Genomic DNA, 57,671 nt, shown 5'->3' on the forward strand with positions numbered 1-57,671 from the left:
ATAGAAACCAGGGTATTGGATGATTTCATGTTCGCATAATACGTAGCCAATGAAGGAGTCGGTGAAGGTTGGATGAATTTCGTTTTTGTTGCATCTAAATAGTATCCGTCAACATTCTGTGTCAACTCCAACTGACTTCCGTTTACAAGACCGATAAAACTGGATTCCAGTTCCACCTTTGGTGTCGGTGCCGGAATAATTTCATGCTTCGGACAACCCGCTAAAAAGACTGAACCGAACACAAAAAGAGGAATAATTTTTTTCATAGATAATGTTTTTCAAACCAATGCATTCCGCAGAACACAATTCGAAAATACAACTTTTTTTCTTACTCCAAAGATATTTCTGAAAATCTCACACATCTAGGCTCTTAACAACTTATTTTGTTCAGGCAAGCAATAGTATGGAAGAAAAATCGGTTTGTCGCTGTCGGAAGTCAAATCCATCGAATAAATAATCTCAGAATCAGAGATCACAATCGTATCCAGGTTCTCATCCATATCCAGGTCAATTCCACGAACACTCAATTCGCACAATAACTGGTTGAATGCACTCATACTCATAAAAATCTGGCTTTCGTAAGAATTCCCGTTTTCATAAATACAACAATCCAGTTGAACTTCTTTGGATGAACTCTCAAATTGAATGCGGTTTAATAAGATGCTGTCGAATATTGTTTTCATACTGTTTGACTTTGATGATACAAATTTGCACCCGGTAGTTCGTAAAGTACTTACGATCTACTTCAACAGTAGAAAAAAGTTCAAAATGAGTTCAAAGAGTTCAAGAGGCATGATTCACTTTTGAATTTTGACTTTTGCATTTTGAATTTTTAGTAATTTCACGAGACTTATAGATAGAATCATGAAGTATTTCCCAATAGACAAAAACCTCTTTATTGAAAACCGTAAGAAATTTACGGCAAAAATGGTAAAAAACACCTTAGCAGTTTTCAATTCCAATGATATTTATCCGGTTAGTGCCGATGGTACGCTTCCTTTTACGCAACACCGCGATATTTTTTACTTATCCGGCGTGGACCAGGAAGAAAGTATATTGGTTTTATTTCCGGATGCCAGCAACGAAGCCCACCGTGAAGTTCTTTTCCTGAAGGAAACCAATGATCACATTGCGGTTTGGGAAGGCGCCAAGCTCAATAAAGACCAGGCATTTGAAACAGCCGGCATCAAAACGGTTTACTGGTTGCAGCAATTCCCGACTATCTTCAAGCAACTGATGGCTGAAGCAGAAGGGATTTACCTGAACACGAACGAGCACCTGCGCGCAGATACCACTGTTCAGACGCGTGAGGACCGTTTTATCATCCAGGTAAAACAGGATTATCCGGCACATCAGGTCCATAAGAGTGCGCCTATCATGCACCGGATCCGGTCCGTGAAAGAAAAAACCGAATTGGATTTGATGCAAGTTGCCTGCGATATTACCGAAAAAGGGTTTCGCAGAATTCTTGGTTTCGTGAAACCGGGCGTTTGGGAATATGAAATTGAAGCGGAATTTTCCCATGAATTCCTGCGCAACCGTTCCAAAGGATGGGCTTACACTCCGATTGTGGCTTCCGGGAAGAATGCGTGCGTGCTTCATTACATTGAAAACAACATGCAATGCCAGGACGGTGACGTGATTCTTTTAGACGTTGGTGCGGAATACGCCAACTATTCTTCGGACATGTCGCGAAGTATCCCCGTTAACGGACGCTTTACTCCAAGACAAAAAGAAGTTTACAACGCTGTGCTGCGCGTGAAATCACAAGCTGAAAAAATGCTTGTTCCGGGAACCATGCTGGCTGAATACCAAAAAGAAGTGGGCCGCATGATGGAATCCGAATTACTTGGACTAAAACTGTTGGACCAAACGGATATTAAGAACCAGGACCCGAACTGGCCGGCATATAAAAAGTATTTCATGCACGGAACATCGCATTATTTGGGACTGGACACACACGATGTCGGTTTATGGAATGTTCCGATCGAAGCAAACATGGTTTTCACCTGTGAACCGGGAATCTACATTCCGGAAGAAGGGTTGGGAATCCGTATTGAAGATAACCTGGTTGTGCAGGCGTCCGGAGAGCCATTCAACCTGATGCGCAATATCCCGATCGAAGCAGACGAAATAGAAACGTTGATGAATCAAAAATAAACGCTGTTCAAAGTTCAATCGGTTCAAAGGTTCAAACAGATCAATGATTTTAAACTCTTGAACTTCCTGAACGTTTTGAACTAATTTTTAAGCTATGGATGAACAATTATTGAATTACAGGATTTCCGGAAATGGGAGTCCTGTTGTTTTTTTGCACGGTTTTATGGAAGATTGCAGCATGTGGGACGAACTGATCCCGCATCTGCCTGTGCGAGCCATATGCGTAGATCTGCCCGGCCACGGTAAAAGTCCGGTCGATTTCAACGCAACTCCTTCCATCCTGTCGATGGCTAAAGAAGTGGAAAAGATCATCATTCACGAGCAACTGAAACATCCGATTGTTGTGGGGCATTCTATGGGCGGATATGTAGGACTGGAACTCATCAAGCTCATGCCGGGGATTGAACACCTGATTTTATTCCATTCCCATCCGTGGAGCGATTCGGAAGACAAAAAAAGGGACCGGGAACGCGTTGCCAACATGGTGCTCACCAAATCCGCCGTGTTTATCCGTGAAGCCATCCCGAACTTATTTTCAAATCCGGCAATGATGAAGGATACCATCGATCACTATGTGCAAATTGCTGAAAAGATGGACCCGAAAGCAATCGGCTGGGCCTCCCTAGCGATGAAAAACCGTTTCGACCTGGCATACCTGATGGAGAAAAACCCCGAAAAGTTCAGCGTCATCAGCGGACACAACGACAAATTGATTAACGTAGGTTTACTGGATTCCTTCTGCAAACAGCATAAGATCTCGTCGGTCGTCTTCCCCAATGCTGCGCACATGTCGCACGAAGAGAACCGGGAGGAAGTGATTCAATTACTACAAACTATTTTTTAATTGGGAATAAACAGGAACGGAACATTCCGCCCCTGCAAAAAAATAAATAATTTTAACGGTATTAATTGTTGATTATACACCCAACCAGCATATTTTAACAGTTCAATTCTGAGTATATTCTGTTTGAAAACAAAAACTCAATTTATAAGAACTCGTAAATTGTCGGTAAGAACAAGTAACAAACTACATTATGGAACCGAAAAGACTTCGCGCTTTAGTCATTGATGACGAAGAATACGCACGCAAAAATTTAATCATGATGCTGGATGATTTCTGTCCGGAAATCGAAGTAATCGGTGAAGCTTCCGGGAAAGAACAAGCCAAGGCATTGATAACTGCCAGCAAACCGGACGTGGTTTTCCTGGATATTCGCATGCCAAGCGGTGCCGAAGGATTTGAATTGCTGGAAGAAGTAGAAGAAAAAAACTTCCTGGTAGTATTTGTTACGGCGTTTAAAGACTACGCCATCCGCGCTTTCAATGCAAGTGCTGTTTACTACCTGTTGAAACCGATCGATATTGACGACCTGAGAGTTGCAGTTGAAAAACTGGTAGAAGCAAACAACGTATTCGGGCAGGATCCTGAAAATTACGTGACTTACTTCCGCAGTCTGCGCAACTTGTCAGACCAGCTGCTTCGCAATAAACCGAATAACCGCATTGCGATCAGCCACACCAAAGGATTGAAAATTGTGGAAGACAATACGATTTCACACCTGGAAGCCAGCGGAAACTGTACCACAATCTATTTCAACGACGGAACACGTTACCTGGACACCAGAACTTTGAAGATTTACGAAAACATCCTGAATCCCGCGAAATTCTTCCGGATTCACAAATCACATATTATCAATCTCAACAATTTAGCTGAATACATCAATGAAGACGGTCACTTTGCCGTTCTGAAAAACGGGCTTCGCATTCCTGTTGCAAGAAACCGCGTAACTGATTTTGTAAAAATGCTGAAAGAAGGATGAGGATACTCTTATTACTGGTTTTTGCAGCCATTTCTGCTATCGGAATGGCGCAAGACTATTCTTTCATTACTTATTCCAACGGACAGGGCCTTCCGCAATCACAAGTCCAATGCATCACGCAGGATGACGACGGTTATCTCTGGGTCGGAACATTGGGTGGTTTGGCGAAATTCAACGGGAAAACCTTTACGACTTTTCCGCTTGAACAAGGCTTGTTCAACAACCGGATTTCCTGTTTGCAGTTCATCCAAAAGACCATTTGGGTAGGACATGAAGGCGGAATCACCCAAATTAAAAACAACAAGGCACAAACCTATTCGCTTGGAGACAATAACCGCACGGTCATTGTGACGGATTTCATCCAGTACCACGGAAAGATCATTGCATCCACCGAAGGAAGCGGATTGTATATTATTTCAAACGGGCATATTTCCAAAATAGCCCTGAATAACCCGGACGCTTCCACCTGCAGGGACCTGGAAATTATTAACGGGAAACTATATATAGGTACCCGGGACGGATTGTATTTCACCAGCGACCTGACTAATTTCAGCCGCATAGAAGCATTTAAAGACCGCCGGATTTCCGGGATTGCACTGACGCAAAACACCGTTTTTATTTCCACTTCCTTTGAAGGATTGTTCAGATCCGATCTCACCTTCAAAAAATTCGATTCGATCCCGGTTCAATCGACCGATCTTTACATCGGTGCATTAAACAACGATAAGTCGGGCCAGCTTTGGCTGTCTTCACCTGAAGGAGTGATCCGTTTATCTCCTCAAATGCGCCAGTTGAATCTAAACGAAGCAAACGGACTCCCTGTAAAAGCGATCAATTGTTCTTTCCAGGATAACGAAGGAAATATCTGGTTCGGGAGTGACGGAAAAGGATTGATCCGCTTTGCCAATCAAAACCTGCAGATCTATTCCACAAAAACGGGCATGCCCTCCGACCTGATCCTTTCGGGAACAAAGCTCAAAAACGGCAGCTACCTCTTCGGTTCGTACGACAAGGGAGCTTTTAAAATGAACCTGCAGGGCGTTTGCGAGAACATTCCGGTTCCGGCAACAACTGTCTGGGACATTGAATATTTCAACGGACTGGCATGGTTTGCCACCGATATGGGAATTTTCAGCTGGGATTTTAAATCTGCTCCCAAAAACTATCCTTCCAAAAACTTCTCGACTACCTTCCGGGTGTTAAAACCTTTCAAAAACCGCTTGATCGTGGCAGGAGAAGAAAGTGTGGGCTACATTGAGAACAACACCCTGCACCACTACTCCAATTTCAAGTTCAACATCAATAAAGACGGAAATATACGGGATATTACATTGTATTATTCCAATATCCTGGTGGCAACCTCCAAAGGGTTATACGAACTCAACCTGGCTAAAAAAACACAGAAACTTCTGAAGAAATTCAAGGCAAGTATTGCTTCCATCGAAACAGATGTGGATAACCGCGTCTGGATCGGGACGGAAAACGGGTTAGTGATTTTCGACGGGATCAACTTCCAGGATGTTTCCTACAGTTCGAAAAGCGGTGCGCGCTTCATCAATTTCATCCACCGGGTGGAAAGCCACATTTTCGTGGGAACGAATGACGGTTTGTATGTTTTTGAGAACAGCGAAAATTCGCAAGTTTTGGTCAAGCACATCGGCACCAACAACGGGTTGATCAACCTGGAATCAAACATCAATTCTTCGATTTATGAAGACGGCAATTTCTGGTTCGGAACCAGTGACGGACTTGCTAAACTTCAATTCAGTTCGGAAAACGGGTTCTTCGACTTTGCTCCCAAGCTGAACATTGCCCGTGTGCTTGTAAATTACCGCGAAATCAATCCTTCGGATATTTACAGCGGACTGAAACTCAATTATTCCAAGAACAACCTGATTATTGACCTGGACGGTATTTCGATGGAAGATCCCGAATCGGTTACTTTTCAATACCGTTTGGAGGGAGAATCAGACAAGTGGTCACCTCCTACTCTAAACCCTACGATCATTCTTTCCAACCTGGATGCGGGAAATTACACCTTGCAAATCCGCGCAATTTCGGGAACAAAGAAAATTTCGGACATCAGTTCGTTTGCCATTACCATCACTCCGCCGTTTTGGCGAACCTGGTGGTTCTATATCGTGGTTTTCGTAGCAATTGCCTTCGGGATCCGGTATTATTTCAGGCTTCAGATCAAACGGGAAAGAGAGCGGAACTACAAGATCAACCTGGAGAACAAGTCGCGTTTGCTTGCTTTGGAGCAGCAATCCCTGAATGCCAGTATGAACCGTCACTTCATTTTCAACTCACTGAATTCCATCCAGTATTTTATCAATACGCAAGACCGGGTATCTGCGAACAGGTATTTGACCAGCTTTGCAAAATTGATCCGGAAGAACCTCGACAGTGCTTCGGAAGGAGATAATGTGGTGACTTTACAACAAGAACTGGAACGCCTGGAATTGTACCTTTCCCTGGAAGCGATGCGTTTCAAAGACAGGTTCACTTATGAAATTGACAACCAGGATATTGACCTCGAACAGGTAACCGTTCCTGCCATGCTCCTTCAGCCATTCGTGGAAAACAGTATTATCCATGGAATTCTTCCGGATGAGACCAAGAAAGGAGAAATCGTGGTGACGATCAAAGCACTGGGTGATCAATTGGAAATCTGCATTGACGACAACGGGATCGGAATTGATTACAGTTTGAACAAAAAAGCCAGGTTTAAAGGAGATCACAAGTCCCAGGGAATGGAGATTACATCGAAAAGAATAGACCTGATCCGCCAGATGTGGAATAAGGATTATGAGTTGATCGGCCCCTTTCAGATGACGAATCCGGACCGTTCAATCAAGGGAACGCGCGTTTTAATCAAAATTCCTTATGAAAATTTGGAAATCAATGATTAAATAGTTTATATTTGTTCAGTATGCGTTTTTACGATATGAAAAAGATAACACTTATAGCATCATTATTAGTCGTATTTGCAGCTTGTCAAAAAGCTGACATCCGCCCAAGAACAGGGGAAGGTGGTTGCATGGACTCATCATCAACTGAAGTGAAAAACCTTTCGGTTGAAACTCCAACTCCTGACGGAAGCGGAACTCCTAATGCTCTGGGTGGAAACAACGGAGGCGGAACAAATACAAATCCAACGGTTGATCCAAACGATCCGGATCCAAACGGAGGAGACATCACCGATCCACTAAGAAAGAAAGATCAGAAAGACAATAAATAAAAAAATCCCGGTTCAATGAACCGGGATTTTTTTTGTGTTATCATTTCTGAACGGATCATTGAAAGTGATTCCATCCCTGAGCTCTCAAAGGAATTAACGAATCATTCGTATCGACCAAATAAGTTCCTTCACTCGCATCTGTCATATAACCGATAATAGTCATGTGCGGATTTCCTTTAATCTTATCGAAATCACTTTGAGCAACGGTAAACAGCAACTCATAATCCTCGCCTCCATTCAACACGCAGGTTGTCGGATCAAGGTTAAAATCAATTGCTGTAGTGGATGTCAATGAATCGATCGGAAGTTTTGCATTGTAAACCATGGCTCCCTTATTGCTGGCTTTGCAAAGATGCAGGACCTCAGATGCCAGGCCGTCGGAAACATCGATCATGGATGTAGGAACAACATCGAGCTCTTTCAGGTAATTGATCACATCCAATCGCGCTTCCGGCTTCAATTGCCGTTGAATGATGTAATCTTTTCCATCCAGGTCGGGCTGAATATCCGGATTTGCTTCGAACACGCTTTTCTCGCGCTCCAATACCTGCAATCCGACGTAAGCAGCCCCCAAATCTCCGGAGACAACCAACAAATCATTGGTTCCCGCCCCTGCTCTGTAAACGATTTTGGATTTATCCACTACCCCGATTGCAGTCACAGAGATTACCAGGCCGGATCTCGAAGAAGTGGTATCACCACCGATCAAATCCACTTTATAATGCTGACAAGCCAGGCGGATCCCATCGTACAATTCTTCCAGAGCTTCCAACGGAAAGCGGTTTGATACAGCGATTGAAACCGTGATCTGCTCCGGAGTTCCGTTCATTGCTGCGATATCCGACAAGTTTACCGCAACGGATTTGTACCCCAAATGCTTGAAAGGAACATACATCAGGTTAAAATGAACTCCTTCAACCAGCATATCGGTTGAGATCAAAGTAAACTGCTCTTCGTTTCTTTCCAGTACAGCTGCGTCATCTCCGATTCCAAAAGCAGTAGATTCTCTTGTAATCAAAAAATTCTTCGTCAATAAATCAATCGTTCCAAATTCACCCAGGGATTCCAGGTCCGTTCTTTTTTCTTCCGACATGTATTCTAATATATAGTACAAAGATACACTTTACAGAAAAGAAGCTGTATTTGAATACAAAATCTCCTTATCGAAGCCTGAAAATCGTACTTTTAGGCATCAACTCCATCGATCATGAAGCATTTCGTGTTTTTGCTCCTTCTAATAACTTCTTTTGCGGGAAAATCCCAAACCTTTACACGGTCTGAACTTCCGACACCCGTTTCCACTCCCTGGGAACTATTTTACGGCCCGGACTCCATGCTATGGGTAACCGAAAGCAGCGGAACCGTTTCCAGAATCGACCCGGAAACCGGAAACAAGACCGTAGTTTATGTCGCAATTGATTACTTCGGTGGAAGTCCGCTGGAAAACTCCGTGCTTTGTCCGGCTCTGGGAATCGGAGGCGGAACATTAGGACTGGCCCTGCACCCTGATTTTAAAACTCCCGGATCTTCCTTTATTTATTTCATGTATTCTTACAATTCGGGAACATCCGGAAGCCCTGCCACGCGTTTTAAAATCCGCAGGCTTGAATGGGACCCGAACACAGAGCAGGTTGTGGCTTTCCAGGACATTGTTACGGGAATTTCTACCGGTTACGATCATTTGGGTGGAAGATTACTGGCTATCAAACAGAATACGATCCCTTATTTGTTTGTCACAGTAGGCGATCACGGATCCAGCAATACCTCCTGTTACAATCCTCCGACAGACAACCCGAATAATTTTGCCCAGGACCCGGCGGCAGACAACGGAAAAGTTCACCGCTTCCACATGGACGGAAGCATTCCCACCGACAACCCGATTCCGGGTAACTCCTTTTACACCCGCGGACACCGCAATCCGCAAGGCCTGGTCTACAACACCAACCTGGACATTCTTTACGACATTGAACACGGCGACAAGACAGATGACGAGATCAACATCCTGGAAAAGGGAATGAATTACGGCTGGAAAGATGTGCATGGTTATCACGACGATAACAATTTTCCCGGAGAAGCAGCGTATGTCTCGAATTATGTTCCGCATCCGCAAATTGCGAACGACCATTTGGTAGAACCCATTTACTCTATCTGTGCAGTGCCAACTCCTGTTTCGAACGTCGGATCCAGTTGGTGCACCGTTGCACCTTCGGACGGTATTTACTACAAAAGCACCTCGATCCCGCAATGGACGAACAGCATTTTGCTGGTGACTTTAAAGAAGGGCGACAACACCGATATGGAACTGTACCAATTCAAATTAAATGCCCAGGGAACGATTGCCGCTTCAACCTCTCAGAACCCGAATCCTCAAAAATATTTTGCCGAAGATCAGGAATTAAATGGACGGTTACGCGATATTGCCGTTTCTCCCGACGGGAAGAAAATTTACCTGGTCAATAACGGAGGAGCAAGCTCGGCAACAGACAAAATCACGGTTTATACCTACGTAGAGCCGCCGGTTGTTCCGTATCCGAATATTGGTTTAAAGATCGCTCCGAATCCTTCATCGGGAACGGTACAGTTGGAACTCCCGGAAAACAAGCCATACACGCTCCAAATCTTTGATTACCGGGGAGCAAAACTGAAAGAGATCAGAGACGAAGCCCTATTTATGAACCTGGATTTATCGTATTTATCGTCGGGGCTGTATTGGTTTCAGTATGAGTCGGAGAGTATGAAACGCATCCAGAATTTTGTGAAGGAGTAAATCAGGTATCATTTCTCCAACGGGAAGCAGGTATAATAGAATCTCTATCTTCGATAGAGCAATTTTATTTCAACCACATAGTTCACAATAGAGCACATAGTTTTTTAAATTAATTATACATTAACTATGTGATCTATGGCTCTATGTGGTTGCATTATGTATGGATGTTTCTATTAGTGACCGGAATAAAAAAGCTTCATCCAATTCCTGAATGAAGCTTAGTATATAGAGAGATCAGAATTGACTTCTGATTCGTTGTGCCTTTCTGTTATCTCTAAAATAGGAAGAAAAAAAAACGGAAAAAGTTAAGGAATTACAAAAATTCAATGCTGGTTATCGGGATGAAAAATAAGAAAGCCCGGCATATCGAACAGGCTGCGCCTATGCTACGCGCGATGCGTAGACACTCAATGACCGGGCTTTTATTCATTTCTTTACTACCAATTAATGAACCGGCGGTGGCTGATTGGTCGGACAAGTCGGATTGGGGCATTGCGCGTGCCCTTCCTGCAACGGCGTTCCGCACGCCGGACAAAACTTCTGCTCTTTAGCCAGATAAAACTGCTTTTTCATACCCCTCGTTTTTGATTTCAAGGTTAAGATAAGGGAAAAAGAAGTGGCTAGACGTTAAAGAATTAGAAAAGAGAATAGAAACAAAATGAGAAGACAGACCAACCTTCTATTTAACCTGATTATTTTTTATTCGATCAAATTAGAAATTCACCAGGAAATACCAAATTACGTTATAAAATCGGCTTTTCTTAATTTCTTCCCCCCTTAATACCTCTTTAAAAGAGAAACGAGAAATGATGTCATCATTCTCATTCTCAATTCTCGCTCTGCAAAAAGAAAATAGCACATCGGAATGAGAAACAGAACGAGAATGAGGAAAAAGAAAAGAGCATCCAATTACTTTGAATGCTCTTTTCTTTTTGTTGACCCACTAGGGCTCGAACCTAGACTCTTCTGAACCAAAATCAGACGTGTTGCCAGTTACACCATGGGTCAGTTTTCCAATCTAACCAACAAAAAGCCACAAAAGAGCCCTTCTCCGACACTTTCATCCTGCGGCAATAGTTCTGTGTCATTTGGGAAAAAGTGTACCCATAATCGTCCCCAGTTGTCCCTGCGAAAAGACCAACAAAATCAAGTATTATGAAGGTCACTATCAGACAGAAATCAGGCATGCTGTACTTGTATGCAGACATCACCGTTTCCAAATTGCGCGTAAAAGGCACATTGGGAATCACTATCAAAGAAGGCAGGTTCAACCCGAAGACACAAACCGTACAGGGTACATCGGACGCACCGGAAACCAACATTCTCATCAACAATTTCAAATCCGAGATATTGGCGAAGGTTCGCACGTTGCAAAAGGACGGAGCATTAACCAAAGACAATCTCACGGACGCGGTGAAGGAAATACGAACCCGTTTGACCGACCCCGAGTTTTCTAATGAGAACGAGCAGAGACTAACAACCTACGTCCGCAAGTACATCGACCGTGTGAAAGAGTTGCGAAAGGAAAGCACCATCAAACAATTCTACTGCTCGCTAAACAAGATTGAGGAGTACGAGCGGTTGAAGAAGGTAAAGCTGACATTCGACAAGATTGACCATGCATTTTACAACTCCCTGATGACGTACGGAATGAAAGAACTTAATCTCTCTACCAACTCATTAGGAAACATCGTCAAGAACCTGAAAACTTGGATGAATGCCGCGTACGAAGACAGTTTGCATACCAACATGATCTTCACTAGCAGGTCGTTCAAGAAACCGGCAGAGGAAGCGGATACCATTTACCTGAACGAATCCGAACTACGAACCATTCGTAACACGATCATGCCAAACAAACACCTGGACAATGTGCGGGACTTATTTCTACTTGCTTGCTACACGGGGGTACGTTCACAGGATTACTCCAAGCTATCCAAAGAGTATCTTATCAACGATGGTACAATGTTCAAGGTACGGGCGGAAAAGACAGATCAGGAGGTAATTATCCCGTTGCACCCTGAAGCAAAAAGAGTGCTTGACAAATATGATGGTCAGCCACGGGTAATGTCGAACCAGAAGTTCAACGAATACATCAAGGAAGTGTGCAGGATTGCCGGACTGGATGAACCCATAACAACCACCAGAACCATCGGAGGTAAAAAGGTTCGGACGACAAAGGCAAAATGCGAATGGGTTTCTTCACATTGCGCCCGCAGAAGTTTCGCTACTAACGCTTACAAGGCAGGAGTTCCGACTTTGGCGATCATGGCGATTACAGGACACACTACGGAGAAGGTATTTTTAAAGTATGTGCGGGTAACGAAGGAGGAACACGCGGGAATGATGAGCGGACACCAGTTCTTTAAGCAAAGTGTCGCCTAACGAAATCCGTTAAGGTCAACACCAAAGTAGTCAGCCAATTTACAAAGAGTGGTAAATGAAATATCACGCTTTCCCTGTTCTATCCGCGCCACATGAATTCCGGTGTCGTTGTACACGTCTTCTTGGGTTACTCCCTTCTTGTTTCTCAATTCTTTAAGCCGTTTTGCTATGGTCAGCAATAATTCTCCGTTCTCCATGACCGAAAAGTCAGGACGATGCATTACTTTTGTAATGACCGAACGGTAAGTATTTAATTTTTACAAATCTTAATTCACTAATTATGAAAAGAATACCACTTATGCTCTTCTGTGTTTCTATCGCAGTTGTATCCTGCAAAAAGGAAAAGTCCGAACCTACAAACCCTCCACCACCTACAACAGTTGATGAGCCAGGAGAATGGGGTGTTCAAATGATAGGCACATGGTCTCTGGACAGTATTAGATTCTATGGTGACCATTCACCCGAATCATACGTGAATACTACCTATTATCCCAATAGTCACATAACTATTGAGTTTAAATCTATAGACACCTACGGAAATAGGAATGTTTACAGGGAAACAGGCGTCATTTCAGGGGAATCAATAGACAGATATTTTTCTCTGCATGAGTCGCTCGGTTGGTTCAATTATTCAACTGATGTTGGCATTATCACAGAACCAAATACTACTTATAAGGTCGTTGGAATAAGTCCGAATGAAATGGTTACGGAGGTTTACGCCCCTAATTTAAACCGTTGGGTTCGTTATTATAGTCGATAAGCCATGATATTTCTTTGCGGAATACTCGGTTACTTTGGTGGTGAGTTTATCATTGGTGGGATTTTGTACGCGGTGTTCGGGAAAGGTGATGCCAATTCGCCACAAAACAAACTGTACGGATGGATGGGGAAAATTGCGGGTGTCATACTCGCAGTTTACCTGTTCAAAAACCTCTGAAAACGTTTGAAAATCCCAAAACCACTCTATAAAATTGTGGTATGGAGAGAGATCGAATTATAGCTTTGATAGCGGAGGACATAAAGCACAATCAATTATTGAGCGGGTTGAACAGTATCGGGTTAACGGAAAACGACAGGTACACCCTTTCACTGGACTTAGTAATCGCCGAAATGATGGGCTACAAACACGGAATGATACCGGACAACTGGCTGGACGTTTACCACGATTCCATGCTTACCTATCCGATCAACCTGACAGCAAAGGAGATTCGCAATCGTGCGGTAGTTCTGTACAATGAGTTGTTGGAAGTCCGCCCCTAAGATTCAGCACACAGAGTTTGTACCACCCGAAATCTTGCCCTTTTGTAGCGTTTTGCCAATGGGTCGAAACTGCAATCCTTTAAATTCAATAATAAGTAAGACCCTTCGCCTTGAAGAAAATACCCAATGGCCCTTGGTCAATCCAAATACTGTGTTTTTCTTTGTAAGATAGCAACGGCTATAAAACACAAAAGGCAAAGTGAGTTCTGTCACAATGCCCTTAGATTTCGACTAAAATGAAAAAATTAATCATTCATCGCACAGATGGAGCAAATTATTTTTTCATTTATGAAAAATCGCAAAAACGAGGAAAACCCTCAAGTAATTAAGGCGAATGCGTCTGACATCAAGAAGCGAATCAACGCAAACTGTACCAAAACCCCACTGAAACTCGACTTTAAGCGCACAGGAGTAAGTCCAACAACCAACACAAGATCTGTCGAGTTGGACTACTACAACAGACCAATATCCTCAACTACATGGTCCTACAACCAGCAAAAAAGTGAATTTACTTATCAAGTAATTCACACAAAGTCCTACTACATAGTTGAGGGGAAAAGACTTGGAATTACTGACGCAGAAATCTTTAAAACATTCACTAAACTGGTCTACTCACTTCAGGAAATCAACGAATTCACACATCGCACAGAGTTTGACAAGTACCTATTCGATTGTTATCTGGAAGTGTTGGAGGAAGAAGAAGCTGAACGTATCAGCTATCACAATGCATCACTATTGGACAAGGTGAAGATGAGCAACTCAACGCCGAGGCTTATTTTGCAATCACTAGAAGAAGTAGCTAAAAGGATAAAAACCAAGGATTCAGAACTTCGAGAACTAGATAGGGAGTTGAAGAACAGACAAATCACTGGAGCCAATTTTGATCTGTTGCGTGACCCTATAGATTCCTCACTCAATGGATTGCGCAAGGAGCAGGCCAATTTACTTGCAAAATACAAACGAATGGTTGAAACCACTAAGTACCGCAGACGTCACTTTCTGAAAATGGCTTTCAAGACTACAAAACGATCATTGGGTCATACTTCTTACAAACCAGTAGAATGTGGAACAATCTCACTATGTAAGTTTTACATTGAGGAATACTGTAGCTGGTTCAATCGAACTTTCAAAGCTGAAATTGCCGAGGCCCGTAAATTGGAAAAGTCAGCGAAAAGTAAGCAAAAACGTTTGGCGAACAAGGAGCCTGACCCACGTTTGGAAGTATTAAGACCATTTTTGAATAGTGGGTTGTCTAAACAACGTATAGCTGACCAAACAGGAATACCGACGTCAACTGTACGACGGTTGATGGAAAAGCTAGCCTAAATCTACTGAGAAGTTGAACCAAAAAATGCTCTGATTTTCTACCTGTACCATATTATATAGGTGAAATTTTAGTTCAAATTTTGGTTCAACTTCTAATTCTCCCAACCTCCGTCCGTTCCTATAATCTTCCACCATTCTGAATTTGTTAGGGAACTACGACTACGGTTGGGAGAAAACATTCAAAGAGACATACTCTGCACAAATCACGACCCAGCCATCAGAGTGATATCCCCCCACCCCAAAAGCACGAGAGATTGACACTTTTGCTACTGTTTGAACTTTCCATTCTACCCCTCCCCATTTTTAAACTCAGGCTTGACACCCGCACTGATGGGCTAATCTGCAAACCGCCCCGGCTTCGGATTTTGGCGGGATTGGTTCCTGTTGTCATTTCGTGGAGAAGTGATCCACCCCCAGTTTACACTCAAAAAACACATATCATGAAAACACAATTAGTTTATGCAGAGGTGATGGATGGCATTACCGCAACGATGTTAGAAGACTCTCTCGTACAGATTATTTCAGACAACGGCGTTTTCCTTGTCACTACCGAAGAGAACAGTAAACAGTACCCGCTGGATTTCTACCCTGTGAGTGTGGAGGCGATGGAAGCGTATAACTTAAATCTCTAACTTTAGAATAAGTTGATACACAAAATGGCAAAGAAAATACAAGGAAAATGCAGTATTTGTGGTACGTATGGAGTTCTAACGTATGAACACATACCTCCAAAGTCTGCATTCAATTCAAAACCTAAGCTGGTTCAAGGACATGAGGAAGTATTTGTTAGTACGAGCCATAAGTATGGCAAGAATAGAAGAGCAAATCAAGGGTTCGGTAGACATTGTCTATGTGCAAGTTGCAACAACAATACTGGCAATTGGTACGCTAAAGATTATGCAGAGTTTGCTGAACAATGCATGAATAACTTCAGAGAATTGAAAGACTTATATCGAGTAAATGAGTTAAAGTTCCAGATAAAGCCGTTGAATGTTATGAAACAAATCGTTGCCATGTTTATGTGCGCGAATGGTAACGTACTCACAGATGATCTAGGCTTACGAAAATTTGTACTGGATAGGGAATGTAAAGATTTGCCCGAACAATATCGAGTTCATATTTTCACCACCATATCTAAGAACTGCCGTTACAATGGGCTTAGTACAATTTTACAAGCAAATGGAAGTATTATTAACATGTCAGAGATTGTTCATCGGCCGTTCGGATTTCAACTTACCGTAAACTCAAACCCGACAGAAAGAATGGCAGATATTACTGAATTCACAAAAGCTGATTACGACACTATTTACACGATGACACTTACAACCGCAATGCTTGACGTTATAGGTGCATTACCGGGAAATGGAATGTCTGAAAGTTAACCAAACTGTACCAACCAGCGGACCTAGTCAAAATCACCGTGAATGAACCTTCGCATGACTTCTGAGTAATAAAAGAAAAAGGAGCTCATCTCTGAACTCCTTCCCTGTTGACCCACTAGGGCTCGAACCTAGACTCTTCTGAACCAAAATCAGACGTGTTGCCAGTTACACCATGGGTCAATTGCGGTGGCAAAGTTAATACTAAATTCTTTCCATCCAAGAAAAGGAGTAAAAAAATTGGTGTTTTTAAACGAAAAAGTGGAAAAAACATTGAATTTCATTCATTTAGCATTTTTCAACCTTTCTATGCGGAATCGTGCCAATATATTTATAACTTCGCGAGTCAAACTTTCAAAGTAAATCATGAATTACAATAAACTGAATAACCTTACGGGCTGGTTTGTTTTTTTAATCGCAACGATTGTTTATTTCCTGACCATTGAAGATACCGTTTCATTGTGGGATTGCGGGGAGTACATTACAGCCGCAAATAAATTAGAAGTTGGTCACCCTCCGGGCGCACCGTTATTCATGGTACTTGGACGTTTGTTCTCTTTCTTCGCAGAGCCTGATATGGTTGCCGTATGGATCAACCGCCTTTCAGCTTTGTGCAGTTCATTCACGATTTTATTCATGTACTGGTCAATCACCATGTTTGGTAAGAAGATCATGCAACGCACCAACAGAGACTGGTCGAGAGGTGACCAGATCGCTACGATCGGAGCGGGAGTTGTGGGAGCTTTGGCTTATACTTTCTCAGATTCTTTCTGGTTCTCCGCCGTTGAAGGGGAAGTTTACGCGATGTCCTCTTTGTTTACTGCAGCTATTTTCTGGATGATCCTGAAGTGGGACGCAGAAATGATCGGTATCAAGCACGGCGAAATCAAAGACGGAAGATCTCCGATGCGCTGGATGATCCTGATCTGGTTCATGTTCGGTTTGGCGATCGGGGTCCATTTATTGGGGCTACTCGCAGTACCGGCAATTGCTTTTGTAATGTACTTTAACTTGTGGGAAAAAACCACTTTGAAAGGAATTATCCTGACCGGTTTGATTTCTGTAGTAGTACTTGCTTTCGTACAGGAAGGAATCATCCCGGGATCCGTAGCATTGGCTTCTTCTTTCGAGGTTGCTTTCGTGAATTCATTCGGTTTACCTTTCTTCTCCGGAACCATTTTCTTCTTCTTATTGCTGATCGGGGCTTTTATGTGGGCTTTCCGTTATGCGAAGAGAAAAGCAAAACCTATTTTAAATACTGCTTTGTGGAGTTTGGCATTCCTGTTAATCGGTTACGGTTCTTTTGCGGTAATTGTTATCCGTTCGAATGCAAACACGCCTTTGGATGAAAACGACCCGGAAAACCTGGTAACGCTTCACGCGTACCTGAAACGTGAACAATACGGTTCATGGCCTATCCTGAACGGGAATTATTGGAACTCCCTTCCGGCAGATCAAAGTGAATACGAGGATGCCGCACCTTTCTACCTACGCCGCTTTGTAGTTGAAAACGACCAGACAGGATTGGATGCAAAAGCTTTCATGACTGAAAAAGAGGCAACGGATTGGGCAAAATCCAAAGGAAGCAACTTCTCGGTGAAAGAGAAGTATTTTTCCAGCAACGAAAGTGTTCGAAAAAACAGCAAGCAGGTTTATGCTCAAACAACCTTCCTGCCTCGTATGTATTATACTTCCGGAAATCCGAACGATCCGAAAATTATTGCCTACAAAAACTGGTCTGGATATGACCCTACGGATGTAAGGGATTCCGATGAGAACGGTGAGGACGGATTAAGACTTCCGCGTTTCGGCGAAAACATGCGCTACATGTTCAGTTACCAGATGAACTGGATGTACTGGCGTTACTTCATGTGGAACTTCTCAGGCCGTCAGAATGATATCCAGGGACATGGTGATGAAATGCGCGGAAACTGGATCTCCGGGTTCTCTTTCATTGACGATGCGCGTTTGGGAAGCCAGGAACATGCTCCTTACTATACGCTGGAAAATCCGGCACACAATAATTTCTGGATGCTTCCGCTGGTTCTTGGAGTAATCGGGGTGGTTTTCCACTTCTACAGAGCTCCGAAAGATGCATTCATCGTATTCCTGACATTCTTCTTTACAGGAATCGCCATTGTAATCTACCTGAACCAAAAACCGTTCGAGCCACGTGAGCGTGATTACGCTTATGCAGCTTCCTTCTATGCTTTCGCATTCTGGATAGGACTGAGTGTTCTGGCTTTATACGATGCGTACAAAAATTTCCAGAAAGAAGACTGGAAGAAAATGCTGATCGGTTACGGAGCATTAACGATTTTCATTTCATTTTTCGCACTTTCAGGAGGTGGTATCATTTTAACTACCTGGCTGGTAATCGCAATCATCGGACTGGTATTACTCGGAATAGCTTATGGCTTACGAAAAGCCCTGCCTAACGGTACTGTCGCAGCATCCTTATTTACAATTCTTACTTTATTTGTTCCTTACATCATGGGTGAGCAAGGATGGGATGATCACGACCGTTCCAACAAGTCTTCCGCTCATGATTTGGCATACAACTACCTTCAATCCTGTGCTAAAAACGGAATTATCTTCTCTGTGGGAGATAACGATACATTCCCGCTTTGGTATTTACAGGAAGTGGAAGGCGAACGTACGGATGTGCGTGTGTGTAACACCAGCTTATTCGATACGGACTGGTATACCAACCAGATGAAAATGAAAATGTACGATTCTGAACCGCTCCCTATCACTTTCAGAGAGGACCAGATCCTTCAGTGGGCAGGTGGAACGGACCAGGCATTCTTCTTGTCTACGACACGTATGCTGAACCAGGGAATCAACCGCGAAACAGTTGAGAACCTGTTCAAGATCAAAGTAAAAAACAGCCCTGCTGAGTTCAAACAAGCCTTTACAAGTTTTGCCAATGCGGGTGCTACCGTTATGGCGGGTGTAAAAGCAAAAGATGCCGCTTACGAGCCACGCATCAACGAGATCCGCCAGGTATTCCAGAATGCAAGTGCTGATTCTGCTTCCGTTGAAACAATCGAAAGCATGGAGAACGGTGTACTGGAAGTATTCGAAGGATACAGAAACCAATTACTGGAAGCTGATGTAAAAGGATTGGAAACGATGCAGGAAATCCTGAATACCTGGGAAGAAACCTGGTCATTCCTTCCGTTGAAAGAGGTTATCGCTTTCATGAAGAACGATGACAACATGATCAAGTACGGAACTGCTTCCCTGAGAGTGATTCCAAGTACCGGATTCATCCTTCCGGTAAATAAGAAAAATGCATTGGCATCCCAAATCATTTCCAAAGATGAATTGGCGAATTGCGAAGATGAGATCCGTTTCCGTTTCAATTCAAGATCTGTTCAGGCGATTACCAAATCGGACATCATGATCCTGGACATGTTGGCACACAACGACTGGAAACGCCCGATGTACTTCACATCTCCGGGTAACACGGAAGTTTCTACGGCTATGTACCAAAGCGGACACTTACGCACAAACGGTATGGCGTGGGAAATCACCCCGATCCTTGCACAAGGTAAAACTCCGATTAATGAAAAATTGATGTTCAAGCATTTGATGCAGACTTACCACTACGGCAAAATGAACGATCCGAAAGTATTGACGGATTACTACGCAAGAAGACAAACGGTTCAGTTCAGAACGATGTTTGCCCAATTGGCTGAACACTACGTGATCGAAGCGGAGCAAATGGAAATGAGCAAAACGCAATATGGCCCTATGTTGAAAAACCTGCGTGCTTCCGGTCAGGCAAGAGTGGCAGATTCCCTGGAGAATTCTTTCAAAGGAACGATGGGAATGACAACTGCTCAATTGCGCAAGAAAGCTGCTGAGGTGATTCACAAATCACTGGAAGTAATGCCTGCTGATGTCGTTTTGGATTACGGCGAAAGACCAAGCCCGGCCGGTTCGATCAAAGATGCGAACGGTGTGGAATACCAACAGTTCCAGGATGGAGTTCTGCAGGATTATGTAGGTCTTCTTTACAGAGCCGGAGACAAAGCGGGTGCTGAAAAACTGGGAGCTGAAGTTGCACGCCAACTGGAAAGCATTATGGGTTACTTTAAAAACAGCCCTGCAAACTTTGCGGCATCCAACGATATGGATTACATCTCTGCGGTGATCAACTACGCAACCCTGCACAAATTTGCAGGTGATGAGCGTATCGCATCGAAGAATAACCCATTGGTTGCAAGAACTACCAAAGGATTGGAAGAGCTTTACAACGTAGACCTTGCACGCATTTACAACGAATTGGACCAACTTTCACTGGAAAACGGTGAAAGCAGAACTGACGGAAACTTTGCAATCAAGAAAGCGCGTTTACAGGGAACTATGAATGCGATTGACTTTACATTCCAGCTGACAGGAACACAGGTTCCATCCGCTCCGGCAAAACAAACTCCGGGAATGCCGGCAGGACCTGAAGGAATTCTGCCTGAAACATTGCCAAAAGGCGCTGAGTCGGACAGTGAACCGATTGTCGGGTAAAATTCCTGTAAATGAGATTATTTAAACCTCCACGCTTAACGAATTGGGTTTTTCCAAGGTTAAGGTGGAGGTTTTCCGTTTCCGGGCCGGTAGTTTTCATTACATTTGATGACGGCCCCAACCCGGAAATCACTCCTTTTGTATTGGACCTGCTGAAGGAATACAACTGGAAAGCTACTTTCTTCTGCGTCGGCCAGAATGTGATCAAATACCCCGAATTATTTCAGCGCATCCTTTCGGAAGGACATGCGGTGGGAAACCACACCATGAAGCATTTGAATTCGGTGAAAACGGAAAATGAGTTGTACCTGGAATCTTTCAGGGAATTCGAAGCCACGTATCCTACGAAACTCTTCCGTCCGCCTTATGGAAGAATCAAGCCGGGTGTTGCAAAAGAGATCGCTAAAACGCACCAAATCATTATGTGGTCGTGGCTTTCTTACGATTACGACCTGAGCGTCAGCAATGAACGCATCCTTGCAGAGGCAAAACGTATCAAGCAAGGTGAAATCCTCGTTCTCCATGACAATGCAAAGATTGTGGAACGGCAAAAAGAATTATTGCCGCAATTATTCCGGTTACTGGAAGAAAAAGGGTTCCGTCCGGAAGTTATTTCTGCTTAGGTTTTTTGTAGATCGGAACGGTGGAACAAGGTTCTCCGTACATGATGCTGGAACAAACCGGCTGAACTTTCACCAGGAACTGCGACATGGCCGCTTCCGGGTTCGGAATATCGGAGCATCCTTTCACAATCAGTTTTCCGTCAACAAACTGGTCAATATCCAATTTCTCGATGCTCAATTCCAAAGCTTTCTGTCTGGCGTGGGCTAAAGTTCCGATCGTAACCGAGCTTGCAATTCCCACTAATTTGGAGCTGACCAGCATGAATGCCCAGGAAGGCAAAATTGCATCCGCCGAGCAATATAAGTACACGTGTTTATCCTGGAATTGATTCCAATCGAAATTCTTGACGTAATCGCGGAAATCCTTTTCTTTCAGTACCAGTCCCTGCCACAGGGAAGGCTCGAAATCAAAACCTGCAAACTCAGAATTCTTCGGACAATATTCAGCAAGATCAACTGCTATTAATCCGCTTTGTGCTACTTTATTTACTATTTCAGACATGGTACAAAATTACTGCTATTAATTGCGAATTGCGCATGTTGAATTACGAATTATTTGATCGTTCACCATAGGTCTGAAGGAGTTCACACGTACAACGCTTCATTTTCAGTTGCTGCAGCGCTTCCTCTCTCATGTTAAAGTTCGGTGGCACTGGCCTATTTTAACAAAAATTAGTGAAAGGGGTGTTTCGTTTTCGCGTAATTTTACGCCACACAAAAGTTAAACCATGAAACACTCGATTATACTTGGACTGGCAACTGTATTGGTTTTGGGTTCCTGCTCTTCCACTCCGGAAAAGAAAATCATCAAGATTGAGAAGAAAGTTGTCACTCAAAAACTGGACCCGGTACATGCCGACCGCAAACTGGCAATCGAGGTTTCAGGGATGAGCTGTGAACATGCGTGCGGAGGTTCTATCCGGATGGCATTGAAAGAAACAGGAGCTGTGGACCGTGTTTCCTACGATTTCGAATCCGGAAGAAAGACCAACACCGCTTACATTACTTTTGACAAATCGAAAATTTCCGCGGATAAAATTGTTTCGATTATTGAAACAATCAACGACAAACAATTTACTACCGGGAAATCGAGTTCTACGGATATCGAAGGAGAAACCAAAACGGGAAGTCCTTCCACCACAACCATTACGGAAACGAAAACTACCCGAATCAACGTAGAAGTTCCCGAAGCAAACTGGGAAATGCCGAACATCTTCCGTTTTTTTTCGCACTTACTCAGCTAAAAACAAAGCGGATTCGTAGTTTTGCAGCATGAAATTGCAGCATCGCATTATCGGGGAAGGGAAACCGTTGATTATCCTTCACGGACTTTTTGGTTCTTCAGACAACTGGCAAACCCACGCCAAACGTTTCTCGGATTATTTCCAGGTTATTTTAGTCGATCAGCGCAATCACGGTCACACAGACTGGAGTGATGATTTCAGCTATGACCTCCTTGCCGAAGACCTTCACGAACTGATCACCGACCTTGGGTTGGAAAAGGTGAACCTGCTCGGCCATTCCATGGGTGGAAAAACCGTGATGCGTTATGCACAGCTTTATCCCGATACGATCGAGAAAATGATCGTTGTAGACATGGGAATCAAAGGATATCCACCTCATCATCAGCAAATTTTGGCAGGAATTGCGGCGTTAAACGCAACATCCATGGATTCACGTTCGGCCGCAGAAGAAGTATTGCTTCCTTTCGTACCGGAAAACGGAACGCGGCAGTTCCTCATGAAAAACCTGTACTGGATTGAAAAGGGGAAACTGGCCTGGCGCATGAACGTAAAAGTCCTGGAAAAAGAAATGCCGAACATCCTGAAAGCACTTCCGGAACAGGAAGTCCTGGTACAAACCTTATTTATCCGCGGCGGAATGTCCAATTACGTCATCGACGAAGACATTCCGGATATTGAAAACCAATTCCCGGATTCTTCCTTTGTAACGATTGAAAATGCGGGACATTGGATCCACGCAGAACAGCCGGAGGAATTTATGAATGCCGTTTTGGAATTTTTGTTGCGTTGAAATGTTTTGATCGATTTCGATTTGTAAATGTGATCACAATTTGACAATGATCAATTATTTGTACACAACGAATTACGTCGGGATACGACGCATTGCGTGTCTACGATTTAAACCACACGCTGATCATAACATATGATTTCACGGGTCTGCTTTTAAATTTTGCCGGGATCCAATCCGGCATTAATTTGACCACGCGGATTGCTTCCTGGTCACACTCTTTGCAATCGGGGAAATGTTTTACAACCCGGATATCTGAAATACTGCCGGTTTCGGAAATTACGCACCTCAACATTACGCGATCTTCAAGAGCTTTTTCTTTGATCTTTTCAGGATAACGCAAGTTCGTAGAGATAAACTCCTTCATTCTTTTCCATCCGCCGGGAAAATCCGCATATTCCTCCACGTCTGTTTCCTCATAAATTCTGGATTCCGGTTCAGCAGGACCTACTTCATCATACCGTTCCGCCAGTTCAGAATGGTTATTTTTCAACGCTTCCTCTATCGTTTCATATTGCGGCGGTGGAAATGCATCATAGAAGACTTTCCGGTACGCTTCCGGGAAACCTTTGGGCCCTTTGGCAATGTAATTGCTACGCAGCTCATCCAGTTTGTCATGCAGTTTTCCTCCTTTCGTCCTTACTTCGTCGGCTAACAATTGATAAATATGTGACAATGAATCCAATTTGGGGGAGAAAAAGGCAAATTCCCGGATACTTCGTTCCATCTGGTCCTGTTTCACTGCATTCATTTTAGCATAATGGCGATATTCGTCCAACTTTTCGCTCAACAACGGATTCAACTCTTTAAGCTTAAAAGCCTTATCAACAAAAAAGAAAGGGCTTACTTTTTCAAATGCTACTTTTTTGTCAGAGGTCTTTTTCAGCGGTGCAATAACATCCCGATGCTTCGGAAATCCATCCTCTTTTTGAGGATAATTACCAATCACAGATTCGGAACTCACTCCAAGGCCTTTTAATTGATTATCTACTTGCAAAAAGTCATCCCATAAATTTCGAACTTCCTGTTCTTCCATTGAAACAGTCCTGATCTTTTTTCTCACCAGGTCTCGAATGGAATCGTATTCCACTTCCGACTTCGTGAATACCAGGTAAGCAGAATCCTGCTTTTGTTCTTCCTCAGCGAGTTCAGCCAACAATTTTTTGTTCAGCTTTTTCGCGGATTGACCGAAAGTGTGTACACTTCCAAGAAGAAACATTAAAAAAACGAGTGATCTCATAACTTATAATTCAAAGTTTACGGGCAAGCGCATATACGATCTTACGGCTTTTCCCTGATGTTTTGCGGGAGTCCAATTCGGCATGCTATTGATTAAGCGAACGGCCTCTTCGCCACATTCCGGGCACCCGGGAATTCCTCTTAAGACTTCAATGGCGGAAATTTCTCCTTTCACGGAAACTACAAACTTCATTACTACTTTCCCGAAAACAATTCCTTCCCTTACGCTGACCGGGTATTCCAGGTTTTTGGCAATGAATTGGTCCAATGCTTCTTTTCCACCCGGGAACTCAGCAGGATCTTCTGTCCACTCAAAAATCTCCGGATCATTGTGCTCAACTACCATATCCGGCGGGTATTCTTTAATCACTTCCTGAATGGTGGCATTATTCGCTATGGATTCTGGCCTTGTGGGAATAAACCCCGGGAAAACTTCCGGGAAAACCAAAAAGTAAGCTTCCGGGAAACCTGCAGGCCCTTTCTTCCGGAATTTGTCTTCCTCCTGGTTCAACCGGTCCTGTAATTTCCAACTGTCTGAAGTGAGATCATTTGCAAGTGAAGTGTAAACCCGCGTCACGGAATCCTCAAACATCAAAAAAGCTTTGATTCGCGCTGCAGTTGCTTTCATTTCTTCCAGTCGAATTGCATTTGAAAGCGAATAACGTTTGTATTCTTCCAATTTCTTTTTCAACACCTTATTCTGCTCCTTCACGCTCAGATCACCCATATCCGTCTTTTCCGGCACTTTCTCAAATACAAACGTGGTGGCAAGTGTGCTTTTAAGTGGTTCCATGAACAAATAAGGAACAGGAGATTCACCCGGTTTGAAACTATGGAGCAGCGGCGGAACTTCTGCCTGTAATTGCTCTACCTGGTAAAGAAGTCCGGAATAGGTGGTGAAACGGTCCAATACTTTTTTCGCACCGTTCTCCAAAGAGAGGATCTTACTATTGGCCAGCATTTTAACCGAATCAAATTCAGCCCTTGACTTGCTGAAAACAGCGATTGCTTCTTCCTGTTTTTGGTATTCCAATGCACAATCCGCTGTAAGTAACCTGCGTTGTTTTTTCGGTAATTGCGCGGAAACAGTAAAACTTCCGATAATAAGCAGTGAAAAGAATAGTGATTTCATGTGCTATTGTCTAAATGTGACAGGTAAATAAGCATACGAATGTACGTTTTTTCCATCTTTCTTGGCAGGAATCCAATCCGGCATGGACTTGACCAACCTTTTGGCCTCTTCATCACATTCCGGACAATCCGGAACTCCCCTCTTCAGTACCACATCTGAAATCTTGCCACTCTTAGACACCACAAATTTCAGGAACGTTTTTCCGTAAAGCCCTTTTTCCAAAGCGCCGGCCGGATACACTAATTTTTCGTCCAGGTATTTTTTTAATTCACCCGTCCCACCCGGAAACGAAGCCACTTCATCCACAATATCATAAATCCTCAGATCGAGTTCTTCTACCACAATCGGAACCTCTTTGGATTCCCATGCAGTAATCTGTGATGGATACCCTGTTTCATCACCAGGCTTCCTATCGTGCACTTCGTGTATAACAGGGTGCACATCCGGGAAAACATAGCTATAAGCATCCGGAAAACCCTTTGGTCCTTTTGCCCGATAATTTTCACGTGCGGTATATATGCGCTTTTCCAGCAAGGCTGCTTTCTCCTCCAAGGCCAAACTCAATGCGTCATACACTCTGGCTAATGAATCTACCTGCGGGCGAATAGCTTCTATTTCCCGGATATCATTGAGTTGATCCTGAAAATAAATCCGGTTATACGCCGCATAAGTTTGGTACTTCTTAATTTTCTCCTTTAACACCTCGTTCTGCTCCTTCAATTTCAATCCTTTCCAATCCGTATCCTCTTCAGATACATCCAGGAACTTCACGGGATTTTCTGAAGCTAAAAGTAAGTGTGTTTTGATGACTGAGTATTTGGGATGTGAATCAAAATCGGGATCATCAGGAAAGACGTCTTTAGTATCTATTTCCAACTCTTTCAATGTTCGTAATGATCCGCGAATGGAAGAACGCAACTCCTTTAATTTCTGATTTCTCTCAAACAAGGAATCTTTGATGTATTGCTCCAGTTCTTTTTCAGTTCGTTGAAACCTCGTTTTCTCTTTTGAAAATTCCCCAAACGCAGAATCCTGCTTTTCCTGTTCGGCAACCAATTCAGTCCGCAGTTGTAGATTCAGCTTTTTGGCAGATTGGCCAAAAGTGAATGAACTCGTTACAAGGATAAAAAAAAGCAGAATTCTCATAGCTTATAATTTAAATACGATCGGAAGATTGCAGTAGGAATTCACCGCTTTACCATTGTTCTTTCCCGGAATCCATTTCGGCATGGTCGTCACCACACGAATTGCTTCCCGATCGCATTCCTTGCAGTCAGGAATTCCTCTCATAACTTTCACATTAGAAATAGCTCCCTGCTCTGAAACAACGAACTTCAGATATACTTTCCCGGAGATTCCGGCATCTTTGGCAACCTGCGGATAAACCAGTTTTTCCTCCAGGTATTTTACAAATGCTTCACGGCCACCGGGAAAAGATGCGGGTTCATCAACCACGTTAAAAATTTCTGGCTCTTGCTTTACAAAATACTCAACCGCCGTAGGAGGTGGGGGCGGAGGCGGCATCAAATCTGATTCAAAACCGGAATTCTCATTAAACCCTGTTATAGAAGGGACATCTTCAGTAATTACCGGAGGAGCAAATCGAATTGTTTTTCCTTTCTTATTCTTCTTCGGAGCCGTTTTCATGGCCATTTCTTTCTTTGCATTTTCCGCAGCAATTTCTTCCAACCTTTTTTTCTCCTCCAGTTCCACGCATTTTGAACGCAACAGTCCATATTTTATCCCTAATAAATGGGTATTCCTGGTGAGCGTCACATTCTCCGCTTCCATTTTCCGGACTATGCTATTGAGTTTCAAGGTTAATTCCTCATAACTGCGGAGAATTTGCCCCTTACTTTCAATAACGGTAGTATATTCCTGGTTTTTTTGAGCCAGGCGTTCATTCTGTACCTTTAACTTCTCCTTTGAAAAATCTTCAATGGGGGTGACAGTTGCCGGTTTCAGAGTTGGTTTGCATTCTCCTATTTCTTTCAGATAATCGACATCCTCGTAAGTTCCATAGATGGTATTCAATTCATCCTGGCGAACAAGTGTGGCCGGATCGAACTTTAGATCTGTCAATTTTTTCTGAAAATCGACAATGTCAGTTTTGAATCCCTGGAAATCCTGGCGCAATCCGTACAAGCTACTTGCGGTTCTGGAAGAGGATGTAATCAAATCCATCAACTTCTTTCGATTTTGATTGATAATCCGGTTCAGGGAATCATTCTTTTGCACTAATTGCGCATGTGTTTTCAGAAGGCTCCTGTTCAATGCTTTTTTAGATTGCGAAAAGCCAGGCAATGCAACAAGGGAAAGAAAAAGAAATAAAGCGATTTTCATGGTGTTTAAATTTCAGGCACCAAATTACAGAAATTCATATTAATCAACCGGTTATCCTGAAAAATAAAAAGGGTGCGATAATCGCACCCTTACCTTATGAAATATATTATTAACTGATTGTCTGATCCAATTTTTTCACCATGGTCAAAATCGTTGCAATTCCTACCAATGGTTCATCGGTATCGTCCAGCATTTCGACCAGCCACTTCACTACTCCGCGCTGGATATGTGTTTTCGGATCGTCTTCTTTCGGAGTCACATCGGTGCTCACTTTTTCCTTGCAGGTAAATCGAATGTGGATATTCGCTCCCGGATAAACCGGCTTGGTAAAACGCAATTCATCGATCCCGTAATTCAGCAATACCGGGTTGATCTCGTAGCTGTCAACAAATAACCCGGCTGCAATGCTCATGATCAGGTATCCGTGTGCCACCTGCTGATCGAACATGGTTCCGGTAAAATTCGTTTCTCTTTTGTGGGCGTAGAAATTATCGCCGCTCAAAGCTGCAAACGCATCGATATCTTCGGCTGTGATTAAACGGCTGTCTGTGATCAACTGATCTCCGACTTCCAGTTCTTCGTAATGTTTTTTGAACGGGTGAACGGAACCGATTTTTCCTTTAGCGCCCTGTTGGTATTGCTGGGTAATTTCGGTAATGGTTGTCGGATGTCCCTGGATAGCCGTACGCTGCAAATAATGCATGATTCCGCGCTTTCCACCCATTTCTTCTCCACCTCCTGCTCTACCCGGTCCGCCATGAGTCAATAATGGCATCGGAGAACCGTGGCCCGTGCTTTCTTTCGCACAATCCTTGTTCAGAACCAAAATACGCCCGTTTACAGAAGCAGCTTCTACTACAAACTCGCGTGCTTCTTTATCGTCAGCAGTAACAATGGAAGTCACCAATGAACCTTTCCCCAATTTGGTCAATTCAATCGCTTCATCCAGGTTTTTATAAGGCATGATTGTTGAAACCGGCCCGAAAGCTTCCACATTGTGCACATCCTGCTTATCGAACGGAGAATCGTTCAGGAACAGGATCGGGGAAAAGAATGCTCCTTTGTCCTTATCCGCACCAACCACATCGAACTGGTCCAAATCCCCGTAAACGATCTGTTGTGATTTTGCCAGTAACTCCACATTCTCCCGAACGCGGTCTACCTGTGTTCTGTTGATCAAAGCTCCCATGCGCACTCCTTCCACCTTAGGATCACCAATGGTTGTAGATGCCAAACGGGCTGCAACTCCTTTTTGTACGTCTTCCAGGAAATTCTCCGGAACCAGGATACGACGTACAGCCGTACATTTCTGACCCGCCTTGATCGTAATCTCTCTAGTAACTTCCTTCACGAAAATGTCGAACTCTTCCGTTCCCGGAGCAGCTTTTTCACCCAGCACCATGGCATTCAGGGAATCTGCTTCCAGGTTGAACGGTACAGACTCTTCGATCAAACGCGGATGCGCCTTTAGTTTTCTACCTGTAAAAGCACTTCCTGTAAAAGTTACGACATCCTGGTTGGTAACGTGGTCGATAATTCCGCGGCCAAAGCCCGAAACCAATTGCAATGCACCTTCCGGCAGGATTTTTGAATCAATGATATCCTTCACCATCACTTCTGTCAGGTAGCTGGTAAACTCCGAAGGTTTCACGATTGCAGGAACACCCGCCATCAAATTCACGGCGATTTTTTCCAGCATTCCCCAAATCGGGAAGTTGAACGCATTGATGTGAATAGCAACCCCTTGTTTCGGCACCATGATATGATGCCCGATAAACGATCCGTTCTTGGATAGAGGCGCAGCATTTCCATCTACATAATAAGGAAGATCCGGAAACTGCCTTCTCAAAGACGCGTTCGCAAATAAATTCCCGATACCACCTTCGATATCGATCCAGGAATCCACTTTCGTAGCACCTGTCCAGGCAGAAACTTCGTAATAGGTTTTCTTGCGTTCCATTAAGAACAAAGCCAGGGCTTTCAGCATACGGCCGCGCTCCTGGAAAGTCATTTTACGCAATTGCTTTCCACCGACCGTTCTTCCGTAATTCAGCGCCGCTTCGTAATCCAGTCCGGCACTTGAAACCGAGCCGATCTGGTCTCCGGTAATGGCGTTGTAAATCTTTTGTTCTTCCCCTTCGCCGGCAACCCACTGGCCGCATATATAATTCTTTACTTGTATCATCTTGATCTGATCTGAAAAATTTCATTTCAAATATACAACACTCCTTCAGGACGGTTGCAAAATGCGGTAATTTCTTTAAAAGAAGTGAGAAGTAAGGGCGTAAAATTTTACGCCCTTACTGATTGTACACACTTCTGACAGCGGCAGAGTTCTATCGAATATCCGGAACAATTTTTTAGTTCATTGAACCAAATTTTTCGTTGGTTGTACGGGAGCCTGAAGGTTAGAATGTTCACATTGTGTTAATGCAGGTTTGATTTTACCGTAACATTCCGCAAAACAGATCAGATTCTTTCGTTCAATTGATAATTAAGGTACTTAAAACGCATTTTGAAACATTTTGATAAAAAAGGCAACTCATTTCACTAAAAGGTTTGGAACTAATTAAAACCTTTTTAGTATGTTTGAGGCTTAAACATGTAAAAAGTTTCAATAAAGACTAAATTATGAGCAAGACAAAAACAGGAGGAGGTTTTTCATCATTAGTTGCCTCATTATCTATTGCAATTGCATTAGGAATTGGATTTCTGATCTATTATTTCATTTTAGGAGATCCTGCAAATTTCGTTAATGGTGATCCGAATGAACACCCGATTGACAACAACACGCTTGGTACTATCTACAAAGGAGGTATCATCGTACCTTTCTTGATGGCGGTAAACATCATCGTAATTATTTTCTCTGTTGAGCGTTTCATCAGTATTTCCAAAACGAAAGGTCGTGGTAACATCAACACTTTCGTTGAAAGAATCAAATCTTTGATGGACTCGAATGATATTCAGGGTGCATTGGAAGAGTGCGACAAGCAAAAAGGATCTTTGGCTAACGTAATCCGCGCTGGATTAGAGAAGTACGAATCCGTACAGAAAGACCCTACTTTGGATAAAGAGCAAAAATCAGAGATCATCAAAGCAGAGATCGAAGAGGCAATTTCTTTGGAAGTTCCGATGATGTCTAAAAACTTGGTAATTATCTCTACGTGTGTATCTATCGGTACATTGATCGGTTTGATCGGAACGGTATTGGGGATGATCAAATCCTTCCAGGCGATGGGTGCTGGTACTCCTGATACAACTAAATTATCAATCGGTATCTCCGAGGCCTTGATCAACACGTTCTTTGGTATCTTCGCTTCTACATTGGCTACAGTGATGTACAACTTCTTCAACACGAAGATTGATCAAATGACTCACGCAATGGATGAGGCTGGTTTTGCTATCGTTCAAAACTTTAACGCTAACAATTAATATTCATTCGTCTTCGGGCGAAGAAATAATATAAGTAAGAATGGCTAAATTAAAATTACCTAAAGGTTCCCCTTCCATTGACATGACGCCAATGGTTGACTTGGCCTTCCTTTTGGTTACATTCTTCATGCTAGCAGCCGACTTCCGTACAGACGAAGTTGTAAAAGTCGAAATCCCTTCTTCGATCGGGAAAGACGATATTCCTCAAAAGACCCTGGTAATGGTTACCGTGGACACGAAAGGAAGAGTCTTTTTCACTTGTTCCGGAGAAGAAGTTCGCAAAAAAGTCTTGATGCAAATGATGGCAAAATACAAAGTGCCGTTGTCTGAAGAGAACATTACAACATTCACCAGATTGGAAGGAGGTTTTGGATGCAGCATGAGTGAGCTTCCGAAATACCTTTCGCTGAACAGTGACGAGCGCAAGAACTTACCGAATGCAACGATTCCGGTTGATACAACGAGAAACAACGAGTTGGCTGACTGGATCAATTTTGCAAACCGTGAGATGCTTGACTACGGAAAAGCGAAGTTTGAAGAAGAAAATGCCAAACAAGGAAAAGGAGGAGTTCCTCTGAAACCGGAAGATTTCAAACCGAAATTCGTATTGAAGGCCGATATGGAAGCTGAATATGTGAAAGTAAAAACGGTGATCGAAGTATTCCGTAACCTGAAGTTGAACAATTTGAATTTCGTGACTTCCCAGGAAGCACAACAATTATAAGAAGTTATGGCAGAAATAGTAGAAAGCGGTGGCGGCGGCGAAAAAGGCGGCAAGAAACGCCCTAAGAAAGGTTCCGCCCGGATTGATATGACTCCAATGGTAGACTTAGGTTTCCTGTTGTTGACATTCTTCGTATTGACTTCCACTTTCGCGAAACCGAAAGTGATGAGTTTAACTTACCCTGCAAAGGAAGACGTAAAAACGAAAGAGCCTCCTAAGGTTAAGAATGGTATTACCTTTTTGATTTCTGATGATAAAGTGTTTTACTACGAAGGAGAGTTTTATCCGGTTGGTAATACAAAAGGGAAACCTGCAACACAATTAACTGAGACAAACTTCGGTCCGGAAGGAATTCGTAAAATCCTTAAGGAGAAAAACACTTTCGTATTGAACAAGATCACTGAATTGAAAGGGAAACTGGACAAGAAACAGATCAGTGATTCGATTTACAAGAAAGAACTCATTGAAGCAAAAGGGAAACCTGAAGCATTGAAAGTATTGGTGAAAACCGATATGAAAGCGAAGACCCGCAACTTCATTGATGTGATTGATGAATTGTACATTGCTCAGATCGGGGTAATCGCTCCAGTAGATATTACAAAGAGCGAGCAGGAATTATTGGACGCAAAATTAAAACAGTAATATATGTTAGTAGCAGTTGTTGTAATTCTGGTAGCTGGACTCTCATTGTATGAGTACTTCAGCGCAAAGAGCTGGCAGCAGGTAACATCTGACGAGCGTAACGAGATCGTATTTGAGGACCGTAACCATGAATATGGTGCGTACCAAATCCGTACAAATTACAGTCGTAACCTGATACTTGTTATGGCCGGGGTAATCCTGTTCATCGGAACAACTTTCGGGATTTATAAGTTGATTATGAATCTTCCTACGGAAAAACCAAAAGAAGTTCCTTTGGATTTGACAGCGTTTGCTGTTGATGCTCCTTTGGAAAAAGAGGATATCGTTGAACCGTTGGAGCCGGAAGTTCCGCCGATGGAGAAAACAATCCAATTCGTTCCACCTGAAATTTCAGATACTCAGAACGATGATGTACCTCCTCAGGAAGAAGTGAAGGATGTAAAAGCAGATACGGATACTCACGAAGAGACGGATGCATTTGCCAAGCAGACTGAAGTTGTTGTTAAGAAAGAGGAAAAAGTAGAGAAAAAAGAAGAAGTGATCTACGACATCGTGGATGAGCCAGCTGAACCGAACGGTGGTATGGCTGCTTTGAAAAAATACCTTGCTGAAAACATCAAGTATCCTCAAACAGCGGTTGAAATGGGATTGGAAGGAAAATGTTACCTGCAATTCGTAGTGAGTGAGAATGGTTACATCTCCAATGTAAAAGTGAAAAAAGGTGTAACAGATTGTCCGGAGTGTGACCAGGAAGCAATTCGCGTTGTGAGAGCCATGCCGAAATGGACACCGGGGAAAATTAACGGTAAAGCCGTAAACAGTACCTTCTCATTACCGGTTTCATTTAAATTGAATTAATTTCATTAGTAATAGTAATCCCTCTGACTTTTAATGTCAGGGGGATTTTTTTCGTTTAGTATGTTCAAGAACGTCAATTTTTTTATTTCCGGTTTCATGGTGATCATGTGCCTGATATTGAGTTATTATCTCATATTCACGGATCTTAAAATGGACACCCTCAATGGTTTCAAGCGTCAAATGTGTATCGCAATACTCCTTCTGTATGGTTTTTACAGAGGTTTTCGCCTTTACACATTAATTAAAAACAGTAAAAAAGAAGAAGAAGAATAAGGTTATGAAGAAACGGGTCATTTTAAGTCTAAGCCTGGTAGCTCTTTTGGGAATCCAGTATTCCTGCAACACCAATCAAACGCCGGATGATACTCCCAGACGCGGAAAGAAAACCATGTACCTGGACGAATCCTTCCAGCCGCTGATCAAAACAGCATCCGAAGTCTTCACGGGAATTTACCCGCAGGCAGATATCAACCTGGTTTATACCAGTGAAACAAACGCCATGAAAGCATTGTCGGAAGGAAAAGCACGGACTATTTTCATCGGGAGGGATTACACCAAAGAAGAAAAGAAATACCTGAGATCTCTCAATATTACCGTTACTTCGGACATCATTGCGCACGATGCTATTACCTTTATTGTGAATCTGAATAACATGGATACTCTACTGACCCAGGATCAGCTTCGCGATTTATTAAAAGGCAAAAGCACTACCTGGCCAATTTCTCAAAAGCCGGTCGAAATTGTATTTGACCAGGTACAGTCGGCCAATTTCAATTACCTTCTGAAATGGATCGGTACCGATTTCGGGAAACAGGTCCACGCAGCAAAAAATACGGAAGACCTGATCAAATATGTCCAGGATAATCCGAACACCTTGGGAGTAATCGGCTACAACCACATCAGTGACTTCGACGACCCGAAAGTACAGGCAAGACTGAAAAAATTCAGAGTGGTAGGGATCCAGGGAAATGATAAATACTACTGGCGACCTACCAAAGCAAATATTACGGAGCGGAAATACCCGTTTTGGCGCCCGATCTGGGCAATCAATTCCGGAGCACCGGACGGATTGAATACCGGTTTTGTGAATTGGCTCAATGCACGCGAAGGCCAGTTGCTGCTGGAGAAATGCGAACTGGGCCCGGGAAAAGGAACTCCGCGGGAAATTAATTTTGTTACGGAATAACAAAAGTTCAAAGGGTTCCAAAAAGAGCTCAAAGAGTTCCATCATTAAAATTTTGAATCAGCCACGTCTGAAACATTTAAACTCATTGAACTAATAGATCAGTCAATGGGGCCCGCAGACAAGTCGATAAATATGAAATAATCGTTAAGAAACGATTCCATTTGAACAGTTTATACTAATTTGGCAAAGGAATTGTACAGAGACCAATACGTTGAAAAGACAAAAAAACATGAACAAGTTAAAACTATTCGTACTTGCATTAGGTTTAGGAACAGCCGTTCAGGCTCAGACTTTGCAGGACGCTAACAAGAAAACGGAAAACGAGCGTTACGATTTAGCGCGTAAAGATTATCAAAAGTTGGTTCAGGCTGACCCTACAAGTGTAGAAAATGCTTTCTTCTTTGGAAATTTCTATGCATTGATCGGTGAAAAAGACTCTGCAATCACACAGTGGAGAAAAGCAGGATCCATCAACGTGGAAGATAAATTAGGAATGGTTGCTGCTGCGAAAGCGTTGTATTTCTCCGGAGACACAACAACTGCAGGTCAGCAATTCTGCGAGATTGTCAAGAAAACAAAAGGCAAAAACCCGGTTGTTCTTCACCGTATCGGGGAAACTTACGCAACAGGCCCGATCAAAAACCTGAAGGTAGCAGAAAAATATTTGCGTGACGCTGTTCGTCTGGATTCCAAAAACATCGATGCTTACATCCTTTTGGGTGATGTATTGCTTGCTCAAAGCGGATCGAACGCAACTCAGGCAACAGAACAATACAACAATGCTTTGGCTATCGAGCCGAATTCAGCACGTGTAATTGTACGTAAAGCTCAGATTTATCAGCGCGTTCAAAACTACAAACTGGCAAATGAAGAATATAAGAAAGCTCAGGCTGCCGATCCGAATTATGCTCCTGCATACCGTGAAAATGCCGAGTTGAACATTTTGTTCGACCAGTACAACGCTGCGATTGAAATGTGGGAAAAGTATTTGAAACTGAACGATACGGACGAAGCGCGTTACCGTTATGCAAGCTCCCTGTTCGGAGGAAAACAATATTGCAACACTTTGCCTCAATTGGACAAGCTGACTAAAAACGGATTCTCCAATATGTATACGAAACGTATGCTGTACTACTCTTTATATGAGTGCAACGAGGCGAAAGACAGCTTGCGTTATGTAGAAGCGTTGAAAGCCGGAGAAGATTTCTTCAAATCAGTTCCGAAAGAAAAAGTGATTTCCGTGGATTACAAATACATGGGGATGATCTACGACAAATTGGGTCAGGAAGATAAAACGATCGAGCAATATTACCTTGCGGCGGCAATCGATACTGCCAAAGCTTCCGAATACCTTTCTGATATTGCAGCTATCTACACGGAGAAAAAGAACTATCCGAAGCTGATTGAGGTTTACACGAAAATGATGAACCAGTATCCTACCAAAATGGATGCGACAGCTTATTACAACTTCGGACGCGCTTATTACTTCGGGCCAAAAGATTACAAAATGGCTGATTCGATCTTCGGTCGTTTGGCAACAACTTACCCGACATTCGCGGGAGGTCCTTTCTGGCAGGCTAGATCACGAGTACAAATGGATATCAATTCCAAACCAAAAGCGTACCTTGCTCAGCCACAATACGAGGCATTCCTGGCAGCTTTGAGTCCTGAAGATATCGCTTCCGGTACTTACAAGGCTTACATCATCGAAGCTTCGAAATATTTGGGAGATTACTACGTAAACTCTCCGATGAAAGATAAAGCAAAAGCAGATGCCATGTGGAACAAAGTTTTGGAGTTAGATCCGAAAGACGCACAGGCAAATGCCTACTTTAAGAAGTAAGACTTACAGAGTTCTATATAGAAACTCCCGACAAGAATGTCGGGAGTTTTTTGTTTTAAGAAGTTTCAAGACAATCATAGATCTGTCAGGAATGATGGACTAATAAATGGTGTAAAGGTTAAAATCAGTTTAATTCATCCACGTACTGAAAACAATTGCCGGTTTTTTTCAGGAATATCATGTGGAGAAGCAAAGCATTGCGCCCCTGCATTCTTTTTCAAACAGGAAAATCTTGGGGCAACATCTGAACATCAGGAAACAAAAAGCCCGGGCATTTACCCGGGCTTCACTGGTCCAAAATTGAACCTTTAAACTCTTTGAACTTTTTTATTTCTTCCCCATTGTAAGGGCATCGTTCCAGGACATCGGAAGCACTTTTCTATCCAGCTTTGTTTGTGTACTCTCCTGGAAAACTCCTTCAAAATGGATCAACATTTCAACCAGCTGCATATCCATTTTCGATCCGCCTTCCATGCGTTCCCAGGTAGCCAGGAAAGATTCAGTTTCTCCTTTTTTCATAGCAAAAACATCTGCTTTCGAACGGGCAGTTGCATACAGATTTCCATCCGGCATTTCTACTGAAACTTTTGCCGGAGAAACAAACGCCAATCCTTCACCGGTATAAGTTACCTTGAACTTCACATCCGTCTTTGCGGTTTCTTTTGCTGAATTTGCAAGTGTAATCTTAAAATTCCCGGCAACAAATTCGTTATTGGAAGCAGGCAAACGGAATACCGGTGTCGCAACAGCGGGTTTCAATGCTACTTTGTAAATTCCTTCACAAACAAAATTAAAAGTTCGTGCATCATTCAGATTTGCGCCTACCGCACGCATGACTTTTTTCTTGCTGTCGTTCGGTGCGATCAAAATATACTTGTCCTTTGTATCCAGGCTCTTTCCGCCCAGTTCGATTTTGCTTTCATCCGAATTGTACAGAAGCCAATCATTGGTTTTGTTTACAATGTTCATTCTGAACTTCAATTCCTTCGGAAGAGCAACCACGTTGTCAATCTCCACTTTGTAAGCTTCCGTTTCAAAGGTTGTGTCTCTGTAATATACTTTTTCATATTGGCCAAACACTGTCCCTGAAAGAGCCACTGCCCCAATAAAAGCGATAGTAGTAACTATTTTCATCTGTTTAATTTTTTAAATTTTTCCCAAACTTACCAAATTCGTGCCAATCAGCCGGGCCTTCGTCTATGTTCCCGGTTCATTAGTCGGCTAAATCACTTAAAACCAAAAGACTGAAATCTTTTCAATTTGTTTGCGCTACCGTTAAATAAGGCATTTCGACAGATAAAATTCTTTTAAAAAAAGGTATTCGATTCTTTATTAGATTAGAATATAAGTAAAGCCAAAAAGGCCTATTGGATTTACGTTTAGCTAGATAATAAACTTAAAAAAACCAAATCATGGTACTTACACTTTCAATCATGGCAATCATCGCAGCGTTCTCGCTTTATGATTACTTCTCTTCCAAGTCATGGCAAATGGTGACTTCAAAAGAGCGCAACGAAACGGTATTCGAAAACCGCAACAAGGAATATGGCGCATACCAGATCCGGAGAGATTACGACAAAAGAATCCTATTGGTATTCCTGGGAGTAACTGTTGGAATCGGTGCATTGTGGGGAGCTTCTACACTGTTCAAACCACTTGAGCAGAGAAAACCGGTGGAAACTGATCTAAAAGCATGGACGATGGATCTTACAACCAAAGAAGAAATTCCGGATATTCCGGAAGTCGTTGAACAACCGGCTGCTGCTCCTTCTAAAGCAGAAATAGCAGAATTTCGTGAATTAGTGGTTTCTGATACAGATCAGGATAACGTAACTCCTCCTGAGGGAAATAAAGCCATTGGCAATCAGGCTCAAACCGGTGAACCGGGAGGAGATTGGGACGAGCCAGGATTTAACCTTCCGGGAAAAGGAGGTAGCGGCGCACCCATTGAGATCATTAAAAATGTAGATCCGGTTACTTACGTCGACGAACCAGCAGAATTTCCGGGTGGAATGAAAGCTTTGCACGAATTCATCAAGGACAACATCGATTTGAACATCATCGACGGAAACGCGAAAGTTTACCTGAAGTTTGTAGTAGACACAGACGGAACGATCTCTTCGGTGTCCGTTACAAAAACAAGCGAAGATTGCGAATCCTGCGAAAAAGCAGCAATCAAGGTGGTAAAATCGATGCCGAACTGGAAACCCGGAAAATTAAACGGGAAAGAAGTAAAAAGCTATTACCGTCTTCCGATCAACATTCAATAGAAAACGATTTTCTTTTTCATAATCCGGAAAGGGTGGGTATGCTTCGGCTGCCCGCCTTTTTTATTTGGATCAAAGGGTTCAAAGGTGTTTAATCAATCTACTTTGAACTTTTGAACTTTTGAACTTTTGAACTTTTTAACTTTTGAACTTTTTAACTTTTTAACTTTTTAATCAGCCGCGGCTGAAACTTTTGAATCATCGAACTTCCTTAATTCTAAAATTTTAGGAAGTTTTGTTTCAGAATAATTGGATAAAAAAATAAAAACAGTAACTTTGCGCCCAAATTAAGGAATACACTTAAAAGGCAACAAAATGTCCAAAATTCAAGGAAAAATATCACAGGTAATCGGACCGGTTGTCGATGTAACATTCGACAAAGGCGTGTCCCTTCCAAACATCTATGATGCATTAGAGGTTTCTAAAGCAGACGGAACAAAAGTAGTTCTGGAAGTTCAGTCACACGTTGGAGAAAATTCAGTGCGTACAATCTCTATGGACTCTACTGACGGATTCCGTCGTGGAATGGAGGTTGTTTCTACTGGAAGCGCTATTAAAATGCCTACCGGAGATCAAATCAAAGGTCGTTTGTTCAACGTAGTTGGTGAAGCTATTGACGGTATCAACACAGTGGATAACACAAACGGTTTACCAATTCACCGTGAAGCTCCTAAATTTGAGGACTTATCTACGGCAACAGAAGTGTTGTTTACAGGTATCAAAGTAATCGACTTGATCGAACCTTACGCAAAAGGAGGTAAAATTGGTCTTTTTGGTGGTGCCGGTGTAGGTAAAACAGTATTGATCCAGGAATTGATTAACAACATCGCTAAAGGACACGGAGGTTTATCCGTATTCGCAGGTGTAGGTGAGCGTACTCGTGAGGGGAACGACTTATTGCGCGAGATGTTGGAATCAGGAATTATTAAATACGGAGAGGCTTTCCTTCATTCTATGGAAGAAGGAGGATGGGATCTTTCCAAAGTTGATTTGAACGAAATGAAAGAGTCTAAAGCTACTTTCGTATTCGGTCAGATGAATGAGCCTCCGGGAGCTCGTGCACGTGTTGCCCTTTCCGGATTGACGATGGCAGAATACTACCGTGACGGTGACGGAGAAGGACAAGGAAAAGACATCCTTTTCTTCGTAGACAACATCTTCCGATTCACTCAGGCTGGTTCTGAGGTATCTGCACTACTTGGACGTATGCCATCAGCGGTAGGTTACCAGCCAACACTGGCAACTGAAATGGGTGCGATGCAAGAGCGAATTACTTCTACAAAAAGAGGATCTATTACATCCGTACAAGCGGTTTACGTACCTGCAGATGACTTAACGGATCCGGCTCCGGCAAACACATTCGCCCACCTGGATGCAACTACGGTATTGTCCCGTAAAATTTCCGAGCTTGGAATTTACCCGGCTGTGGATCCATTGGATTCTACATCCCGTATCCTTACTCCGGCAATTTTAGGTGATGAGCATTACAACTGTGCTTCCCGTGTAAAAATCACGTTACAGCGTTACAAAGAATTACAGGATATCATCGCGATCCTTGGTATGGATGAATTGTCTGAAGAAGATAAAATGATCGTTCACCGCGCTCGTCGTGTACAACGTTTCTTGTCTCAGCCATTCCATGTTGCGGAGCAGTTTACAGGAATCCCTGGAGTATTGGTAGATATCAACGAAACAATCAAAGGATTCAACATGATCCTTGACGGTGAAATGGATAAATACCCTGAAGCAGCATTCAACCTGAAAGGAAGCATCGAAGATGTGAAAGTTGCAGGTGAGAAAATGTTGGCTGAAGCTTAATTAGACAATAAGACATCAGGACATCAAGATATTAAGACTTAGATTTTAGGATGCTGCACCATTCAGGTCCTAAAATCTTAAAGTCCTAAAGTCTTAAAATCCTAAAGTCCTAATATCCAAAAAAGATGCAATTAGAAATTATCACTCCTGAAACATTGGTTTTTAAAGGTGAAGCAACTGCGGTTCAATTTCCGGGATTAGACGGATCTTTCCAGGTATTGAACAACCACGCACCGATTATTTCCGGATTAAGTGCAGGAAGCATTAAAGTAGATTTAGTGGAAGCTTTCAAAGTAACTTCTAAAACGAACCCGAACATTACTGCTGAGAACAACGGGAAAGTCATCCATGTTGCGATCAAAGGTGGTGTAGTGGAAATGCAAAACAATAAAATTATCGTATTAGCAGAATAATACGTAGCAATAAACCAAATAAAAAGGGGCTCGCCGTGGCGGGTCCTTTTTTTGTTAAGGTCTGTTATAATACGTATTTTTGCACCAGTACATAAGATTCTTTAATTATTTTCGTTCTGTAATCATGAATCTACAGGATCAAATAGATTTGACAAACGTACCTAAGCATATCGCCATCATTATGGATGGGAACGGACGCTGGGCTAAAAAGCAAGGGCAGGAACGCCTGTATGGTCACTCTTTCGGAGTTGACTCGGTTCGTGCTTCCCTGACGGCCTGCAAGAATATCGGGGTGAAATATGCCACGATGTACGCCTTTTCCACTGAAAACTGGAACCGCCCGGCCGACGAAGTCGAAGGATTGATGAGCCTGTTGGTTTTTACCATTGCAAACGAGGTGGACGAATTGAATGCTCAGAATGTCCGTTTGCTGAGTATCGGCGACACGGACGGTTTACCGGAAGATTGCCGGAATGAATTACAAAACGCCATCGAATCAACTAAAAACAATACAGGAGTAAACCTGGTGATAGCATTGAATTACAGTTCCCGCTGGGAAATTGCTGAAGCAGTAAAAACACTGGCCTCCCGCGTAAAAGAAGAAACGCTGGATGTTTCGTCCATTACTCCGGAACTCATTACCTCTACCCTTTCAACCAAAGATATTCCTGACCCTGAATTATTGATCCGTACAAGCGGTGAGAACCGTTTGAGCAACTTCCTGCTTTGGCAGGCTGCATACAGTGAATTTTACTTTACCCCCGTTTTATGGCCTGATTTCCGCGAGGATGATCTGTACAAAGCCGTTCTTGAGTACCAGTCAAGAGAAAGACGTTTCGGAATGGTATCCGAACAATTATAATGTATTCTATGAAAAATTTCCTATCAATTTTATTTCTTACGTGCGCCTTTGTGTCTTTCGGGCAGGTGGATTCCATGAACGTAAACAATACCCCAAATAAAGTTGATTCTGTCAAACCAACCGGTACCACCATCGGCGGCGGATTGGATTTCAGTTACGGAAAAACGGAAAAATATACTTTAGGACCCATTCGCATCGAAGGGGCCGACAATTTCGACCCGCAGGCCATCAAACTGATTGCCGGACTGAAGCAGGGAGAAATCATTACCATTCCTTCCGACCGCATCAGTAACGCCATTAAAAACCTGTGGAATGAAGGATTGTTCTCCCAGGTGGCAATCGAAGCTGAAAAAGAAGTAGCAGGAGTGATTTATTTAGTCATTAAGCTGACCCCGCGACCGAAACTTTCCCGCTTCCGCTTTACGGGAGTTTCCAAAAGAGAAGTGGATAAGATCCGCGAAGAAGTAGATCTGTCGTCGGGACAGACCATCACAGAGAACTTATTATTCAAAACCAAGAACAAGATCAGAGGTTATTTCCTGGAAAAAGGGTTTAACAATGTTACGGTAAGCATTACACAGGTTCAGGATACCTTGATTAACAATTCCGAGATTTTCTTCATCGATATCAATAAAGGAAAGAAGGTAAAGATCAAAAGCATCACTTTTGACGGAAATACTTCCGTAAAACCCTGGAAATTGAGAAGAGCCATGAAGGATACCAAAAGAAGATCCATCATGCGTATTTTCAAACGTTCGAAATTCAATTCCACGGCCTATACACGAGACAAAGAAGCAGTATTGGATAAATTCCGCGCAGTTGGTCTGAGAGACGTTCATTACGTAACGGATTCGGTTTACACGATCAACAGTAGAAATATCGGTATTTACCTGAAAGTGGAAGAAGGCCAGAAATACTATTTCGGGGACATTTCCTGGATCGGGAACACGAAATTCAGTTCCGGAACGCTGGATACCGTTTTGGGTATCAAATACGGGGATATTTACGACAAACCTTTATTGGATCAGCGCTTGCACCAAAGTCCGGACGGAAGGGACATCACATCGCTTTACATGGACCGCGGATACCTGTTCTTCCATTTAGAGCCGGTAGAAACCGGAGTAACGGCGAATCACATCAACTATGAAATGCGCATCGTTGAAGGGAAAGAAGCACGTGTGAAGAACATCTTCATCAAAGGAAACTACAAAACGAATGAGCACGTAATCCGCCGGGAAATCCGCACAAAACCGGGTGATTTGTTCAGCAGAAACGACATTATCCGTACACAGCGTGAATTGGCACAATTGGGTTACTTCAACGAGCAAGGTTTCCAGGTAAACCCGATCCCGAACCCGCAAGACGGAACAGTAGACATTGAATACATCGTGGAAGAGAAATCTGCAGACCAGATCGAGCTTTCCGGGGGTTACGGTGCCGGCCGTATCATCGGAACACTCGGATTGACATTCAGTAACTTCTCCGTTAGAAATATTTTCAAACCGAATTCATGGAGCCCGCTTCCAACGGGTGACGGACAACGCCTTTCTATCCGCGCACAAACCAACGGAAGAATTTACCAGGGATACAACTTCTCTTTCACGGAGCCATGGTTGGGTGGAAAAAAACCGAATTCCTTTACATTCTATTTGAACCACACTTCCTTCTCAAGCAGTGTAACTATTAAGAAACGAGATCCTGCTTACCAGGGAGTTGCTATTACCGGAATGGGAGTTGGTTTGGGAAGACGCAAGAAATTCCCGGATGATTACTTCAGTGCATACTATGAATTGGCTTACCAATACTACGATGTACGTAATTATTCTTCCTTATTCCCGAGCTTTAATGACGGATACGCAAACGACATCAGTTTGAAATATGCGTTGCAGCGTAACTCGATCAATTCACCGATCTACCCGACGGAAGGATCCAAGATCTCATTCACGGCAAAAGGAACGCTTCCGTATTCATTAATGGGCGGAAAAAAGGATTTCAGTACCATGACTGCGCAGGAAACATTCAAATACCTGGAGTACTACAAACTGAAATTCACATTCGAATACTATTTACCGCTTACACCGGATAAAAAACTGGTCTTGATGCCGCGCATCGGATTCGGTTACATGGGAGCTTACAACGCAGCAAAAGGATTGACGCCGTTCGAACGATTTAACTTAGGAGGTAGTGGTCTTTCCGGGGTAAACCAGTTCGGAGGCCGTGAGATCATCGCTTTGAGAGGATATGACGACAATGCTCTGTCTTCCACCGCCGGTGACCCGATCCTTGCGAAATACACCATGGAATTGCGTTACCCGATTTCCCTGAACCCGCAGGCTACGTTCTTCGTACTGGCTTTTGCCGAAGCAGGAAACACGTATACCAACTTCAGAACTTTCAATCCGTTTAACGTGAAAAGAAGTGTCGGAGCAGGTGTCCGTATCTTCCTTCCGATGTTCGGTATGCTCGGATTGGATTACGGTTGGGGCTTCGACAAATTGGATAAGCACTCTTCCGGATACGGAGGCTCCATTGACCAATCAATCGATTCAAAAGGTTTCTTCCCGAAATTCACGTTTACCATCGGTATGAATTTGGGTGAACTTTAAAACAATAAAAATGTTATCTTCGTCGTTCTTTCAAATTTCGCCTATGAAAACTCTTGTTTTATGCTTATTCATGGTCTTTGGCATGACCTTTGTCAGTTCCGCTCAAAAGTACGGTTACATTGACTCGGAATTCATTTTGGGTAAAATGCCGGAATACAAAGAGGCTAAGGAGCGTTTAGACAAATTGGCCGAACGTTGGACCAAAGAAATTGAAGAGCGTTATGAAATGATCAAAAAGAAAAAGGAGAATTTTCTGAGAGAAGAAAGTTTATTACCTGCCGAAGAGAAAACAAAACGCGAGGAGGAAATTAAAACATTGGAATCGGAAGCCATGGAAATGCAGCAAACGCGTTTCGGAGTTTCCGGGGATTACTTCCAAAAACGACAAGAATTAATTAAACCGATTCAGGACCGGGTTTACGAAGCTATGCAAACAGTTGCTTCAAAACGGAATTATAGTTTTATCTTTGACAAGTCAAATCAAAGTAACCTGGTTTATGCCGATAGCAAATTCGATATCAGCGACGAGGTTCTGAGAGAGATGGGTGTTAGCACCAAGTAAAATATTGCTTTTGAAGATGTTGGATCGGTGATCCTCCGGAAATGAAAGTAACAACAAAAACAACGAAACATAAAAACAAAAATGAAAAAAATCCTATTTGCCCTGGCACTAACTGTATGTGCAATCGCAACTACACAAGCTCAATCGAAAATCGGGCACGTGAAGTCTCAAGTTTTATTGGACACGATGCCTTCACGTAAAGCTGCTATCAGAGAAATCAAAGACATCGAGAACGCAGGTTTGAAAGAGCTTAAGGATGCCGACAGCGCTATTCAAGTTGCCTATATCAAGTATCAGAAAGATGCTCCTACTATGTCCGAAACTGTTAGACAATACGAAGAAAACCGTATCCGTCGTATGCAACAAAACCTGGAAGAGCGTCAGCAACAAATCGACCAGCAATTGCAAACAATGACACAGGAAATGAATGTTGTGATTTTGGATCGTGTAAAGAAAGCTGTAGCTGTTGTTGCGAATGCAAAGAAATACAACTACATCATCGATGAGAGCACAACGCTTTTCTCTGCAGGTGGAATTGATGTAACGAACGAAGTAATCGTTGAGTTATTGAAATTGGAAGCAGAAGCTAAAAAGACAGGTAAGTAATATACTATCCATAATTATTAAATGTAGGGCCGGAAAATTTTCCGGCCCTACGTATTTAACACACTTTAATTACCATGGTAATTAATAACATCGTATATTTGTACCATGAAACGCCAATCATTTGTAAAAGGTATGTTAGGATTTGCTGCACTCGGCGGATTGACTTCTGTTGCTTCACTGGGAAAATTATTGAACGAAGAGGATTACACCTATCCGGTATTATTTATCGGGCATGGTTCTCCCATGAACGGAATCGAGAACAATCATTTTTCCAGGCAATGGAAAAGCGAGGTTGACCACTTGCCGAACCCGAAAGTGGTATTGGTTATTTCCGCGCACTGGCTTACCAACGGAACGTATGTTACCGCCATGGAGCATCCGCAGACCATTCATGATTTCGGCGGTTTCCCGGATGAATTATTCACCGTTCAATACCCTGCTCCCGGAAGCCCGGAATTCGCACAACAAACCAAAGACCTGGTAAAAAGCACAACCGTGCATCTGGACCACGAATGGGGATTGGACCACGGTACCTGGACGGTAGTTCGGCACATGTACCCGGATGCAGACATTCCGGTGCTTCAACTTTCCATTGATTACAACAAACCGGCGGCTTATCACTACGCCCTGGCACAGGAACTGAAGGAATTGCGCAAGAAAGGTGTTTTGATTATCGGGAGTGGAAACATGGTGCATAACCTGCGAATGGTTGCCTGGGAAAAGTTAAATACACCGAACTTCGGGTTTGACTGGGCCATTGAAGCAAACGAAACTTTCAACAAGCTGATCCTGGACCGGAACCACCAGCCTTTGATCGATTATCAGAAACTCGGTCAATTTGCGCAATTGGCTATCCCGACACCGGACCATTATTTCCCGATGATCTACAGTTTGGGCCTATCCGACTCGAAAGATGAGATTTCAATATTCAACAATGAATTGGTCGGAGGCTCGCTGAATATGACTTCCGTTCGATTTGGGTAAAACAGAAACGTTGTGTACTTTTGGAACATGTCAGTGAAAGGTCCAATTGGTGTTTTTGATTCCGGATACGGTGGATTGACCGTTTTGAAAGAAATCAGAGAAAAACTTCCCGAATACGATTTCCTCTATCTTGGAGACAACGCCAGAGCCCCTTACGGTTCCCGAAGTTTCGACGTGATCTACGAATATACCTGGCAAGCTGTTCAGGCTTTGTTTGACAGGGATTGTTCGCTGGTAATCCTGGCATGCAACACTGCTTCCGCAAAAGCACTTCGAAGCATTCAGCGCATCAAACTTCCGGAATTATACCCGGACAGACGCGTATTGGGAGTTATTCGCCCGAGCACGGAGGAACTGGACAAACACACGAAAACGAAACACGTTGGTGTATTGGGAACAGACGGAACTATCCGGTCGAACAGTTACCAGATCGAATTGGGGAAATTTGCTCCGGACCTCGTAGTGAATCAGCATTCCTGCCCGATGTGGGTACCGTTGATCGAAAACAATCAATTCGACACGCCCGGAGGGGTTTATTTCATTCAAAGTGATCTGGTTTCTATTTTGGAGAAAGATCCGAAGATCGACACCATCCTACTGGCTTGCACGCACTACCCTATTTTAATGGAACAGTTGCAGCGCTTGCTTCCCACGCATATCGAAGTTCTCGCCCAGGGAAAAATCGTAGCAGAAAGCCTGGCAGATTACCTGGAACGCCACCCTGAAATGGAGGAGCAATGCTCTAAAGGCGGAACGGTCAGATACCTGACAACTGAAAACGCCAAAGACTTCAGCGAGAAAGCTTCCCTGCTGATGAATGACCAGATAGAAGCCGAACATTTAACCCTTCATTAAAAAGAAGTTCCTTGGCCTTAGAAATCATCGGATATTTTTTAGCCCTATTTGTGGGGCTTGTGCTCGGAACGCTGGGTGGCGGAGGTTCCATTCTCGCAGTACCTATTTTGGTAGCTTTTTTCCAGCTGGAACCACAAAATGCAACGGTTTACTCCCTGTTCATTGTCGGGGTCACTTCCCTGTTCGGGGCCATTCAGCATTTTAAATCCAAACTGATCAACCCGGTGAACACCCTGCTATTCGGGGTTCCGGCAGTAATCAGTATTTCCATCACGCGCTTGTTAATCGTTCCTTCCATTCCGCAGCACATTCACCTGGGGAGCCTGGCCTTCGAAAAGAATACGTTCATTATGTCGCTATTTGCGATCCTGATGATCCTGGCTTCCATTCCGATGATACGCGGTCAGAAAGAACATCCGGGAACAAAAAAAAACAGACCCACAATTTTGGTCATCTTCGGAGCACTGATCGGAGTTATCAGCGGGCTGGTAGGCGCCGGCGGCGGATTTATGATCATTCCTTCCCTTTCCATTTTCATGAAAGTTCCGATCAAGAACGCCATCGCTACATCCATTGTGATTATCGCCATTAATTCCCTCAGTGGTTTTACCGCGGAACTTTTTACGCCCAACCTGCATTTAAACTGGGTAATCCTGCTTGGCTTTACTTTAATTGCAGCAGCCGGCCTGATCATCGGGCTGAAACTGAATCACAAGATCCAATCTGCCAAACTCAAAAAAGGGTTCGGTATTTTCGTACTGCTGATCGGAATTGCGATCCTGGTAATGGAGCTTGTTTCCGTTCGTTAGAACAATAAAATATTCAAACTGAATTTCGCCATGATATTGTCTTCCACTTTCGGCGAAATCACTCCTCCCGCATAATGGTAGAACCCACCGATACCGAATCCGATACGGCTCAGGATAATCAGGTTGTTTGCAAGCAATCCCGTTTCTGCGTAGCCTTTATTCAGTGAATTGTAAGTAATCGAATGACGGCTCATATCGTCCTTACTTCCATACCCGATAGCATGGTGAATGGCAAACTGTGGTGCGGTCCATTTCTTACCGGTTTTGATAGCTTTGAAATCGAAACGTGTGAACAATGCTGCCATTTGCGGAGAATAATACGTGGAAGCAATCATCGTCTCGAATGAATTTGCCGCGGAAACTTTCCACATTCCACCGGTACCTTGTCCCACTTGCTGCAGCAATAACGGAGAATCACCTTCAACCACCGTTCCCATCAAAACATACATCAGTTTACCCACCGCACGGATCGGAACGATTTGCTGAATACCTGCAGTAACGCGGGTGTAATCGATTTTTGCAGCAGTAACTCCCGGAAGGCTTTTCGTTACTTTCATCGTCAGGATAGGCCATTTGGAGCCCAAGGAAACACGTTTTGTACCCAATGAAACTACTTTGTCGCGGATCGCCCAGGTCAACTCCAGGGAACTTTCCGCGATATCGTAATGATCGATGGATCCCATTTCGGGTTTCGTCCACTGGTATTGGTAACCTTCTGTAAACTCAATGCGCTGGTAAGAACCGGAAAGGCGGAATTTCATGCGCGGGAACACATACCCTGTAAATGCAATTTCCCCGATTCGCTGTTTGTCCATCTGGCGGATGTAAACGTCGCGGTAGAAGGAATTCAAACGCGTAACAACCGGCTCATAGCTCAATCCCGTTCCTCCTCTTTCGATGATGTCCTGCTGGTATCTTGCTTCAAAATCCAGGAAGTATTTGGGAAACAGGGTCACTTTTCCGTAACCTCCGTATTTCCACATTTTATCTTTGAAACCGTAAGCGAAATATCCTCCGACACGGAAACGGTCCGATAATTTATCGCTGGTCTCCAATCCGATTCCCAAACGGAAACCTTCGTAATCGCGGAAGTTTACCAATCTCAAAATATCTGCCTGCAAATAGCCCAATGGAATTTTACCCTGCATCAACGACTGAAGCGTTTTCAGTTTTCCTTCCAGGTTTGCGTCTTTCGAAACACTGTCAATCACCTCATAAGTTCTCAGATCTTTCGTGTCGAGGTCGTATTTCCGTTTGGCATCCCAGTGCGTACTGTCCTTCTTATTTGCATCACGCTCCGTTTCGACGAAAACCGCATTGAAGCGCTGGTCCTTCAAATCGGCATCAAGCACCACTTTATCAATGTAGGTATTTCCCTTTCCGACGAGATAAGCATCTTTTAGTTTGGGACTCATATTCAGAGCCGGAACTTTTATTTCGGTAGATAACTTATAAGGAAACCATTTCTTTCCTTCCAACAGGGTGTACTCCTGGATAATGCGCGGATTAATCCCTCCTTTATCTTCGGCAGGTTCGGCATCCACTTTCTCCACTGCAAATCCTCTGGTATTGATGTAAAGTCTCCCTTTCATTCCTTCAAAGTTCTTATCTCTTCTTGGCTGAAAACGGATGGTATACGTCGTGTCTCCGGGAGCAGTAATGGTTGTGTCTTCCAGAATAAACAAATAACGGCGAATCGATCCCAAAGCCAAGGGATTCAAATAAGAACGGCCCAAAATATCGAATTGGTTGTCGTAGAAGTTGAACGACTGCAATTCATTGGCGAAGGTAGAGAACATGGGATCCGTAAAACCCGAAACACGGTAGGCGCTGATCACTTCTTTTTCCTTGAATGGCGGCTTGAAATATTTTGTAGAAGTGCTTTCCAACAAGAATATATGTTGCTGATCGAAGAATTTTCTCAGATCCAGCAAATTGGTATCGGCTGTTGTATCCGAAATTTGGGCCAACGCATCTTGGTTAATGGTAACTATAAATTTACTGTAACTGTCATACTTAAACGCTACATCCGATTTCGGATGGTTCTTCTTTCGATTCTCAATAGCTGCTTCCATAATACGTTCAGCAGGATTCACTCCCGGAACAATAGTCACTTCTTCAATTTCACTCGCCTGTTCGGTCATGTATACAATCATATCTCCGGTAATGGTGATGGTTGTATCCCGGAAACTGGTCATTTTCAAAGTTACCCGCGTATTTCCCTCCGGGTTGGTAAATCTACCGTCCAAATCGGCCAAAAACGGTTTTCCAACTTCCGGGTAAACCTTCACAAACGGAATAGTGGCATGCGAAACACTTTCCTGTATCTGAATTTGTTGTGCAAAAAATGAATGGGATAAAAGGAGCGAAAATAAGCTGAGTAAAATGGTTTTCATAAATTATTTGTCTTATTCGTAAGACAAACTAAGTCAAAAAAAGTTACAGTCCTTCAAAAAAAACGAGAAGTTTCACCGGACTTCCGTAATTTCGTAAAGAAGGATGAACAGTTTTACAGATCAGCGGAATATTATCAAACACCTTAACGTTCAGCGTGTTTGGAATCTGGCTATGCTTCGTTTTTCCTATGGCTTGGCCCGTTTGTTCAAACTTCAAAAAAACTGGGGCAAACCTTTTGCGTTAAGTATCGAACCAACAACCGCCTGCAACCTGGGTTGTCCGGCTTGCCCGAGTGGCTTGAAAGCATTCAGCCGTCCAACAGGGAAAATCGACCTTTACCAGCATCAAAACTGGCTTTCACAGGTTTCCGGTTCTGTTTTTTACATCAATTACTATTTCCAGGGCGAACCTTTTCTGCATCCGCAATTCCTGGAACTGATCAAAGAAGCGAAACGCAATAAGATTTATACCGCAACTTCTACCAATGCACATTTCATTGATGCCAAAAAAGCGCAGGAAATTGTGGCCTCCGGTATGGACCGCTTGATTATTTCCATTGACGGATTGACACAGGAAACGTACGAATCCTACCGCATTCACGGAAAACTCGATAAAGTAATCGATGGAGCAAAAGCCATGGTACAAGCCAAAAAAGAAGCAAACAGCGCTACGCCTCATTTGATTTTCCAGTTTTTGGTAGTAAAAGCCAACGAACACCAAATTGCGGAAGTGCAGGAACTGGCAACCGAAATCGGTATTGATGAAGTGCGGTTCAAAACCGCGCAGGTTTACGATTATGAACACGGAAACGAACTGATTCCCGACAACGAAGCGTATTCGCGCTATGTGAAGCAGAAAGACGGAACGTACCGTTTCAAATACAAAGGCGGAAACAGCTGCTGGCGCATGTGGTCTTCGAGTGTCCTGACCTGGGACGGACAAGTGGTTCCCTGTTGTTTCGACAAAGATGCGCATCACACCCTGGGAAGCTTGCAGGAACAATCTTTCGAAATGATCTGGAAAAGTCCGGCCTACCGTTCATTCCGGAACACCGTGCTACAGGACCGCAACTCGATAGAGATTTGTACGAATTGCTCGGAAGGCGCAAAAGTATGGATCGATTGACAATTATGAATTATCAATTTGGCAATTATCAAGGTCCGCTATCTTGATAATTATTCATTGATAATTCTTCTAGCACGACACCTCTTTGTTGAACTGCACTAATCCGCCGCGGCGGATTCAGTATCAAAAGCTATCGCTTTTTCTTATATTTGCGAGAAAATAAAAAGAGACCATGTACGGAAAAATGAAAGATTACCTTTCCGAGGAATTGAATACGATCAAGGAAGGTGGAATATTTAAGAAAGAACGCATCATTACTTCTCCTCAGGGAGCAAAAGTGAATGTGAGTTCGGGTGACGAAGTTGTCATCATGTGTGCAAACAATTATCTTGGACTTTCCTCCCATCCTGCTGTTATTCAAGCTGCGAAAGATGCTTTGGACACGCATGGATTCGGGATGTCGTCTGTTCGTTTTATTTGCGGAACGCAGGACATTCACAAAGAACTGGAAGCAAAAATCGCTAAGTTCTACGGTACGGAAGATACTATTTTATATGCCGCTGCTTTTGATGCGAACGGTGGGGTTTTCGAACCTTTGTTCGGAGAAGAAGACGCAATCATTTCCGATGAATTAAATCACGCTTCGATCATTGACGGTATCCGTTTATGCAAAGCTCAGCGTTACCGCTACAAGCACTCCGACATGGCTGACCTGGAAGAGCAATTGAAAAAAGCCCAGGCACAACGTCACCGCATCATTGTTACTGACGGGGTTTTCTCCATGGACGGTGACATCGCCAAAATGAACGAAATCTGTGATCTGGCTGACAAATACGACGCATTGGTTATGACAGACGAGTGTCACAGCGCCGGATTTATCGGAAAAACAGGTCGTGGAGTGCCTGAATACCACAATTGCCAGGACCGCGTAGATATTATTACAGGAACTTTGGGTAAGGCACTTGGAGGTGCGATGGGTGGTTATACAACCGGGAAAAAGGAAATCATTGAAATGCTTCGTCAGCGTTCAAGACCTTATTTGTTCTCCAACTCGCTGGCTCCTTCCATTGTCGGGGCATCGAACGCAGTTTTCGACATTTTGAGTTCCACTACGGAATTGCGCGACAAACTGGAATCGAACACCAAATACTTCAAGGAAAGAATCATTGCGGCAGGATTTGACATCAAGCCGGGAGATTCACCTATCGTTCCAATTATGTTGTACGATGCAGCTTTATCCCAGCAATTTGCAGACAAACTATTGCAGGAAGGCGTTTACGCTATCGGTTTCTTCTACCCGGTAGTTGCAAAAGGAGCAGCACGTATCCGCACACAAATCTCGGCAGCTCACAGCATCGCCGACCTGGACAAGGCAATCGCCGCATTCATCAAGGTCGGAAAAGAATTGAAGGTGATTCAATAATAGTTGAACAACATAGAATAAAAATCTGTTGGTGGGGACGCGATGTATCGCGTCCCTTCTGGTTTAAAACCAGCCATATTCCAACAAGTAGAGACGCGAATCATCGTGTCACTACTTGTATAAAAAAAAACCATTGGTTCAATGGAATAAAAACTATCTTTGTGCGCTAAAAATCTAATGCATTTCGCATTAGTAGTTGAACAATTAACAAAGATAAATCTATGACAAGGTCTTTACTTGTTTTATTTTGCGCGGTATTCACGCTTTCTGCTTTCGGGCAAATCAAACGCGATGTATCCGGATATTACCAGGATTACAGAACGAAAGGCCCTTCGGATGAAGTTCCGGTTCAGTTGGTTAACAAAAAAACAGGTAAAACCTATCAGGCGATTACGGATGAGGATGGTAAATTCTTATTCAAGGGCGTCGAATTACTGCCAAATACAGATACGACCGTTTTCGAACTATCTGTTGCCAGCAAAAAATACAAGCAGGAAGTATTCACGATCAAACTCGATGACGATCATACCAGTGAGTACAAAATGGACCAGAAAAACCCGTTCAAAACTTCTACGAAAGTTACGTGGATGTTTGATTGGGGAACCTGGAACGGAAAAGAAAATTACTGGTCGCATTTCACTGCAAAAGCAGTATTGGTAATTTACGGAGGATGTTTGGTCCTGGTATTCATCTACTCTTTGTTACAACTTTCCTTATCAATTGCCTATGCCAGAAGTAAAAAACGCAAATCGCAGGAAGTAAAACCGGTTTACAACCCGGATACGGCTCTTACGGTTACAGTTCAGTTACCTATGTACAACGAAATGTATGTTGCGGACCGTATTATCGAATCAGCGGCGGCATTTGATTACCCGAGAGATAAATTCGACATCCAGGTACTGGACGATTCTACGGACGAAACCAAAGACCTGATCGCGAAAAAAGTAGCGGAAGTGGCTGCACGTGGTGTACGTATCGAGCACATTCACCGTGTGGACAGAACAGGATATAAAGCCGGAGCTCTGGACTCGGCAATGAATAAGGTACAGGGAGAATTCATCGCAATCTTTGATGCGGATTTCGTTCCGGAAAAAGATTGGTTACAGCGCACAATGCCTTACTTTGAGACAGATGACAATATCGGTGTTGTTCAGACACGTTGGGGGCACTTGAATAAAAACTATTCGTTATTAACGGAATTACAGGCATTCGGTTTGAACGGTCACTTTGCTGCAGAGCAGGGAGGTCGTAATGCCGCAGGACATTTCATCAACTTTAACGGTACGGGCGGTATTTGGCGCAAAAAATGTATCGAAAGTGCAGGTGGATGGGAACACGATACTTTGACAGAGGATTTGGACCTGAGCTACCGTGCCCAGTTGAGAGGATGGAAATTCAAGTACCTGGAGGATGTAGTTGCACCTGCTGAATTACCGATTACGATGTCGGCACTGAAAGCACAGCAGCACCGTTGGATGAAAGGTGGAGCGGAGTGTTTCGTGAAAATGTGGAAAACAATCCTGACTTTCAAGAACGTAAGGCTTTCCGATCGTGTTCACGGTATGGCACACCTATTCAACTCGTCGGTATTCATGTTCATTTTGATCATGTCTCTATTGAGTTTGGTTGTATTGCAGATCAAAGACAGTTTCTCAGATTTGAATTACGTGATCCAGTACGGTTCGGTCTTTATCTTAAGTACGGTATTCCTGATGTATTATTACTGGCTGGCTTACCGCGATAAAACAGACAATAAGTTTACTTCCTTCTTCCGCTTCCTGGGTCGTTTCTTATTATTCCTGACGGTTTCATTGGGTCTTTCCCTGGCGAATACCATTGCTGTATTGGAAGGATTTATGGGAATCAAAAGCTCGTTCGTTAGAACACCAAAGTTCAACGTAAGCAAAAAGAACGAATTCAAAGGAAACAAATACGATAAGAAAAGCATTTCACTGATTACGATCGGAGAAGGAATCCTGATGTGCGTATTCGGGTTTACGGTTGTAAACAGAGCCATTTACGGAGATTTAGGAATGGTTCCTTTCCATCTGATGCTGACTATCGGATACGGAATTGTGTTCTTTAATTCATTGAAAGAATTGAGACAAGGGTAAAACCAATCAAAAAAAAATAAAAACAGTAGGGGCGGAAAATTTTCCGCCCCTACTCTATTGTATAAACTTGTAATTCTCGATCCACGTGGAATCCGTCACATCGTAGAGCAATTTCCAAAAACAGGTATCAACGATGTAATCAAAATCCAGCTGTTTGATGTTGTAACGCTTTGCCAGGTATTCCTCCTGTTTTAAACCCGGCCTCATGCGGCCATGACTCCACCCCGCTTCGTTTTTCCCGTTGTAGGGCCAATCAGAAAAGCGGAGCTTCCACAAACTGTCCAGCGCCGGACAATAACCGATTTCCGCCCGAATAGTATCGTTTACAAAAACACCACCTACAATTTTGTTCTGTTTGAAATAATCGATTTTCCCGGGATTGAACGGGCTGGGCCAGTAACCGCTCAGAACCTTGATGAATTCATCTTTACTGGCGTAAACCCTTTTTGCGCGAAGCACCCCGTCGTTGGAGTATTTCATAGCTACAAAACTTACCACACTCGAATTGGCCCCCGTAGAAATACGCGCACCGAAAACGATCCGGTAGGAAGGCTGATCCACCTCCGAAAACGAAAGCGAACAAAGAAGCAGCAAGATAAGTACACCGTATTTCACACTGCATTTAACGGAGACTGACGCAAAATTGTTTCATTCGGTCAGAATGAGAGCGAAAATGAGAATGATGAAAACAAAATACTTTATGTCTAAAGCTAATTGAACTGAAGCAGATCACGAAAATCTATTCCTCATTCTCATTCTGCTTTAGTCGAAGCGGATGACCTGAGTAGGTGTTACCAAAGCATTCAAACGGATATCTGTCGGGAGTACATCTTCGATCTTAGTTTCCGGATCAAAGTAATGCAAACCGATAAACAGGCAATTCGGGGCGCATTTACGCAAAAAACGATCGTAGAACCCTTTTCCGTAGCCCACACGGTTTCCTTTTACATCTGCGGCTAAAAGCGGCACAAACACGATATCAAAACGGTCTGCGGCAATGACTTTTCCTTTTTTGGGTTCGGGAATTCCCTTTTGATTGACTTCCAGCTGATCCGTGGATTCGAACAGGTAATGGCGCATTTCCATGTTCTCGAAATTACTCTTCGGAATGGCAACCGATGCCCCGATTCCGATAGCTCTTTCCAATAGCAGGTAAGTATTTACTTCCCGCTGTCTTTCGATGGGAAGAAATAAAGAAATCATCTTTTCCGAAAGTTGAAAATGGGTCAACGTTTGTTCCACAATTGTTTCGGAAAGCCTTTCAATCTCTCCCGGAGAAAGTTGAAGCCTCATTTCTCGATACTTGTGACGCAATTCTGCTTTTGTCATACTACTCTTTTGAACCAATGCCTGAACCCCGCTAATGTGGTCTTAATTTTCGGGAGAATAATTTTCGGCTAAATTAGTTGAAAGACAGTAATTAAACAAAAGTGAGCGAATTTATATTCCTAGTGTTTTTTAACAAAAAAAGCCCCTAAGCTTTGCAAGAACTTTCTTTTAGTCTGTATATTTACGACGTGTTTAAAAGATTGCGTTTATTCTCCCTCATTTGTTTTTTGTCGCTAAGCAGCAATTTAGTGGGAAATTTCGTTTGGACTTTCCTGGAGGAAAAGCAATCTGTAAGCCTTGCTTCTGAAGAAGACGAAGACAATGAAGAGCCTGATTCCGATACGGATGAGAACAACACCGGGAGCAGCAAAAGAGGAATCAACCTCTTGGAAGAAGAACTTCATCTGGCAGACCATCCTGCTCTTTCAAGCTTCGACATCGATTTCAATTTCATGGAAAAAAGCACTTTTTCCGTAATCACAGACAAAACCAACGGTTCTGAAAAAGCACCATTGGACAATCCACCCGAGAGGATACATGAATTCAGCTAACATTTATCATTAGTTTATTTCATTATCCATTTTTCATGAAAAATTTATTCAAGACCTGGAAGCAGGATGCTCCTGCCGGCCTGGTCGTATTT

Annotated in this window: 53 protein-coding genes and 2 tRNA genes (2 of these 55 only partly in view); 39 read left to right on the forward strand and 16 right to left on the reverse strand. The window is 43.2% G+C overall.

The features are described 5' to 3' along the window. Both ABDW02_RS19155 and ABDW02_RS19160 read right to left on the reverse strand, forming a co-directional pair. Nucleotides 1–266: the beginning of a hypothetical protein gene (locus tag ABDW02_RS19155; protein WP_343637490.1), read on the reverse strand. The gene continues 376 nt to the left of window position 1, outside the view; the window shows 266 of its 642 coding nt (coding positions 1–266); it begins with the start codon at nt 264–266; its stop codon lies off the left edge, out of view. A 96-nt stretch (nt 267–362) separates the two neighbouring features. Continuing rightward, entirely contained in the window at nt 363–683 is a 321-nt protein-coding gene (locus tag ABDW02_RS19160) for a hypothetical protein (protein ID WP_343637492.1), read from the reverse strand. Nucleotides 684–864: 181 nt separating this feature from the next. On the opposite strand from ABDW02_RS19160, the gene ABDW02_RS19165 reads away from it, so the two are divergent. From ABDW02_RS19165 to ABDW02_RS19185, 5 genes are all read left to right on the forward strand, one after another. Further along, entirely contained in the window at nt 865–2,160 is a 1,296-nt protein-coding gene (locus ABDW02_RS19165; protein WP_343637494.1) for an aminopeptidase P N-terminal domain-containing protein, read from the forward strand. Between the two features lie 94 nt (nt 2,161–2,254). Next, nucleotides 2,255–3,004, forward strand: a complete 750-nt coding sequence (locus ABDW02_RS19170) for an alpha/beta hydrolase (RefSeq protein ID WP_343637496.1) — start codon at nt 2,255–2,257, stop codon at nt 3,002–3,004. Between the two features lie 190 nt (nt 3,005–3,194). Beyond that, complete coding sequence (locus ABDW02_RS19175; RefSeq protein ID WP_294672508.1) at nt 3,195–3,980, forward strand: response regulator; 786 nt, start codon at nt 3,195–3,197, stop codon at nt 3,978–3,980. Next, nucleotides 3,977–6,892, forward strand: coding sequence for a two-component regulator propeller domain-containing protein (locus ABDW02_RS19180; RefSeq protein ID WP_343637499.1), 2,916 nt, complete (start codon nt 3,977–3,979; stop codon nt 6,890–6,892). Before ABDW02_RS19175 ends, ABDW02_RS19180 begins: the two co-directional genes overlap by 4 nt. 35 nt (nt 6,893–6,927) lie before the next feature. Beyond that, nucleotides 6,928–7,221, forward strand: coding sequence for a hypothetical protein (locus ABDW02_RS19185; protein ID WP_343637501.1), 294 nt, complete (start codon nt 6,928–6,930; stop codon nt 7,219–7,221). Between the two features lie 55 nt (nt 7,222–7,276). Here ABDW02_RS19185 and thiL read toward each other — a convergent pair whose 3' ends face one another. Beyond that, nucleotides 7,277–8,314: a thiamine-phosphate kinase gene (gene thiL / locus ABDW02_RS19190; protein ID WP_343637503.1), complete on the reverse strand. Its 1,038-nt coding sequence runs from the start codon at nt 8,312–8,314 to the stop codon at nt 7,277–7,279. Nucleotides 8,315–8,428: 114 nt separating this feature from the next. Here thiL and ABDW02_RS19195 point away from each other — a divergent pair, with 114 nt between their 5' ends. Together ABDW02_RS19195 and ABDW02_RS19200 are read left to right on the forward strand one after the other, a co-directional pair. After that, nucleotides 8,429–9,988, forward strand: a complete 1,560-nt coding sequence (locus ABDW02_RS19195) for a PQQ-dependent sugar dehydrogenase (protein ID WP_343637504.1) — start codon at nt 8,429–8,431, stop codon at nt 9,986–9,988. A 395-nt stretch (nt 9,989–10,383) separates the two neighbouring features. Further along, the gene (locus tag ABDW02_RS19200; RefSeq protein ID WP_343637506.1) at nt 10,384–10,539 is read left to right on the forward strand and encodes a hypothetical protein; all 156 of its coding nucleotides are present in this window, start codon (nt 10,384–10,386) and stop codon (nt 10,537–10,539) included. 384 nt (nt 10,540–10,923) lie between these two features. Here ABDW02_RS19200 and ABDW02_RS19205 read toward each other — a convergent pair. Beyond that, nucleotides 10,924–10,996 (reverse strand) — tRNA-Gln (locus ABDW02_RS19205). A 147-nt stretch (nt 10,997–11,143) separates the two neighbouring features. Here ABDW02_RS19205 and ABDW02_RS19210 point away from each other — a divergent pair. Then, nucleotides 11,144–12,370 carry a phage integrase SAM-like domain-containing protein gene (locus ABDW02_RS19210; protein ID WP_343637508.1) on the forward strand — a complete coding sequence of 409 codons (1,227 nt, stop codon included), beginning with the start codon at nt 11,144–11,146 and terminating at the stop codon, nt 12,368–12,370. Here ABDW02_RS19210 and ABDW02_RS19215 read toward each other — a convergent pair. Further along, a complete protein-coding gene (locus tag ABDW02_RS19215) occupies nt 12,367–12,591 on the reverse strand; it encodes a helix-turn-helix transcriptional regulator (protein ID WP_343637510.1) in 225 nt (74 codons plus the stop codon). The two genes, ABDW02_RS19210 and ABDW02_RS19215, sit on opposite strands and share 4 nt — an antisense overlap. Nucleotides 12,592–12,650: 59 nt before the next feature. Between ABDW02_RS19215 and ABDW02_RS19220 the strand changes: the two genes are divergently transcribed. The 6 genes from ABDW02_RS19220 to ABDW02_RS19245 all read left to right on the forward strand — a co-directional run bounded on the left by ABDW02_RS19220 (nt 12,651) and on the right by ABDW02_RS19245 (nt 16,338). Then, entirely contained in the window at nt 12,651–13,130 is a 480-nt protein-coding gene (locus ABDW02_RS19220; RefSeq protein WP_343637512.1) for a hypothetical protein, read from the forward strand. A gap of 3 nt (nt 13,131–13,133) precedes the next feature. After that, entirely contained in the window at nt 13,134–13,307 is a 174-nt protein-coding gene (locus ABDW02_RS19225; RefSeq protein ID WP_343637514.1) for a hypothetical protein, read from the forward strand. Nucleotides 13,308–13,348: 41 nt separating this feature from the next. Then, nucleotides 13,349–13,630 (forward strand): hypothetical protein, encoded by a 282-nt coding sequence (locus tag ABDW02_RS19230; protein ID WP_343637516.1) that lies wholly within the window; start codon nt 13,349–13,351, stop codon nt 13,628–13,630. 264 nt (nt 13,631–13,894) lie between these two features. Further along, nucleotides 13,895–14,956, forward strand: a complete 1,062-nt coding sequence (locus ABDW02_RS19235; RefSeq protein WP_343637518.1) for a hypothetical protein — start codon at nt 13,895–13,897, stop codon at nt 14,954–14,956. Nucleotides 14,957–15,396: 440 nt separating this feature from the next. Further along, nucleotides 15,397–15,588: a hypothetical protein gene (locus ABDW02_RS19240; protein ID WP_343637520.1), complete on the forward strand. Its 192-nt coding sequence runs from the start codon at nt 15,397–15,399 to the stop codon at nt 15,586–15,588. A 24-nt stretch (nt 15,589–15,612) separates the two neighbouring features. After that, nucleotides 15,613–16,338: a hypothetical protein gene (locus ABDW02_RS19245; RefSeq protein ID WP_343637521.1), complete on the forward strand. Its 726-nt coding sequence runs from the start codon at nt 15,613–15,615 to the stop codon at nt 16,336–16,338. Nucleotides 16,339–16,445: 107 nt separating this feature from the next. Here ABDW02_RS19245 and ABDW02_RS19250 read toward each other — a convergent pair. Next, a tRNA-Gln gene (locus ABDW02_RS19250) sits at nt 16,446–16,518 on the reverse strand. A 183-nt stretch (nt 16,519–16,701) separates the two neighbouring features. Here ABDW02_RS19250 and ABDW02_RS19255 point away from each other — a divergent pair. Next, complete coding sequence (locus ABDW02_RS19255; protein ID WP_343637522.1) at nt 16,702–20,865, forward strand: DUF2723 domain-containing protein; 4,164 nt, start codon at nt 16,702–16,704, stop codon at nt 20,863–20,865. Nucleotides 20,866–20,876: 11 nt separating this feature from the next. Next, nucleotides 20,877–21,488, forward strand: coding sequence for a polysaccharide deacetylase family protein (locus tag ABDW02_RS19260; protein WP_343637523.1), 612 nt, complete (start codon nt 20,877–20,879; stop codon nt 21,486–21,488). Here ABDW02_RS19260 and ABDW02_RS19265 read toward each other — a convergent pair. Further along, nucleotides 21,475–21,990 (reverse strand): DUF2480 family protein, encoded by a 516-nt coding sequence (locus tag ABDW02_RS19265; RefSeq protein ID WP_343637524.1) that lies wholly within the window; start codon nt 21,988–21,990, stop codon nt 21,475–21,477. The two genes, ABDW02_RS19260 and ABDW02_RS19265, sit on opposite strands and share 14 nt — an antisense overlap. A gap of 226 nt (nt 21,991–22,216) precedes the next feature. Here ABDW02_RS19265 and ABDW02_RS19270 point away from each other — a divergent pair, with 226 nt between their 5' ends. Then, nucleotides 22,217–22,732 carry a heavy-metal-associated domain-containing protein gene (locus ABDW02_RS19270; RefSeq protein ID WP_343637526.1) on the forward strand — a complete coding sequence of 172 codons (516 nt, stop codon included), beginning with the start codon at nt 22,217–22,219 and terminating at the stop codon, nt 22,730–22,732. Between the two features lie 28 nt (nt 22,733–22,760). Beyond that, the gene (locus ABDW02_RS19275; protein ID WP_343637528.1) at nt 22,761–23,522 is read left to right on the forward strand and encodes an alpha/beta fold hydrolase; all 762 of its coding nucleotides are present in this window, start codon (nt 22,761–22,763) and stop codon (nt 23,520–23,522) included. Between the two features lie 100 nt (nt 23,523–23,622). Here ABDW02_RS19275 and ABDW02_RS19280 read toward each other — a convergent pair whose 3' ends face one another. From ABDW02_RS19280 to paaZ, 5 genes are all read right to left on the reverse strand, one after another. Further along, complete coding sequence (locus tag ABDW02_RS19280) at nt 23,623–24,759, reverse strand: energy transducer TonB (protein WP_343637530.1); 1,137 nt, start codon at nt 24,757–24,759, stop codon at nt 23,623–23,625. A gap of 3 nt (nt 24,760–24,762) precedes the next feature. Next, nucleotides 24,763–25,890, reverse strand: coding sequence for an energy transducer TonB (locus ABDW02_RS19285; protein ID WP_343637532.1), 1,128 nt, complete (start codon nt 25,888–25,890; stop codon nt 24,763–24,765). Nucleotides 25,891–25,893: 3 nt separating this feature from the next. Beyond that, nucleotides 25,894–27,036 (reverse strand): TonB family protein, encoded by a 1,143-nt coding sequence (locus ABDW02_RS19290; RefSeq protein ID WP_343637534.1) that lies wholly within the window; start codon nt 27,034–27,036, stop codon nt 25,894–25,896. Between the two features lie 3 nt (nt 27,037–27,039). Next, nucleotides 27,040–28,233, reverse strand: a complete 1,194-nt coding sequence (locus ABDW02_RS19295) for an energy transducer TonB (RefSeq protein ID WP_343637536.1) — start codon at nt 28,231–28,233, stop codon at nt 27,040–27,042. Between the two features lie 109 nt (nt 28,234–28,342). Continuing rightward, complete coding sequence (paaZ, locus tag ABDW02_RS19300; protein WP_343637538.1) at nt 28,343–30,418, reverse strand: phenylacetic acid degradation bifunctional protein PaaZ; 2,076 nt, start codon at nt 30,416–30,418, stop codon at nt 28,343–28,345. Nucleotides 30,419–30,864: 446 nt separating this feature from the next. Here paaZ and ABDW02_RS19305 point away from each other — a divergent pair, with 446 nt between their 5' ends. The 6 genes from ABDW02_RS19305 (at nt 30,865) to ABDW02_RS19330 (ending at nt 36,918) form a co-directional block, all read left to right on the forward strand. Further along, the gene (locus ABDW02_RS19305; protein WP_343637540.1) at nt 30,865–31,665 is read left to right on the forward strand and encodes a MotA/TolQ/ExbB proton channel family protein; all 801 of its coding nucleotides are present in this window, start codon (nt 30,865–30,867) and stop codon (nt 31,663–31,665) included. A gap of 40 nt (nt 31,666–31,705) precedes the next feature. After that, complete coding sequence (locus ABDW02_RS19310; RefSeq protein WP_343637542.1) at nt 31,706–32,389, forward strand: biopolymer transporter ExbD; 684 nt, start codon at nt 31,706–31,708, stop codon at nt 32,387–32,389. 6 nt (nt 32,390–32,395) lie between these two features. Continuing rightward, nucleotides 32,396–33,031 carry a biopolymer transporter ExbD gene (locus ABDW02_RS19315; protein WP_343637543.1) on the forward strand — a complete coding sequence of 212 codons (636 nt, stop codon included), beginning with the start codon at nt 32,396–32,398 and terminating at the stop codon, nt 33,029–33,031. 3 nt (nt 33,032–33,034) lie between these two features. Further along, nucleotides 33,035–33,889 carry a TonB family protein gene (locus tag ABDW02_RS19320; protein WP_343637545.1) on the forward strand — a complete coding sequence of 285 codons (855 nt, stop codon included), beginning with the start codon at nt 33,035–33,037 and terminating at the stop codon, nt 33,887–33,889. 277 nt (nt 33,890–34,166) lie between these two features. Next, nucleotides 34,167–35,075, forward strand: a complete 909-nt coding sequence (locus ABDW02_RS19325; protein ID WP_343637547.1) for a substrate-binding domain-containing protein — start codon at nt 34,167–34,169, stop codon at nt 35,073–35,075. A gap of 229 nt (nt 35,076–35,304) precedes the next feature. Further along, a complete protein-coding gene (locus ABDW02_RS19330; RefSeq protein WP_343637549.1) occupies nt 35,305–36,918 on the forward strand; it encodes a hypothetical protein in 1,614 nt (537 codons plus the stop codon). A 327-nt stretch (nt 36,919–37,245) separates the two neighbouring features. Here ABDW02_RS19330 and ABDW02_RS19335 read toward each other — a convergent pair whose 3' ends face one another. Continuing rightward, nucleotides 37,246–38,052 (reverse strand): hypothetical protein, encoded by an 807-nt coding sequence (locus tag ABDW02_RS19335; RefSeq protein WP_343637551.1) that lies wholly within the window; start codon nt 38,050–38,052, stop codon nt 37,246–37,248. A gap of 278 nt (nt 38,053–38,330) precedes the next feature. Between ABDW02_RS19335 and ABDW02_RS19340 the strand changes: the two genes are divergently transcribed. The 10 genes from ABDW02_RS19340 (at nt 38,331) to ABDW02_RS19385 (ending at nt 48,700) form a co-directional block, all read left to right on the forward strand. After that, nucleotides 38,331–39,188, forward strand: a complete 858-nt coding sequence (locus ABDW02_RS19340) for an energy transducer TonB (RefSeq protein ID WP_343637553.1) — start codon at nt 38,331–38,333, stop codon at nt 39,186–39,188. Between the two features lie 312 nt (nt 39,189–39,500). Then, nucleotides 39,501–41,003 (forward strand): F0F1 ATP synthase subunit beta, encoded by a 1,503-nt coding sequence (atpD, locus tag ABDW02_RS19345; protein WP_343637555.1) that lies wholly within the window; start codon nt 39,501–39,503, stop codon nt 41,001–41,003. Between the two features lie 125 nt (nt 41,004–41,128). Next, nucleotides 41,129–41,416, forward strand: coding sequence for a F0F1 ATP synthase subunit epsilon (locus tag ABDW02_RS19350; protein WP_343637557.1), 288 nt, complete (start codon nt 41,129–41,131; stop codon nt 41,414–41,416). 124 nt (nt 41,417–41,540) lie between these two features. Further along, a complete protein-coding gene (locus ABDW02_RS19355) occupies nt 41,541–42,278 on the forward strand; it encodes an isoprenyl transferase (protein WP_343637559.1) in 738 nt (245 codons plus the stop codon). A gap of 8 nt (nt 42,279–42,286) precedes the next feature. Next, nucleotides 42,287–44,884: an outer membrane protein assembly factor BamA gene (bamA, locus tag ABDW02_RS19360; protein WP_343637561.1), complete on the forward strand. Its 2,598-nt coding sequence runs from the start codon at nt 42,287–42,289 to the stop codon at nt 44,882–44,884. 43 nt (nt 44,885–44,927) lie between these two features. Further along, the gene (locus ABDW02_RS19365) at nt 44,928–45,446 is read left to right on the forward strand and encodes an OmpH family outer membrane protein (protein ID WP_343637563.1); all 519 of its coding nucleotides are present in this window, start codon (nt 44,928–44,930) and stop codon (nt 45,444–45,446) included. Between the two features lie 81 nt (nt 45,447–45,527). Continuing rightward, nucleotides 45,528–46,052 (forward strand): OmpH family outer membrane protein, encoded by a 525-nt coding sequence (locus ABDW02_RS19370; RefSeq protein ID WP_343637565.1) that lies wholly within the window; start codon nt 45,528–45,530, stop codon nt 46,050–46,052. Between the two features lie 105 nt (nt 46,053–46,157). After that, entirely contained in the window at nt 46,158–47,036 is an 879-nt protein-coding gene (gene ygiD, locus ABDW02_RS19375; RefSeq protein WP_343637567.1) for a 4,5-DOPA dioxygenase extradiol, read from the forward strand. 27 nt (nt 47,037–47,063) lie between these two features. Then, nucleotides 47,064–47,891, forward strand: a complete 828-nt coding sequence (gene murI, locus ABDW02_RS19380) for a glutamate racemase (protein WP_343637569.1) — start codon at nt 47,064–47,066, stop codon at nt 47,889–47,891. A gap of 11 nt (nt 47,892–47,902) precedes the next feature. Continuing rightward, nucleotides 47,903–48,700, forward strand: a complete 798-nt coding sequence (locus ABDW02_RS19385) for a sulfite exporter TauE/SafE family protein (protein WP_343637570.1) — start codon at nt 47,903–47,905, stop codon at nt 48,698–48,700. On the opposite strand, the gene ABDW02_RS19390 is transcribed toward ABDW02_RS19385, so the two are convergent. Continuing rightward, nucleotides 48,697–51,096, reverse strand: a complete 2,400-nt coding sequence (locus ABDW02_RS19390; protein ID WP_343637572.1) for a DUF5686 family protein — start codon at nt 51,094–51,096, stop codon at nt 48,697–48,699. The genes ABDW02_RS19385 and ABDW02_RS19390 overlap by 4 nt on opposite strands. A 103-nt stretch (nt 51,097–51,199) precedes the next feature. On the opposite strand from ABDW02_RS19390, the gene ABDW02_RS19395 reads away from it, so the two are divergent. The 3 genes from ABDW02_RS19395 to ABDW02_RS19405 all read left to right on the forward strand — a co-directional run bounded on the left by ABDW02_RS19395 (nt 51,200) and on the right by ABDW02_RS19405 (nt 55,699). Next, on the forward strand, nt 51,200–52,222 hold the full coding sequence (locus ABDW02_RS19395) for a radical SAM/SPASM domain-containing protein (RefSeq protein WP_343637574.1): 1,023 nt from the start codon (nt 51,200–51,202) through the stop codon (nt 52,220–52,222). A gap of 172 nt (nt 52,223–52,394) precedes the next feature. Continuing rightward, entirely contained in the window at nt 52,395–53,585 is a 1,191-nt protein-coding gene (gene kbl / locus ABDW02_RS19400; RefSeq protein WP_343637576.1) for a glycine C-acetyltransferase, read from the forward strand. A gap of 221 nt (nt 53,586–53,806) precedes the next feature. Then, on the forward strand, nt 53,807–55,699 hold the full coding sequence (locus tag ABDW02_RS19405; RefSeq protein WP_343637578.1) for a cellulose synthase family protein: 1,893 nt from the start codon (nt 53,807–53,809) through the stop codon (nt 55,697–55,699). A gap of 54 nt (nt 55,700–55,753) precedes the next feature. Here ABDW02_RS19405 and ABDW02_RS19410 read toward each other — a convergent pair whose 3' ends face one another. After that, nucleotides 55,754–56,314 (reverse strand): hypothetical protein, encoded by a 561-nt coding sequence (locus ABDW02_RS19410; RefSeq protein WP_343637580.1) that lies wholly within the window; start codon nt 56,312–56,314, stop codon nt 55,754–55,756. Nucleotides 56,315–56,461: 147 nt separating this feature from the next. Further along, nucleotides 56,462–57,028 carry a 5-formyltetrahydrofolate cyclo-ligase gene (locus tag ABDW02_RS19415; protein WP_343637582.1) on the reverse strand — a complete coding sequence of 189 codons (567 nt, stop codon included), beginning with the start codon at nt 57,026–57,028 and terminating at the stop codon, nt 56,462–56,464. A gap of 248 nt (nt 57,029–57,276) precedes the next feature. On the opposite strand from ABDW02_RS19415, the gene ABDW02_RS19420 reads away from it, so the two are divergent. Both ABDW02_RS19420 and ABDW02_RS19425 read left to right on the forward strand, forming a co-directional pair. Then, nucleotides 57,277–57,579 (forward strand): hypothetical protein, encoded by a 303-nt coding sequence (locus tag ABDW02_RS19420; RefSeq protein ID WP_343637584.1) that lies wholly within the window; start codon nt 57,277–57,279, stop codon nt 57,577–57,579. Nucleotides 57,580–57,614: 35 nt separating this feature from the next. Continuing rightward, nucleotides 57,615–57,671, forward strand: the 5' portion of a protein-coding gene (locus tag ABDW02_RS19425) for a SulP family inorganic anion transporter (protein ID WP_343637586.1). It continues 1,458 nt past the right edge of the window; only the first 57 of its 1,515 coding nucleotides appear in the window; it begins with the start codon at nt 57,615–57,617; its stop codon lies off the right edge, out of view.

Origin of the sequence: Fluviicola sp. (assembly GCF_039596395.1) — a bacterium.
In the GTDB taxonomy this organism is placed as follows: domain Bacteria; phylum Bacteroidota; class Bacteroidia; order Flavobacteriales_D; family Crocinitomicaceae; genus Fluviicola.

Excerpts from the sequence above, each read along its gene's own strand:
- ABDW02_RS19180 (WP_343637499.1), top strand. The coding sequence starts at position 3,977 with ATGAGGATACTCTTATTACTGGTTTTTGCAGCCATTTCTGCTATCGGA.
- ABDW02_RS19275 (WP_343637528.1), top strand. The coding sequence starts at position 22,761 with ATGAAATTGCAGCATCGCATTATCGGGGAAGGGAAACCGTTGATTATC.
- ABDW02_RS19335 (WP_343637551.1), bottom strand. The coding sequence starts at position 38,052 with ATGAAAATAGTTACTACTATCGCTTTTATTGGGGCAGTGGCTCTTTCA.
- paaZ (WP_343637538.1), bottom strand. The coding sequence starts at position 30,418 with ATGATACAAGTAAAGAATTATATATGCGGCCAGTGGGTTGCCGGCGAA.
- ABDW02_RS19390 (WP_343637572.1), bottom strand. The coding sequence starts at position 51,096 with ATGAAAACCATTTTACTCAGCTTATTTTCGCTCCTTTTATCCCATTCA.
- ABDW02_RS19365 (WP_343637563.1), top strand. The coding sequence starts at position 44,928 with ATGAAAACTCTTGTTTTATGCTTATTCATGGTCTTTGGCATGACCTTT.
- ygiD (WP_343637567.1), top strand. The coding sequence starts at position 46,158 with ATGAAACGCCAATCATTTGTAAAAGGTATGTTAGGATTTGCTGCACTC.
- ABDW02_RS19405 (WP_343637578.1), top strand. The coding sequence starts at position 53,807 with ATGACAAGGTCTTTACTTGTTTTATTTTGCGCGGTATTCACGCTTTCT.
- ABDW02_RS19305 (WP_343637540.1), top strand. The coding sequence starts at position 30,865 with ATGAGCAAGACAAAAACAGGAGGAGGTTTTTCATCATTAGTTGCCTCA.
- ABDW02_RS19355 (WP_343637559.1), top strand. The coding sequence starts at position 41,541 with ATGAATCTACAGGATCAAATAGATTTGACAAACGTACCTAAGCATATC.
- ABDW02_RS19185 (WP_343637501.1), top strand. The coding sequence starts at position 6,928 with ATGAAAAAGATAACACTTATAGCATCATTATTAGTCGTATTTGCAGCT.
- atpD (WP_343637555.1), top strand. The coding sequence starts at position 39,501 with ATGTCCAAAATTCAAGGAAAAATATCACAGGTAATCGGACCGGTTGTC.
- ABDW02_RS19330 (WP_343637549.1), top strand. The coding sequence starts at position 35,305 with ATGAACAAGTTAAAACTATTCGTACTTGCATTAGGTTTAGGAACAGCC.
- ABDW02_RS19370 (WP_343637565.1), top strand. The coding sequence starts at position 45,528 with ATGAAAAAAATCCTATTTGCCCTGGCACTAACTGTATGTGCAATCGCA.
- ABDW02_RS19340 (WP_343637553.1), top strand. The coding sequence starts at position 38,331 with ATGGTACTTACACTTTCAATCATGGCAATCATCGCAGCGTTCTCGCTT.
- ABDW02_RS19245 (WP_343637521.1), top strand. The coding sequence starts at position 15,613 with ATGGCAAAGAAAATACAAGGAAAATGCAGTATTTGTGGTACGTATGGA.
- ABDW02_RS19265 (WP_343637524.1), bottom strand. The coding sequence starts at position 21,990 with ATGTCTGAAATAGTAAATAAAGTAGCACAAAGCGGATTAATAGCAGTT.
- ABDW02_RS19325 (WP_343637547.1), top strand. The coding sequence starts at position 34,167 with ATGAAGAAACGGGTCATTTTAAGTCTAAGCCTGGTAGCTCTTTTGGGA.
- ABDW02_RS19210 (WP_343637508.1), top strand. The coding sequence starts at position 11,144 with ATGAAGGTCACTATCAGACAGAAATCAGGCATGCTGTACTTGTATGCA.
- ABDW02_RS19320 (WP_343637545.1), top strand. The coding sequence starts at position 33,035 with ATGTTAGTAGCAGTTGTTGTAATTCTGGTAGCTGGACTCTCATTGTAT.
- ABDW02_RS19240 (WP_343637520.1), top strand. The coding sequence starts at position 15,397 with ATGAAAACACAATTAGTTTATGCAGAGGTGATGGATGGCATTACCGCA.
- ABDW02_RS19215 (WP_343637510.1), bottom strand. The coding sequence starts at position 12,591 with ATGCATCGTCCTGACTTTTCGGTCATGGAGAACGGAGAATTATTGCTG.
- ABDW02_RS19230 (WP_343637516.1), top strand. The coding sequence starts at position 13,349 with ATGGAGAGAGATCGAATTATAGCTTTGATAGCGGAGGACATAAAGCAC.
- ABDW02_RS19175 (WP_294672508.1), top strand. The coding sequence starts at position 3,195 with ATGGAACCGAAAAGACTTCGCGCTTTAGTCATTGATGACGAAGAATAC.
- ABDW02_RS19350 (WP_343637557.1), top strand. The coding sequence starts at position 41,129 with ATGCAATTAGAAATTATCACTCCTGAAACATTGGTTTTTAAAGGTGAA.
- ABDW02_RS19295 (WP_343637536.1), bottom strand. The coding sequence starts at position 28,233 with ATGAAAATCGCTTTATTTCTTTTTCTTTCCCTTGTTGCATTGCCTGGC.
- ABDW02_RS19170 (WP_343637496.1), top strand. The coding sequence starts at position 2,255 with ATGGATGAACAATTATTGAATTACAGGATTTCCGGAAATGGGAGTCCT.
- ABDW02_RS19255 (WP_343637522.1), top strand. The coding sequence starts at position 16,702 with ATGAATTACAATAAACTGAATAACCTTACGGGCTGGTTTGTTTTTTTA.
- murI (WP_343637569.1), top strand. The coding sequence starts at position 47,064 with ATGTCAGTGAAAGGTCCAATTGGTGTTTTTGATTCCGGATACGGTGGA.
- kbl (WP_343637576.1), top strand. The coding sequence starts at position 52,395 with ATGTACGGAAAAATGAAAGATTACCTTTCCGAGGAATTGAATACGATC.
- ABDW02_RS19235 (WP_343637518.1), top strand. The coding sequence starts at position 13,895 with ATGGAGCAAATTATTTTTTCATTTATGAAAAATCGCAAAAACGAGGAA.
- ABDW02_RS19225 (WP_343637514.1), top strand. The coding sequence starts at position 13,134 with ATGATATTTCTTTGCGGAATACTCGGTTACTTTGGTGGTGAGTTTATC.
- ABDW02_RS19200 (WP_343637506.1), top strand. The coding sequence starts at position 10,384 with ATGCGTAGACACTCAATGACCGGGCTTTTATTCATTTCTTTACTACCA.
- ABDW02_RS19285 (WP_343637532.1), bottom strand. The coding sequence starts at position 25,890 with ATGAAATCACTATTCTTTTCACTGCTTATTATCGGAAGTTTTACTGTT.
- ABDW02_RS19220 (WP_343637512.1), top strand. The coding sequence starts at position 12,651 with ATGAAAAGAATACCACTTATGCTCTTCTGTGTTTCTATCGCAGTTGTA.
- ABDW02_RS19270 (WP_343637526.1), top strand. The coding sequence starts at position 22,217 with ATGAAACACTCGATTATACTTGGACTGGCAACTGTATTGGTTTTGGGT.
- ABDW02_RS19415 (WP_343637582.1), bottom strand. The coding sequence starts at position 57,028 with ATGACAAAAGCAGAATTGCGTCACAAGTATCGAGAAATGAGGCTTCAA.
- ABDW02_RS19310 (WP_343637542.1), top strand. The coding sequence starts at position 31,706 with ATGGCTAAATTAAAATTACCTAAAGGTTCCCCTTCCATTGACATGACG.
- ABDW02_RS19315 (WP_343637543.1), top strand. The coding sequence starts at position 32,396 with ATGGCAGAAATAGTAGAAAGCGGTGGCGGCGGCGAAAAAGGCGGCAAG.
- ABDW02_RS19395 (WP_343637574.1), top strand. The coding sequence starts at position 51,200 with ATGAACAGTTTTACAGATCAGCGGAATATTATCAAACACCTTAACGTT.
- ABDW02_RS19290 (WP_343637534.1), bottom strand. The coding sequence starts at position 27,036 with ATGAGAATTCTGCTTTTTTTTATCCTTGTAACGAGTTCATTCACTTTT.
- ABDW02_RS19165 (WP_343637494.1), top strand. The coding sequence starts at position 865 with ATGAAGTATTTCCCAATAGACAAAAACCTCTTTATTGAAAACCGTAAG.
- ABDW02_RS19280 (WP_343637530.1), bottom strand. The coding sequence starts at position 24,759 with ATGAGATCACTCGTTTTTTTAATGTTTCTTCTTGGAAGTGTACACACT.
- ABDW02_RS19160 (WP_343637492.1), bottom strand. The coding sequence starts at position 683 with ATGAAAACAATATTCGACAGCATCTTATTAAACCGCATTCAATTTGAG.
- ABDW02_RS19195 (WP_343637504.1), top strand. The coding sequence starts at position 8,429 with ATGAAGCATTTCGTGTTTTTGCTCCTTCTAATAACTTCTTTTGCGGGA.
- ABDW02_RS19260 (WP_343637523.1), top strand. The coding sequence starts at position 20,877 with ATGAGATTATTTAAACCTCCACGCTTAACGAATTGGGTTTTTCCAAGG.
- bamA (WP_343637561.1), top strand. The coding sequence starts at position 42,287 with ATGAAAAATTTCCTATCAATTTTATTTCTTACGTGCGCCTTTGTGTCT.
- thiL (WP_343637503.1), bottom strand. The coding sequence starts at position 8,314 with ATGTCGGAAGAAAAAAGAACGGACCTGGAATCCCTGGGTGAATTTGGA.